We start from the raw sequence: 57,671 nt of genomic DNA, 5'->3' as shown, positions 1-57,671 counted from the left end.
GCCCGCGCCATCATGGCGGCCAACGCATCGTGATAGGGGCGATGCACCTGCGCGATGCGGCATTGCGCCTCCGACCAGTCCATCGGGCCGCGCCACAGTTCATTCGCGCCCTGCAGGCGGCGCGGGAACAGCCCCAGCCCACCGCGCAGCTTGGCCGTGGAGAGCAGCGCTGTTCCGTGCGGCGCATCACGCAGCATCACGGGGTCGATTTCGCGTTCATCGCGATTGAGGTCGATCACTGCGCGGGCGGTGCGCGCAATCAGCACTTCATGTCCCAGGTCGATCAGCCCATGCGCAAGCAGATCGGAATAGCGATCCTCCAGCCGCCGCAGCGTTATTGCGGGGACACGCGCCTGTGCCAGAAGCGGTGCGGGGTATTCCCGCCCGGCGTGCGGCACCGATATGACGATGGGACTGGATACCGATCCACTGCGCCCACCGAAGCGGTCGAAAGCGGCATGGCGCTCGACAGGCGCGCAGGAGGAAGGAAAGGATGGCGAGTCGATATCGGGGTGCGACGCGCCGACCATGAATTTCCTTTCATAGAGCGCGAAACAGATCGCGCGGCTGGAAAATATTAAGCCCTTGTCGCATAAGGTGACGCTTCATGCCAAGCCCCGCGCGCCTGCGGGTGCAGCACTGTGTCCGGGCATGTCCGTGCCGGACCGGAACCGAAAGACTGATGACGACCATGGTGCGGATATTGCTGGCGGAAGATGACGATGCAATGCGGCAGTATCTGGCGCGGGCGCTGGAGAAATCGGGCTATGAAGTCGTGGCAGTCGACAGGGGTACGGCGGCGTTGCCGCTGATCCAGACCGAACGATTCGACCTGCTGCTGACCGACATCGTCATGCCGGAAATGGACGGCATCGAACTGGCGCAGCAAGCGGCGACGATCGCGCCGGACATGCGCGTCATGTTCATTACAGGCTTTGCGGCCGTGACGCTGAAAGCGGGAAAAACGATGCCGCAGGCCAAGGTATTGTCCAAGCCGTTCCACTTGCGCGACCTTGTGCTGGAGGTCGAACGGATGTTCGGGCCGCAAAGTGCAACCGGGTTAAGCTGAGGCCGAACCGGAGCGCAACAGGAACACCGCAAAGAAAGCGCGATTCCCGCTTGCACGGCCATCCAACCCTCGCTAATGGCAGCCTTCCTTCGTGGGCGTGTAGCTCAGTGGTAGAGCACTGTGTTGACATCGCAGGGGTCGCAAGTTCAATCCTTGCCACGCCCACCATCGAAAACCCCGCCAACTCGTTGAGTTTGCGGGGTTTTTGTTGCGTGGAAGGCGCGGTTGACGATGACCTGCACCGTTTGCCGACTGTATCAACTTGCGTGAGATTTGCGTGTAGAGGATATTTGCACAGCTGCTCAAGGTCCAGCCACAGCTCAGCAACACCCTGTCCGATGGTGACGAGATACCCGCGATCAAAAACCGCGTACTTGCATGTAGTCTTCTTAAGCACGCGGTGCCCCAGGGCGATTTCGAGCTTAATCAGGTCGATACGCCTGGCGGTCAAAATAGTGGCGACCGAGTGGCGAATGAGCTTTGGCCCCCATCCTGATGGAATGCCCAATTCTTTAGCCATCGTCTCCCAACCACTTTTAACGGATGCCACTGGCAGTTGCTCGATCCAGTGCGAACCATCTGGCTCAAACCGCATCAACTCGCGGCATACGAACTTGCCATCCGTTGCCTCGAGCCAGTTTGTCAGCATCGGGGGGACCGGTAGGAAGGGACGCCGCTTGCGGGTTTGGAGTCGACCGGCGGGGTTGAGGTTGAAAACACCCTCTTCCGGGCACCACTGCGCGCGAGCAGTAGCGACCGACATGTCAAGGATCGCATCCGGTCGCGCCATCGTCGAGATGGCAGCGATGAGATAACGACGAAGAGGGCTGAGCCGATCCGAACGTTCGACGGTGACCGCGTCACGCGTAAGGTGCTTAAGGGCCGGGACAGAAGCAAGTCGTTTGGAAGACGCGCGATTGAACGCTGCCTTGAGCGCGATGACACTCTCTTCGACAGTAGAAGCCATCCTCGGGCGCTCTGAGTAGGTGACCTCGCCGTTTGCACTACCCTTCTTCGTCCGAATTGGATCGGCCACCCCCCACGCCCGAAAGCGCACGATGACCTGATTGTCGATGTGTGCCGGTAGGATGGGATCAAGCACTTCCGGCGCTTCGCCACTTGCTACGAACGCCGCACCATCCACTTCGCCGGCTTTGCATTCCTCGCCGCCACCATGCTCTGGCTACGCTGTATGTCGATCCGCCCTAATGTAATTTGATTGCTTGTCAGGTTAGTTCAAAAAGGCCTGATGCCCCCATGCCACCACCTACGCACATGGAGACGACACCATAGCGCGCTTTGCGTCGTCGTCCCTCAATCATCAAATGGCCGGCCATTCGAGCGCCAGACATGCCATAGGGGTGCCCGATCGATATTGCTCCGCCGTTGACGTTCAAGAGTGCCGGATCGATGCCCAGTGTGTCGCGGCAATAGAGCGTCTGTACCGCGAAGGCCTCGTTGAGTTCCCACAGGTCAATGTCTTTCACCGTAAGGCCATGCCGCGCCAACAGCTTGGGAACAGCGAGCACCGGACCGATGCCCATCTCGTCGGGTTCGCAACCGGCGACAGCGAAACCGCGAAAGAGTCCAAGCGGCTTGAGGCCGCGCCGTTCCGCCTCTCGCACCTCCATCAACACGCAGGCGCTGGCCCCGTCCGAAAGCTGGCTAGCATTGCCAGCGGTGATCGATCCTGCGGGGCCGCTCACCGGCTTAAGCGACATAAGCGTTTCCAGTTTGGTATCCGGTCGGTTGCCTTCGTCCTTCAAGAGGGTCACGGCTTCATGTGTGCTTTCGGGTGCACCTGTCGCCGGAATTTCTCTGGCACTTTGCAGTGGCACTATTTCTTCGTCGAAACGGCCCGCCGCTTGCGCTGCAGCCGTGCGCTGCTGGCTGGAGAAGGCATATTGGTCCTGTGCTTCGCGCGAAATGCCATAGCGATTGGCAACGATCTGCGCCGTTTCTAGCATGGGCATATAGATTGTCGGAACCATGGCGGTCAGATCATGTGATTGCTTGCGCCATTCATTGGTATGAACGTTCTGCGCAAGCGAGATCGATTCCAGTCCCCCTGCAATGAAAATATCTGCTTCGCCGCTTTGAACGCGCTGCGCAGCAATCGCGATTGCTTGCAGGCCCGACGAGCACATTCGGCTGACCGTCAGGCCTGAAACCGACGGGGGGAGCCCGGCCATCAATGCGGCCTGACGCGCGATATTAGCGCCCGTGGCACCTTCGGGCCTGCCGCAGCCAAGGATCACATCCTCAACTTCCGGGCCATCTAGCCCCGCGCGCATCAAAGCATGCCGCACCACGTGGCCGCCAAGGACTGCACCGTGGGTATCGTTGAAAGCGCCCTTATAGGCCCGGCCGATGGGCGTTCGTGCCGTTGAGACGATGGCTACCTCACGCATAGTTATAGTCCCAGAACCCGTTCGGCGGTGCCATGGAAGAAACTCTCCAGAAACTCGTCCTTGAAGCCCAGCTCGTTCCATTCCCTGATCAGGCGCTGATAGGTGATGCTCGGATAATCGCTGCCGAACATCATCTTGTCGCGCAACCGCCCACGCATGTCGCGGATGATCTGTTCGGGCAGATATTTGGGCCCCCAGCCCGACATTTCCCAAAACACGTTCGCTTTGTGCAGCGCCACGACCGTCGTTTCGTCAATCCAAGGATAGCCGGGATGCGCCATGATGATCGTGAGGTCCGGGAAATCAGCCGCCAGGGTGTCGATGGCACTGGGATGCGCGTGGCGTGTCTTGGCACCCATGCCGCCGGGCATCCCCGCGCCCATACCGGTCATGCCGACATCGATCATCACCGGAGCCTTGAGCGCGCTCAGTTCCTCGAACAACGGGTAGTAGCGCATATCGTCGACGCTAAAGTGCTGCATGATGGGATGGAAGTGGAAGCCGATCATGCCGAGGTCATTGACCGCATGTTTGGCTTCGTCGATCGCGACTTGTCCCATCGCCGGTTCAACCGCGCCCCAGGCGCCGATCATGCAATCCTTGTGGCGGTCCCGCATGCCAGCAACATAATCATTCGAGCAGGGCGGGGTGTTGATCGTGGTTGAAAGATCAAGCGCGACGAGGCAGGCTTCGATGCCATTCTCGCGAAATTCCTGCGCGACCTCGTCCTCTTCCTTCCATGTCCAGTCGCGCTTCCAATATTTGGCAAGCGCGTCGACATAAGGACCCTGGCAATCGATCCAAGTCCTGGTGTTGGGATAACAGTGCAAATCGATAATGCGCATTCTTGGTCTCCTATCGCCCGGTCCATTGGGGCGCGCGTTTTTCGGCGAAGGCACGCGGGCCTTCGATGCTGTCCTGACTGGTCTTGCGGATTTCTTCGGCCGGGTAGGTTGCCGCCATTGCCTCACCGAGCGGTCGTCCAATGCCGGTCGCGACGCATTGTCTGATCGCGCGGATCGCAAGCGGCGCGCAGGCGATGATGTCTGCTGCCCAGCCTGCGACCACGCTATCGAGTTCCGTTGCTGGCACGACCTCGCTCACTAGACCTAGCGCGAAGGCACGCTGGGCGCTCATGCTGCGGCCGGTCAGCAGATATCCCATGGCAGCCTTGAGCGGTATCTGACGCGGCAGTCGGTGCACGCCTCCGGCAAACGGGATGAGACCCCGCTTCGGTTCTGGTAGAGCAAAGCTCGCATCGTCGCTTGCTATGATGATGTCGCAGGCCAGCGCCAGTTCGAACCCGCCACCCAAGGCCGTGCCCTGCACTTTGGCGATGATGGGTTTGGGATAGTCGAAGCGGTCCGTAAGCCGCTCCACACGCGCCCAGCGCGCATCTATTTCCCGCCGCTGATCGTCGCTCAGATCGGCCGACAATTCCTTGAGATCGCGCCCTGCGGAAAATGCCCTACCGCCTGCCCCGGTCAGCACGATGACGCGCACGGAGTCATCATCGGCCAGCGCATCGAGCGCCTGACTAAGAGCCAAATGGGCAGCCGAGTCCATCGCGTTCATCCGCTCGGGACGATTGATGGTAAGCGTGGCTACCGCGCCCGATATGTCGACGAGGACAGGTTCCGTCACGGCTTGGCCGCCAGTTCGCCCTTCAGTCTCGCAACAAGTTCCTGAAAGGGGGGCTGTTGGAGCGAGTGCATCTGCTCTTCAGACTCATGCTCGAATGCCGCTCGATGACTGGAAGCCGACGCAAGGGTCATAGTCCGTTTGGCGCGCTCGATAAGGTCGCGCGGCAAGCCTTCGGTGCGACGTGCGAGCGTCAGCGCCTCGGCAACCAGCGCATCTGCATCAAACACATCCTGGACCAGGCCGACGGATTTGGCTTCTTCTGCCCCCATCGATTGAAGAGGAGCATACGCGCCGCGTGCGCCCACCCGACCGCGCGTTGCAGCATCCAGCTATGCCCGCCGCCGGGGTGCAGGCCGATCTTTAGGAAGCGGCAATCGAAGAGTGCATCCGCAGACGCAAGTCGCATATCGCACGCCAGCGCGAGATTGAGGCCCGCACCGACCGCCGGCCCGTTTACCGCAGCGATGGTAGGAAGCGCGCTTTGCGCCACGTCCATGAACGAGTTGTAGACCGCGTGAAGCGTGTCCGTTTCACCCCCTGCCGCCTGTTCCAGATCGTCCAGGTTCGCGCCCGCGCAAAAGGCGGGAGGTGCGCCTGTGATGACGATGACCTTGGCGTCCGGGTCGGCATTGGCTTCGGCCACCGCCGCACTGATTGCCCGGCACAAATCGCCGGAGAGCAGGTTTCGACGCTTGGGATCGTTCAGTGTCAGCAGGCGCGCGGCTCCGTGTTTATCAACGCGCAGCATGGGTATTCCCGCTTATTTTCTCTGAAACGATGGACACCAGATCCTTCTTGGAAACCTTGCCGAAATTACTGAGCGGGAAACGTTCGAATATCTCGACCCGTTCGGGATATTTGAATTTGGCCAGTTCGAAGGGCGCGAGAAACTCGACCAGTTCGGGCAGCGTGAGGCTTGCGTTCTTCCTTAGCACCACACAAGCGCAGTTCTTCTCGCCAAGAACAGGGTCCGGCATCGGAACGCAGGCGACATTTTCAACCGCCGGGTGGCGCAGGATCAGCTCTTCGATCTCCTCTGCGCTGATTTTTTCCGCCCCGCGGTTGATGAGGTCCTTTTTCCGCCCTTCCACCATATAGTTGCCTGAAGGATGCTGCCGCATCAGATCGCCCGAACGATAGAAACCGTCCGGCGTGAAGGCGCGGGCATTATGTTCCTGCGCCTTGTAATAGCCGCGCAGCGTATAGGGACCGCGGCAACATAGCTCTCCCACTTCGCCCATCGCGACTGGCTGATCATCCTCACCCAGCAACTGGATTTCGTCATCCTCGCATATCTTGCGTCCCACGGTTTCCATGCGGACATCTTCCGGATCGTCGAGACGCACGAACATCAGCAGCCCCTCGGCCATACCGAAATTTTCCTGCACAGTGACGTTGGAAAAGACCTTCGCGGTGCGGCGACGTACCTCGGGCTGAAGGCGTTGCCCGCCGCTCTGGATCACTTTCACCGAACTCAGGTCGTATTCCGCAGCGAGCGGACTTTCCGTCCAGCGGATCAGCAGGGCGGGCACTGCATGAATATGCGTCACGCGATACTTCTCGATCAGCGGGAATACCTCCTCGGGGGAAGCGGCGGTGTGCAGAACCGTCGTCGCCCCATTGAGGAGGAACCCCTGCAAACCCGGACAGGCGAGCGGCAGATTGTGGCCGATGGGCAGGACGTCAAGCAGCACGCTGCCCTGGTCGATCATACAGACGGATGCGGCCATGCGGCTGTTATAGGCATAATCGTTGTGCGTGCGCGGAATGAGTTTGGGTATCCCGGTGGTGCCACCTGACAGCAGGAAGAGCGCCGGGTCGGTTGGGTCGATCACAATACGATCCAGCTCCGCCGCGTCCCGGCGCGCGGGCGTTTCGATCAACGTCTCAAGCGATACATAGCCTTCGGGCGCATGGCCCAGCACGATCCCCAGCTTGAGCGAGGGTAACTGCGCTTTTATGCGCTCGACCATATCGGTAAAGCTGAAATGGCGGTGGCGATCCGGCGTCACCGTAGCGACTGCTTCAGAAATTTCGGCGAAGAAGCTGATTTCCCGGAAGCGATGCGGCGGCAGTGCGAGAACAGGAATGGCGCCCACCTTCTGCAGGGCGAAGTGAAGGATAGCGAACTCGATCACATTGGGCAGCTGCACCACCAGCCGATCTCCCTTGCCGATCCCCAGATCGAGCAGGTTCAGGGCGAGGTTGGTGGACACGCTATCAAGTTGTGCAAAGGTCATGGCCCGATCGGCATCACGTAGCGCGACCCGATCGGCGAATTCGGCGCACCATGCAGCGAAAACATCCCGCAGCGGTTCGTCACGCCAATATCCTAGCGTGCGATAGCGCGCGGCGAACTCAGGTGGAAAAGGAACAACACCGTCCATATCATTCTTCCTCGTTAGCTGACGAAGCTGTAGCCGCCATCCACCACCACCGTCTGGCCGGTAGTGAACGGCAGGCAGGTGGCGAGCGTCAACACTGCCTCACCCACATCTTCAGGCGTCGCGCAGCGCTTGAGGGGAGTCTGCTTTGCCCGACGTTCCATCAGGCGGTGGTAATTGTCACCCAGCGTGCGTTCCATCCATTCACCTTCGAGCCAGCCAGGGGCAACCGCATTGACGCGGATGGCGGGACCAAGCGCCCCGGCGAACGTGCGCGTCATCGAAATGATGGCCGCCTTGCTCGACGAATAGGGAAGGGGTTGAGGCCCGGGGCGCAGGCCGACAATGCTCGCTGTGTTCACGATATTGGCTTTGCACAATGCCCGCAAAAGCGGCGTCGCGTGCTTGGTGACCAGGAAGGTGCCCCGAACATTGACGGCAAACACCCGGTCGAAGTCCTCAACCGTCATCGTGTCAAACTTGTGGGGCGGCACTTCGCTCGTGGTGCCTGCGTTATTGACCAGCAGGTCGAGGCCCGGACCAAATAATGCCTCGACGTCCTTCATCATGGCAATGACATCGGCTTCGTTGCTGACGTCGGCTTCGATGACAGCGCTGCGTTGCGCGCCTGCCTTTCGCACAAGTGCCTCTGTTTCGCGTGCTGGTCCCTCGCTGCGGCTGTAATTGATGGCAACATCGAAACCGCCCTGTGCCAGCGCCACCGCGATCGCGCGGCCAATGCCCGTAGCCGCGCCCGTGACAAGAGCCGCCGGCCTCAATCCTGCAGTCATCCTCTACTCCCATTTTTACAAAACCGATCATGATCGAAAAAACATGAGAGGCGAGGCTTGTCAAGTCCATAATACACCGATCAGTATACTATTGTCTATGGATTGCCCTCGACCTGGATAGATGCAAGATGGTGAGCGAGAAAAAGTTTGAGCGCGTTATGACCAGAGGACACGGCACCATTCGCAAGATCGCGGAAAAATCGGTTGAAACGCGAAGCGGAAAACGGACCTCCAAGAGGGTCTACCCACGCAAATCAGCCATTGTACTCGCAGCGGCCGAGGAAATTTTTCTCAGTTCCGGCTATGCGGCCACAAGCATGGATGAAGTGGCTGATAAAGCAGGCGTTTCCAAACGGACGATCTATAGCAATTTCGGAAGTAAGGATCGCCTGTTCGCCGAGGTCATTACCAAGCGCTGTTCCGACATCCTGACGGATGCACATATCGTAAAAACTGCTACGGAAAGCCCGCTCGAAGTGGGCCTGATTTTACTGGCCAAGGCTTTCCTGAACGGAATAATGGATCCGCGGCAAATCGAACTTTACCAGACAGTGGTAGCTGCCGTGCGGCGGCATCCGCAAGTTGGGCAGCTCATGTATGATAGCTCCATCGCACGAACCCACACGCTTTTCCGAGATTTTCTCGATCATCATGTGCAACTGGGTAACTTGGCCATAGCCGATGTCGACCTTGCGGCACATCAGCTAACCGCGTTACTCAAAACAGGTGTGCATCAGGAGCTTCTTTTGGGGCGACCGGTTGAAGTGACCCCGCAAATGATCGAGGCCAGCGCCACATCAAGCGTACGCCTGTTTCTAATGGGTGTGAATTCGTCCCCCCAAGGTCAGGGCTCATCAGCACCGCAGGCCTCGCACGGCGATCTTGAGAAGCCGATGAAGGCTGGATAATCCGCCGACGACATCTTCCGGGGTGGTTGCTGACCATTTTCTGACTGCAGAAGTATAAATCGCAAAAAGGGTGGCGGAAACGTCAGCCGCATCCAGTTTGTTGGAAATCGACCCTCTGCCTTGCATCGCGATCACCCAATCGCGCAATTCTGCTTGAGCGCTCGCGCGTCGTTCCACGATCCTGTCGACATAGGGATTGGCCTGGAAAAACTCCATCTGCTCCAAGACGTGGTAACTCAAGCTTGGGACTGACGCCCAGAAGGAGTAAAGATGACCGAACGCTCTGATAAGCATTTCTTCCAGCGTCTCTTCGCTTCTCATGTCATGAAACAGCGGGGGCAACGTTTCCAGCCGGTCGACGAAGATCATCGCCAGCAATCCCGCTTTATCCTGAGAATAGGCGAAAAGTGTTCCAAATCCTACGCCAGCGGTCTTGGCGATTTCACGCAAGGTCGTTGCGTCATAACCCTTTTCGAGGAAAAGTCGTTCGGCAGCGGCATGTATTGCTTTTTCTTTGGCAAGCTTGTTGGAATCGCGCTTGCCCAAAGGCTTGGACACGTCGTTGATCGCTTGCGCCTCACTCATGTTCACCGCTTCTCACCGGCTATTTTTCCGCCCTTTGCACGCTTTGGTAAAGGCTATGGCACGATCCATTGTAATATATCCCGTTCAAATGACAGCGCGAAGAAATAGCCAGCCGGCCGCAGGAATGGCGAGATTGACCCAAGGTCCAAGCGTGTTATGCATCAAAAATGTCAGCGCTATCAGAAGGACACAAACGCCGAAGCACAGCCAGCGGGCGGACGTTTCTGTGAACCTGACCATGCCTGCTCAAACCGGTTTGAGAATGGCCGTGTCGCCGGGCAGATCATTCGCGTAGCGCCCTTTCCAAGGAAAACGCGACGGTATGTAATAGGTTGCAAAGGCAGTGACCGCAATAACGACCGCTATGCCCGCGTAGAAGAAGGTCCAACTGGCCGGTCTCAACACGCCCAGCGCGACGATCAGCATAAAATTTGGGACATCGAGAAAGTGCGTTACATTCGTAACACCGGCAGCCAGTTCATCATCCAGCGCTTTGGTGGCCTCATTCGTCTTACGCGCTTCGGCAACGGCGTCGCGGATGCGGACATAATGGAGTTTCATGATGATATGACCTTCAAGAAATTCGAAGAGAAACAGGACCATCATGCCCGCCAGCCAGGGCATTTCCAGAAATCCCCACCCGTAAAAACCGAAGATCAGCGAAAATCCGCTGACGAGTGTAAGCATCGAGCTGGGTACCGTCAGTCGATAATAAAACGCAAGCAGACCGGCTATAGTGTCGGCCATAGCCTGAAAGCTTGTCGCCTTGCGCGCTTGCAATTCCATCAGGAAAATGCCGATCAGGCCCGAACCAAGACCAATGAATGCCAACACATGGAGAAATTTGAGGATTTCATATGTCACGATTAGCCTACTCAGCAGATAGGCCAGCAACAACAGACAGCCTGTAACAAGAGGCATCTTCCAGAATACCGCCATAATTGGCTCCCATGATCGTGCTCGAACCCCGCTCCTAAGGGCGGCATACCGCTTTATACAATACTATTCGGTGTAGTGTATAAGCAGAATAAGTCAATGCCTTTGGAGAGGGAGGCGTGCTTTCTACGGAGATTTCCGTTTTTTTTGGGGGTGGCTACTTTCCGGCAGGCAATGCGTCAGCCCGAACGCGAGGGAGCGCTCCACGCAGAAAAAGCTGGCTTGATGCTCTCGCCATCTGTGCAATCTGCTTTGCATCCAACTGCACCGGTTGGTTCATCAATAACTTCATGTGCACGTTGGTTTTGATCAGGCCAACGAATTCCGCAGCCGCCCATTCGATGTCAGGTACCTCGAACCGGCCCAAATCAACCTGCTGCCGAATGTAATGATCAAAGCTCTTTTGCGAAGACATGATCGGCCCGTTGAACATGATGCTGCCAATTTCGGGCCAGTTGAGCGATTCGGTAACCACGATACGATAGAGCGCAATCTGATCGGGCGAGTAGATAGCCGACAGAAACCGGACAGCCATGTCGGTGAGCACATCTTCTGGATCATGATCGGCGAGTGAAGCCAGTTCCGGCATGTCGGGGGCAACATTGGCACATCGGCGCTTGATGACTTCGCCAAACAAGACCTGCTTGCTATCATAATTATTATAGACTGTGCGTTTGGATACATTGGCTTCCGCAGCGACAATATCCATGCTGGTTCCGGCGAAACCATATTGGAGAAAGACACGCTCTGCTGCGTCAAGGACGATGTCTGCTTTGGTGGTATATACCCGCTTACGTTTGCGAGCAGGAGAGTCTCTTTTCAACGTCTGACTGGTCATCTGAACGGGGCTTCCTGTGCTGCGCCGGTGCATTCGTCCCCGAATGCACCGGCTTGCTGGAAACGGCAAGTATGTCGCAATGCCCCCGAACGTAACCGCCAATAATACGATCAGTGCTTGAACGTCAGCTGTAGAGCTATGGTTCGTGACTCCTCGGGAATGCCTATGGCGTTGCCCGGAGGAGCGAACGTGGCCGGAAAGGCGAATGCCAGCGAATAAGCATTTGTCAGATTGCGGCCTATCACCGAAAGCTGAAGTCCCGATTGGTCATTTGCCAGCGAGATGCGACCATTGACAGTGGTGAATGCGTCGCCGCGTGGAACGGCATTGGGATTGGTCTGGTGCGTGATGCTTGAACGATGGGTAATATCGCCGGCAAACGTAAGACTGGTGGTATCGTCCAACGGCATCTCATATGTTGCTGCGACTTGGCCGGAAAAACGCGGTGCGCGCGGTACTTCGTCACCAATACCGGGCAATTGGCTTAGGTTCCGGGCCTTGGCGTATGTGCCATTTGCCGACAGCGAGAATCGATTGAGCGGGGCAGCATATGCTTGAACCTCCACTCCCTGCGACTTGAGATCCAGATTCTGAATCACGAAGCGCTGGCCGTTGAATTGGTTGTTCTGAAAATCCTTAACCTTGGTACTGAAACCTGCAATATTGAGGTGCCAGGAGCGGTCTGGGCCTTCCATCTTTACCCCGGCTTCATAGGTTCTCGCGACTTCCTTCCTGTACTCAGCTTCAGAAGCCAGGGTCGTGTCGGAAAAGCCGCCACCTTTTGTGCCCTGACCCCAAGATGCATAGAGCAGGACGCGATCGATCGGACGGAACTCCATGCCCACCGAACCGTCGAACACATTCTCCCTGCGGCTTAGCGGCGTCAGCGGAAAGGCCGGATCGACGCGAGGACCTGACTCCGAGAGCGGGCGACCATAAGCGCCGGGGGTTATCTGTGTGCGAACGCTTGACCCCTTCTTTTTTTCACTGGTGTAACGAAGCCCGCCGGACAACAGCAGATTTTCGACAACTCTCAGATTCACTTGTCCGAACCCTGAATAGGTCGTTGTATCCTGCGAAAAATTCTGGCGGTACGAGCCGAAAAGCGGGAACGGAAGGTTGCTCGCTCCTACAGGATAAGCAGCGCTGTTCACCAGCGCCTGATCAAGCGCATTATCCACAAAAAGCGCGCCGACAATGAAGTTAAGCCGCTTTTTAGCCGGAGAGGTCAACCGAAGCTCTTGGCTGAACTGCCGCCCTTTGACTTCCACTTGCTCGGAAAAATAATCTCCGACAACGTAATCCCGGTCGATATTACGGGATTGGCTGAACTTCGACCAGCCGGTAACAGCGGTAAACGCATAGTCACCCAGCTGCCAGTTCAACGTGCCGTTGACGCGATGGCTGGGCTGCGTCGTTGTGGAGGGTCCGCTAAGCTTGCTCGACGCAAAGGAGCGGTTTGGTGTCACGTCATACAAGTCCGTGCGGCCCGCCAGTGTGAAAAGGTTGCGAAAGAAATTCCCGACTTCTGCTACGGGTTCGGCATTCACGCCCACCGACTTCATGTCTTCATATTGATAGCTCAACGTCGCTTCGACATCAGGGGTAGGTTCCCAACGCGCAGTAAGGCGCCCGGAAAACGCCTGATTGGCCCGTGACTGTCGACCGTCAAACCGATTGGGCATATAGCCACCCACATCTTGGATCTGCGCCGCTGCGCGAATAGCAAAACTATCGCTTAAAGGGATGTCCGCACCCCCAGATACTATGGTTGACTTATTCTCGAACTCATATTGCGCCAGCGCATTCACCGCGAACTCGAAGCCCGGCTTGCGGGTCGTCAGCAAAACGCCGCCAAGGCTAGTGTTTTTGCCGAGGACGGCCGCCTGTGTGCCCTTTACCACTTCGACCTTCTCGATGTCGAACATCGCTGCAAGAAATTCCGCCCCGCGCGGCGCATATACGCCATCAACGAACAGGCTGATCGACTGATCGAAGGACACTGGACCGGCAGCAGAGCCAAGTCCCCGCACACTGACGCTTACCGTGTTATTGGGCGGGCGCTGGATGATCAGGCTGGGAACAACGGTCTTCAGATCCTCGACCGATGCGATGCCTGAGTTGGTCAGCGCCTCTCCACCGATAACATCGATAGATGCGGCCACATCCTGAACCGAGTTCGCGCGCAAAAGCGCGGTAACGACGATTTCCTCGGCAATGGGATGGTTTTCAGAATTTGCGGTGGGCGGCGCCTCCTGAGCGCGCGTAATGGCCGTAGAGCACAGTAATGCTGCAATAATTGTGATCGATTTCATTTTCATTATCGCTCCTCCCCTCGAAGATCAAATCTTGCTTAGATGTAATAATTACCTCGCCAAAATCGGTGCCTTGATCCTCTTTGGCGGCGCGGAGCCCGAAGAATGATAGGGCGCCAAAGTAAAAAATATCAGAGCTGCGGCGACACTGAGGGCGGCCAGTAACATGAGGGCAGCATGATAATTTCCCGCAGATGTCCGCATGACACCGAGAGCTGCCGCCCCTGAAGCGCCTCCCATCTGGAACGCCGCAAAAATCAGCCCATAGAGCGATCCATAGCGGCTCAGGCCAAAGTAGCGCTTAACGACAAACCCGAGCACATCTATTTCAGCACCGAGCAGAAGACCTACGCACACAGCGGCAAGCCCGGCGATCACGCCTCCTGCACCTTGCGCGAGACAGATCAGCGCAACAGCCGACAACAATGCGTAAACTGGCATCATGAAGCGGACGTGGAACCTGTCCAGCATCCAGCCACTCAACAACCGGCCGGCAATCGTCGAGAAGCCCAGCAATGCCTGAAGTCGCAGCGTGTTTGCGGGTGACACACCATTTTCAGTCAGCACGGTCACCTGGTGGACGAGCATGGAGGTGCTAACAAAGCCGAGAAAAACGAAGCCCAGCAACAGCTTATATAAATCCGGCTGGCGAAACTCATTCCAATTCCACAGCGCAGTTTTTGGCGGCTTTGCGGCAGCAGCAACCGCGGGGTTTTCGTGTACCCAAAAATAGACAGCGGGCATCGAGATCAGAATTGCAACGAAACCAAGGGCAGCATAAGCCGTGCGCCAGTTTGCAGCATCCAGAATTGCGCCGATCAGGAGCGGCAAGGCAGCGCCGCCCAATCCAATCCCCAAGGTTGCAACGGCAACCGCCAATCCAAGCCGTCGATCAAACCAGGTCGATGTTGCCTTCGCGTAGCTCCCTGGCCACAGGCCGACAGCAAATAGCGGGATCGCCACCCAGGCGAGATAGAATTGCCAGATTGCACCGGTGAGTAGGGAAAGGCTTGCAAAACTCAGTCCGAATAGCGGAATGCTCGCCAATATCACCTTGCGGGTGCCCAGCCTGTCGACAAGCCAGCCTTGGATGGGTGCGGCAACAACGATCATTAGCGACATGATCGTAGCGCCAAAGGCCGTGGCGGTGATTCCCCAGTTAAAACTGTTGTTCAAATGGGGCACGAACACGCCGAATGTCATCATGGCGACGGTGCTCGGGCCCGCGGCCAGCGCGAGCATGGAACCTAGCGCACAGGCCCACCCTCTGTCGAGTTTTCCACAATGGGTATAAAGCGCCTCATCACTACGCTCATGGTCAACTGAAGACACCACGCCTCTCCTCTGACGCTCTCGCAGTACCGTAGTTGTACTACACCGAGCAGTGTATGTTGTGCAAGGTGTAATTTGGGCTTTGGCTAGCTTTCGATGTGATTGACTAGCCTGCCCACCGAGGTGATCCCGACTTCCACCCGATCACCAGGCTTCAGGAATAAAGGTGGTTTTCGGCCTACACCGACGCCCGCCGGGGTGCCCGTGAGCAAAATATCTCCGGGGCAAAAACTATACCAGCGCGAGAAATGTGCGATGGTGTCTGCCAGCGAGAAGATAGTATCCGAAATCGGCGATTCCTGAACCATCTGGCCATTGATGTGCGTCGTCAATTTCTGATTGCCAATGTCGCTCAATTCGTCTCGCGTAACCAGCCAGGGGCCCACTGCGGTAAAGCCAGGGAACTGCTTGCCCATGATGTTGACCTCCCACGTCAACCGGGCCTCCCAAGCTCCTTCGGCGCGCCAGGCGTCGTAAACCCAATCCCGCGCAGAGAAATCATTCGCGACGCTGTAGCCGGCGACATGATCGAGGGAGTTTTCGGCTTCCACGCAATGGCAATGCTTGCCGAATATGACGGCTAGTTCACCTTCGTAATCCATGTGTTCGGCGGCATGTGGTGGCAAACGTACGTTAGCGCCACTGCCTGTGATCGATGCCGGAATTTTGAGAAAGCCGGTTGGATGCCTTGGCGGAGGCGTTCCTGACATCTCCTTAAGATGCGAGTTATATGCCAGCCCTGCGGCAACGACCATGGTGGGGGCCGGGACAGGCGATAGCAGGCGCGTCGATTCTGGCAAGATCGCGCCCTTTTCGGCGAGCATCGATCGCTGCCGCAGGTCACTTGCTTCCGTATGTTCCACAAGGTCGCCTACCAACGCAAGGCCCGCGTCCCCGCCAGCAAGAATGCCAATCACCGAAGAGGGAATCCACTGATCAAGGCTTCCCAATCGTGCGGCCAAGCGCAGATCGATAATCTCTCCGCTTTGCAGCACTGCGCCCGGACTTCCGCCTGCCGGACCGGCTATGGTGACCAGTTTCATCAGCTTATCACACAGCTTTGATCGGACAGATCGAACTGCAACGTGATGCGGCCTTCATTGAGCTGCCAGCGTTGCATAGTATAAGTGACGGCGCCGAAAGACACGAACGGGTCGGCGTCTGCCATCGCTTCCGCTTCCTCGAAGCTTTCTGCACGAAATATGGTTACACCCGCTCCGGGCTTGCCCGCCTTGTCGGAGACAGGACCGGAAAGTAAAATCTTGTTGGCCTTTTCCAGTCCTATTACCCACCGATAATGCTGGAGCATGACCTCGGGCATGCGGGCCGGATCGAGCATCGTTCGCGTCATCATGAAATATGGCTTTTTGAGCATTAGGGCCTTGAGCCGTTCGACCTCGGCCATGTCTGCTGGGTCCGCTCTTTGATTGGTCGACTGATCATGCATGAGCATTGCCTTCCACACGCATATTTTCGATAATTTCGATTATGGCGGCGATGTCCTGATCGTGTCGCCCCTCCGATTCTGCGACCGCATAGATCGCGCTTGTCGTATTGAGCACTGGCGTGGCTGTGAGCGTGTCGTCAGCCATGGCGCGCGCCCGCGAAAGGTACCCAAACATATGACGAAATGGTCCGCGACCCTGTGCGAAATCGCGAGAGAGCATTAACGGGGCTTTGTTTACGAAGGTGGCGCTGCTTGCTGCGCTGCCGGACAGAGCATCAACGATCAATAGGGGATCAAGGCCAAGCGAGCGGCCCAACGATAGCGCCTCTGCCGCGATTAAATTGTGAGCGCACACCATGACATTGGCAATCAGTTTCATCCGTGTCGCCATGCCGAAATCGCCGAGATAGATATGGCGCTTCGCCACAGCATCGAAGTAAGGAGCCATACGCTCGATCACCGCATGCTCGCCCGACTTAAAGAGCGTTGCCTCGCGGCTCGCCACATGGGGTGGAAGGCCGCTCACTTCGCAATCGAGCATGGAAATTCCTGCCGAAGCCAGCCGGACGGCGGACGCCTTTTTAACCTCCAGCGCATAGCTACTTACGTCCACAAGGCACTGCTCACGAGGAAAGGTCAGCAAGACATCCACCGTTGCTCGCAGTGCAGTTTCGTTCGGCAAACTCTGAAAGATGACCGCTTTTTCGGGAAGCATTTCAATCAGGGCAGAGAGGCTATCAGTAAATTTCCCGCCAGCCGCAATGAAGTCCTCGTTCTGCTTGATGTCGAAACCGATTATCTCATAGCCTGCGGCCAACAAGTTGGCTGCCATGGGCTGACCTACATTGCCCAAGCCAATGAAACCCATTTTCCCCATTGCCAAAACATCCCCAGCCCAGAATTATAAGAAGCGCGCTTGCAGAAACTTGCCGAGCCCTCCGCTAGTGGCCGCCGTCGTTTTTTTGGAACTGGCCCGCACCGCTCATCGACGCTGCTGCCGCTGGAGGAGCACCTCCGGTCTGCCAGACATTCGAGACGTTCGGTCCGGGTGTCCAAGCTTTCGCCACCCATTTATCATCGGGGCCGATCTGAATAAGTTCAGCGGTATATTCGCAAACAAAGCCCGCAGGGTCTTTGAAGTAAGAGAAAACATTCCCGCCAGGCCCGTGACGGCCGGGCCCCCAGATTGGGTTTTGCCCAGCATCATGCTTAATCCGCTCGCTGTTGCGAACAACCGATTCCAGATCCTGCATTTGATAAGCGACGTGATTCAGTGTGTCCCGATCTGATTTTGCCAGCGCAATGCTGTGGTGTGCCGAGTTGCACCGCATAAAAATGAGGCCGTCTCCTTCATACCAGTCGGACACTTCGAAACCGAAATGGCGCTCGTAGAAATCGACACAGGCCCGAACATCGGCGCAATTGAGAACTATGTGGCTTGTTCCGCTGGGATCCGTTCTCGCGCCAGACCGTGGCGTTTCCAGCGCGCTGATTTCAACAAGCCGACCCGCATTATCCTTCATTGTAAAACCATAATAATCGCCGGGGCCCAAGAGGGGGGCGGGCAGGCTATCGATTTCGAGACCGTCGCCGACCAGTCGCTCCGCTAGACAATCGATATCGCCTGACGTGTCGACGCCCAAACGCAACCGAGACATCTGGGGCACTTCGCTTTGCTCCAGACCGAGCACCCAATGATCGGCACCACCACAGGTAAAATAAGCCAACCGCGACCCGGTGTAGGCAACCTCGGTCAATCCCCATACATCGCTGTAAAAACGACGTGACATCTCTACCGCCGGAGTTCCAAGAACCAGGCCCCGCACGCTTGAAACCTTCATCGCCATCGCTCCATTATATCTAATGCAAACTATAGTATACTATACGATGTAGTATTGCAATATGAGAGGGCGTGAGAAAATCGGAGTCTGCCGCACTTCATTCTGTTGTACGTAGGGCAGGTTTCTAAGCTGGAGTTGGGAGGGGCACTTATCCTCCATTATTCTTGCTTGAGTTTCCCTACGGCGACTCGTTGATCTGCCCCCCCCCCGCGCTGAGTGGCCCAGAGACTATGACAGTCTGGAACACGAAGGGGATGACGAATGCCGAGCGAGAAGCACAAGCCGGAAGGGTTTATCGGAAAGCCGCGTGAAGTTGAGATTGTGCTGGCGCGGGGCGCGAGTACTGCTGAGGCGTGCCGCGGGATTGCTGCCAGCGAGCAGACATATTGCCGTTGGCCCAAGAAATATGGGAGTCTTCAGTGATCGTTTCGCGGCGTGCTACTCAGCGGACCACTTCGGCAGGAAAAAATCCTGCAAACTTCTCGCGTGTGTTTTGCGTGCAACCAGTGGAAAAAGGCCCCATGTTCTTGTCACGTTCTACAACTTGAGCTACTATAAGTGACAGAAATCAGGTCTTTTTTAAATCATGCGCTGTGTTGCCATCGCAGGGGTCGCAAGTTCAATCCTTGCCACGCCCACCATTAAAAACCCCGCCGTGCAGCGCACTGGCGGGGTTTTTATATTCCGGCGTGAAAAACGGGATCAGCCCGGATCGACAGCGAAGACAGTGACGCCTTCATATTTCGGGTCCTTGGGATCGTAGAGCGGCATCCGGTCGAACGGGGTATTGGTAATAAGGACATCCTTAAGCCCGGCCAGCTTGAACGTGCCGAGCTTTAACTCACGGGGCGGCTGCCCTTCGCGTTCCACGGTCACGGCGTCGAGATACAGCTCGTCATGGCGTGTGTAGAGAATGTGCGGAGCCAGCATCGCGACGGTGCGATTATAGGTTGCCTGCACGCATTTGCGCAGCGCGATGGCCTCGAAAAAGATGCGGTTCGTATCCATGCGTTCAAATTGTTCGCTGAGACGCGGATGTCCAGCGCTTTTTGTGCGTCGCAGCACTGATTAGCGCATAATTCCGATCATTTTGGCGCAATGGGGGGATAGGCGACGCCGAGCTGTTCCAGATAGCTGCCATATTTCGACGGATCGTAATAAAATTGCTCCATCTTTGGGCGCATCCGCGACATGATTTCCGTATTGAGGAAGATGGCGGGCTTGTCCTCCGGCGTCAGCGCGGGATCGTATTTCTCGTCCTTGAACTGGACGGTCTGCTGATAGTCCTTTGCCTTGGCAATCAGCGCAGGCGTCGTCATCAGGTCGAGGACGGTCAGCGCGACAGCCTTTGCGCCTGCCACGGCGCCCTTGTGCGCGATGGGCGTCGCCATCGCCATTGCCGAGGTCACATGATGGCCGATGGTGTTGGGAATGTTGGACGGGAAACCGATAGTGATCGTGGGCACCGTCCACATGACATCGCCGATGTCATCCGACCCGCCAAAATTGGCGCCGCCGCGCGTTTCGGGTGTCGACAGTGGCGTGATCTGGCTATCGAGCGGCTTGAGTTTGAAATCATTTTCGGTCTGGACCATCTTGGCAAATGTCTGATCCGCGGCGCTCCATTTGGGCATGCCGACCATCTGAATATTGGCATAGGCAGCTTCGGCCAGCGGCTTGTTGCCGTAATTGGGTGCGGCATAGCCCAGCACCTTGCGGGAGACGGTGGTGCCGGTCGCCTGCGCCGCCGCTTCCGACACGGTATTGCCGGTAGCGAACAGATCTTTGATCGATTTGAAGTCTTTCTCGCGGAAATAATACCAGACCGAGGCGACGCCCGGCACGATGTTGGGCTGTCCACCGCCATTGGTGATGACATAATGCGACCGCTGGCTGAGCGGCAGATGTTCGCGCCGGAAATTCCAGGCAGCATCCATCCATTCGACAGCGTCAAGCGCGCTGCGACCATTCCAGGGCGCGGCCCCATGCGCAGTCTTGCCTTGGAAGGTATATTCGACCGAGACCATGCCGTTGAGGCCCAGATTGCCATAGCCGGTGCCGAAACCAGAACTGACATGAGTGAAGATCGAGGCATCGACCCCCTTGAACATCCCATCGCGGACATAGAACGCCTTGGTCGCCAGCAGTTCCTCTGCCACGCCGGGCCACAGCATCAGGCGGCCCTTGATGTTGTTCCTGACCATCACGTCCTTGGCCGCAAGCGCGGCAGCAATCATCAGCGGCATACCCGAATTATGCCCCTCGCCATGACCCGGCGCCCCTTCCACCTGCGGCACGATCTTTGCGGAGCCGGGGGCCTGCGATAAGCCCAGCAGCCCGTCGATGTCGCTGCCGAGCGCGATCAGCGGACCGCCCTCCCCCCATGTCGCCGTCCATGCCGTCGGGATTCCGGCAGCGCCGCGGGTGATTGTGAAGCCGTTCTTTTCAAGAATGCCGGTCAGATATTCCGACGTCTTGACCTCCTGAAACCCCGGCTCGGCGAAGCTGAACACCGAATCGACCATTTCCTGCACCAGCTTTGCGCGGGCATCGACCTCCACGATGGCTGCCTTTTTCAGCGCGGGACCGGCCTGCGCACAGGCCGTTTGCGGCGCGGTGAAGGCGCTGGCGGCGAGAAGCAGGGCGGCGCAGGAGGAAAGGGTTCTGGTCATGAGAGGCGCTTTCGGTAGATGTGGGCGGTAGCTTTGGGAAAGACAGCAAAGCCCCCGGCGAAGCGATCCGCCGGGGGTTGGTCAGTGCTTATTTGCCGGTCTTGAGGTCGGGATAGGTGATGCCGAGTTGTTCCAGATAGCTGCTGTACTTCGACGGATCGTAGTAGAACTTTTCCATCTTCGGCCGCATCTGCACCATGATATCGTGGTTGAGGTGGATGGCGGGCTGATCCTCTGCGGTCAGCACGGGATCGTATTTCTCGTCCTTGAACTGGACGGTCTGCTGATACTCCTTCGCCTTTACGATGAGCGCGGGGGTGGTCAGCAGGTCGAGCACGGTCAGCGCCACGGCCTTGGCACCGGCAACCGCGCCCTTATGCGCAATCGGCGTCGCCATCGCGAAAGCGGATTGGACATTGTGGCCGATCATGCTGGGAATGTTGGAGGGGAAGCGGATGGTGATGGTCGGCACCGTCCACATGATGTCGCCAATATCGTCCGACCCGCCGCCCATAGACGGCCCGCGCGTTTCGGGGGTGGAAAGCGGCGGGATTGTGGTGGGCAGCGGCGCAATCGGCTGATCGTTGGCGGTCTGCGCGGCCTTGGCAAAGGCCTGATCGTCCGCCGTCCATTTGGGCAGGCCGACCATCTGGATGTTCTTGTACGCGGCCTCGGCCATCGGCTTATTGCCGAAATTGGGTGCGGCGTAGCCCAGCACGCGCTTCGTTACTGTGGTGCCGGTCGCCTTGGCGGCGGCTTCGGCGATGGTGGTACCGGTTTCGTAAAGCGCACGGATCGACTTGAAATTCTGCTCGCGGAAATAATACCAGACCGAAGCGACGCCCGGCACGATATTGGGCTGTCCGCCTCCGTTGGTGATGACGTAATGCGACCGCTGCGTCAGCGGCAAATGCTCCCGCCGCATGTTCCAGGCCAGATCCATCAATTCGACGCCATCGAGCGCGCTGCGCCCGGACCAGGGTTGTCCGGCGGCGTGAGCCGTCTTGCCCTTGAACGTATATTCTACCGAGACCATGCCGTTATTGCCGCTGTCGCCATAGCCCGTGCCGAAGTTCGACCCGACATGCGTGAAGATCGACGCATCGACATCCTTGAACATGCCAGCGCGCACGAAATAAGCCTTGGTCGCCAGCAATTCTTCCGCGACGCCGGGCCACAGCATCAACCGACCCTTGATGTTGTTCTTGACCATCACATCCTTGGTCGCCAGCGCGGCGGCGACGATGAGCGGCATACCGGAGTTATGGCCTTCGCCATGACCCGGCGCACCTTCCACCATTGGCTTGACGACCGGCGATCCGGGATATTGCGACAATCCGAGCAGTCCATCGATATCGCTGCCCAGCGCAATCATTGGGCCTTCGGTGCCCCAGGTTGCCGTCCACGCTGTTGGGATGCCTGCGACGCCATGCGTGATGGTGAAGCCGTTCTTTTCGAGAATGGCAGTCAGATATTCCGAAGTCTTGAATTCCTGAAAGCCCGGTTCGGCAAAGCTGAACACGGAATCCACCATTTCCTGCACCAGCTTTGCGCGGGCATCGACGCCAGCCATCGCTTCTTTTTTCAGCTTCGGGCTGGCCTCGGCATGGGCGGACTGTAACGGCGCGGCCAATGCGGCAGTCGCCAGCAAACTGGCCATTAATGTCGTGCGTGTCAGGGTCATTGTTCATCCTCCGGGGCAGAAATCGGCCCGTTTGCCAGGCCGTTGTGAGCGACAGTTACTTTCAGGGAAATGCGGCAGAGCCGGACCGGGCGAGAAGGGGAGAGCGCCCGGTCCGCGTGCTGCCCCACATCAGATCGCCAGGCGAACGCCCATGCGGAATACGCGACCAAGCACATCATAGAGACTGCGATTGGTCTGCGGATAGGCAGGTGTGTTGTTGCCGGTCGGGCCGTTGCCGACATTGACCGGATCGGTATTGAGTATGTTGCGGATCGATATGAATGCCTGCATCTTGGCGTTGCTGACTTCAAACGAGTAGCTCGTGTTGAAATCGAGGTAGAACGCACCGGGGATCTTGTTCCGGTTGATGGTGCGATTATCCGCTGTAGAGACGGGGCAATCGGTCGAGCAGACGACATAATTGTTGTTGTAGACACCGCCGCTGACGCCGCGACCGACGAACTGGAACGCAATGCTGTCATTGTCGTAGCCAGCGGTCAGACGGTAGGTCCAGTCCGGCAGACTTCCGGTGTTCTCGCCTGCACTATCGGTATCTAGCGTCACGCCGTTCTTGGTGGTCAATTCCAACGCACGGCTGGCAAGGGCGCGGAGCGTGATGTTGCCACCGAAAGCAGGACGGCGATAGCTGGCTTCGAAATCGATACCGCGTGTCTTGACGCTGACGAAGTTGGTCGGCTTGATTTCGATGCTGGTGACGGCAAGGCCCGGTGTCGTGACGCCGCGACCGCCCGTGGTGGAAATGAACGTACAGGCCGCTGCGATGTTCTGGAGATAGCACTGATCCGTCAGAGTCTGTGCCGTCAACGATGAGATCGCATCCTTCAGCGTGATGTCGTAATAATCGACAGACAGAGCAAGACCCGGCAGGAAAGTGGGCGTTACGATGACACCCGCGCCATAAGTCTTGGCGACTTCGGGGCGCAGATTGGCATTGCCTACAGTCGACTCGTTGAACTGGTTCGCGGCGACCGTGCCGTTCGCCTGCGGCACGTTGACGGTGTTGGTGCGGCCCGTGCCCGGTGCGAACAACTCCGACAGGTTGGGCGCGCGGATATCGCGGGATACGGTGCCGCGGAACTTGATGTCGTCAATCGCCTGCCATGTCAGGCCAGCCTTCCAGGTCTTGACCGTACCCGACGTAGAATAATCGGTGATGCGGAAGGCGCCGTTGAAATCCATGCCTTTGAAGATCGGCACGATGGTTTCGACATAGGCTTCCTTCACATTGTATCGGCCCTTGGTGGGCAAATAGTTGCCGTAGATCCAGGTGCCAGTGGTTACACCGTTGGAGACGCTCGGCTGAAAGAGCGGATCGACAAAGCCCGTCACCGATTCCTTGCGATATTCGCCACCAAAGGCGATCGAGACTGGCCCAGCCCACATATCGAACAGATTGTTGGTGGAGAAGTTGAACGCCGCCACTTCCTGCTTGAGATTCTGCGTACGGAGCGGCTGTGCGCCGATGTCGTTGTACAGCACATAGTTGACCGCCGCCTGAGACGCGCCGCCCGCGCCGATACGGTTCAGCGGTATACAGCCATTGGTCGGGCTGGTCAGGGTCGAGCGGCAGACGATGGTGCCTGCTGCGATGCCCGCTGCGTTACCGGCCGGCGCGACGACGGCATCGGTGGCCAGATTCATGCGCTGGATATTCCAGGCGTTGGTCAGCAGCTCACGTGTCTTGGTCTGCCCGTATTGATAGTAAGCGTCCCAGCTCCATTCCTTTCCGAACACACCGAAATCGCCGTTGGCACCCACGACATAGCGGCCGACTTCACGCTCGTTATCGCTGCCCTGAGGCGGAATTTCGACGTTGCTGGTGCCGATCTGAATCGAGTTGAGGTTGTTCGCGACCATCGCTGCACGCACGGAGTCGGGCAGATAGGCGTTGTCGCGCTGGATCGTCACGCCGGTTGTCGGCGTCTGCTGATAGAAGCTTTTGCCGGTGTAGTAGCTGTACGACAGTTGGCCGTACAACTCGAAAGCAGGTGAAAATTCGTAGCTTACGCGGCCAAAGGCGCTGGCGCGTCTTTCCGAAGGCAGCAGCGTTGCGCTGCCGCGATGGCCTGCGGTCGTGATGTCGGTGTCGCCGCCGAGCATCCACTGCCCGCTGGTGGCGCCGAAGTTAAGTTGATTGACCGTCGCCTTGCCGGTTGCCGGATTGACGCTGCCAAAATAGGTGCCGCGCAGCGGACCGGTGCTGATGAGGCCGCCGGGCGTGAACTGGCCGGTGCCGATACCGTCTGACACGATATATTCCGGCACGCAGGGGGTGTTGAGCGATGCAGCATCGCGACAGGTTGCTGCGCTGTAGGCCGGATTATTCGCCAAGAAATAGCCGCTTTCGTTCCAGTCGCGATCAATCGCCTGGATGCCCTTTTGGGTAAAATATTCGCCGCTCAGCAGGATGTGGCCCTTGCCGTCAGCGAATTCCTTGCCGCCCGTGGCGCTGAATTTGTGGTTGGGCCCGTCGCCAAAGGTGGTGACGCCATGCTCATACTCAGCCTTGAAACCTTTGAATTCCTTGTCGAGAATGAAGTTAACGACGCCCGATACGGCGTCCGACCCATAAGCGGAGGACGCGCCGCCGGTCACCACCTCGACACGCGCAATCAGCGCCTGCGGGAAGGTGTTGACGTCGACCTGTCCCGTGGTCGTGGAGGCGACGGAACGTTGGCCATCGAACAATACCAAGGTGCGGTTGGCACCCAGGTTGCGCAAGTTGACGCTGTTGATACCGGCGGCACCGTTCGAGAGCGATCCGTTGCTGCTGGCCGCGGTGCCGCTGCCGCGTACCGCGGGAAGTGTGTTCACGAAGTCGGAAATATTGGCGGGCGCTTCGGACTTCAGTTCCTTGGTGCTGATGACGCTGACCGGTGTCGGCGCGTCATAGCCGTCGCGGACGATGCGCGATCCGGTGACGGTGATGTCCATCGATTCCGACGCAGGTTCGTCAATGTCAGGTGCTGGAGCTACATCCTGCGCATCAGCGGTTTGCGCCGCAAGGCAGAAGGCCGCCGTGCCGATAGTTGCGAGCAGGCTCAGTCTACCGCGCTGTTTGGTCTGTGCACGGCTTGTTACCGTTGAATATTGCAGAACGCCCATATTATTTTATCCCCCTGGAATAATAATGCTGGCCTTCCGACATCCTTTTCCCGTGTCGCCTGACGGCGTTATTGCGTTTCTTGTTTGCGGGCCGGGGAATATTCGCCCCCCGACATGGCGTGTTCGTCATCAGATTGAAGCTGGAAATATTGTTTCCTGATTAGCCTAACGAACTTGCCGGCTATTTCCTCCACCTGCCCGGAGACAGCGTGGAACACAGCGGCACGCGCCTTGCGCCCATTATGGTTTTGATGCAGATATTCGTAGATCGAGACCGAAATTACGCGGCTTTGGAGGAAATATTGGCGAATTCCATCGCAATAACGCTGGATACCATCGATTTTCGAATCTTGAAGGAATTGTCCCAGGACGGTCGCGCATCCGACGTGTCGGTGGGCGAACGGATCAACTTGTCGAGCAGCGCGGTGGCGCGTCGTCGCAAGCTGATGGAGGAAGCCGGTATCATCGGCGGCTATAATGTGTCGGTGAATTTGGCTGCGCTGGGGTTCAGCGGCGTCGTGTTCGTGGCCGTCGAACTCAATTCACAGGCAGAGAATGTCTTGAACGAATTCGAACAGGCCGTCGTGCAATGCCCGTCCATGTCCTATTGCGGGTTCGTTTCTGGGGACACGGATTTCATCATCATGATCCACGTCACGTCGTTCAACGATTATGACAAGATCTATCGCCAGGAGCTATCGATACTCCCGCATGTATCGAAGATACGCAGCAGCTTCGTCATGCGGGAAGTCGCGCGGCGGACAAATCCCCCGACCATATTTCAGAAGCGATAAGCCTCAGTTCGCTGCAGCGGATTTGACCTTCTTGTACGGGACAAATTCACCAAGGCCGACCGATCCACGCTCGAACCGTGCGGCAGTATCGAACAACCGAACGATGTCGACGTTACACAACTGAGAAATCGATGTGCGAGTCACAAGCGCATCGCCATCCCGCAGGCTGCTGGCGCCCGATACCGGACGGTTGACATAAACAGTGCCGTTATTCGTTTCGTACAATATCGCCGTGCCGGTGATGATGCGCGTCGAGCGAATGTCGCGGGAATTGATGCAATTGACCGGCTTGCCGGGTGTACGCCCTTCGATGGCCTTCGCCAGTTTTTGTTCGGGGGTATCGCGCGACGCCGCCTGCGCCTGCGCGCCCGCTGCCATCAGTGCCGTGGCCAAAATCATCGAAGGCAAGATACGCATGTCGTCACCTTTCCGGAACGCGAAATGATTGTCGTTCCTACCCGATAGCGCATGAACGCATGCTGACCAATTCCCGTTCAGGCTTCGCCGAGATGTAGTGACAAATGAAACTTTATTCCCCATACCGACCGCCATGAGCACAGACCTGACCCGCCCGCCCGAAGCTGCGCCCGACTGGACGATATCGCAGGACTGGGCCCGCTATACGGCGGATGAACATGCAATGTGGGACAGGCTGTTCGCGCGGCAATCCGCAATGCTGCCGGGGCGGGTAACGTCGGCGTTCATGGACGGGCTGGACGTGCTGCGCATGACAAAACCGGGGATACCGGATTTTGACGAACTGTCCGAACGATTGATGCGCAAGACCGGATGGCAGGTGGTAGCCGTGCCGGGGCTGGTGCCGGACGAGGTCTTCTTCGATCACCTGGCCAATCGGCGGTTCGTCGCGGGGCGTTTTATCCGGACGCCCGACCAGATCGATTATCTGCAAGAGCCGGATATATTCCACGACGTATTCGGGCATGTGCCGTTGCTCGCCCACCCTGCCTTTGCCGACTATATGCAAGCCTATGGACAGGGCGGATTGCGCAGTCTGGGCTTTGGCGCGCTGCACAAGCTGGCGCGGCTCTATTGGTACACGGTCGAGTTCGGCCTGATCCGCGAAGGCGGCGACCTGAAGCTTTATGGCGCGGGGATCGTGTCGTCCTACGGCGAATCGCGCTTCGCGCTGGAGGACGCATCGCCCAACCGCATCGGCTTCGACGTGATGCGGTTGATGCGAACGGACTATCGGATCGACGATTATCAGCAGAGCTATTTCGTGATCGACAGTTTCGAAGATCTGTTGCGGCAAACGATGGAGACCGACTTCGCGCCTCTATATGCTGCGCTGGAAGATGAGCCGGACCTGGCGCCCGATGCCGTGATCGACGGCGACGTGGTGCTGACGCGCGGTACGCAAGCCTACGCCAAAAACGCAGCGTCGCTGTAGCGGCGGCTCCATTTGCGCTTGCGGCTTTGGGCACGGGCGCGCTATTGACCTGCCACTAATAAAACAGGGCGTCGCGTCAGGGTCTTCGGCAGGACAAAGTCCGCCGGAGAAGTGGGAGACTTGCGGTGCAGCGCGTACGATTTTCAATGGCAGCGGGGGTCGCTGCATTTTCACTCATGCTGCCTGCATCTGTAGGCGCGCAGTCGGCCAGACCCAGCCTGATGGACAGTTTTCGCATTGGCAGCGGCGGTGGCGCACTGTGTCAGGCGCAGAACAAGATCAACGATCCCGCCGGTGGCGGCATGTTCGACCGGGCGTGGACAATTGCCTGCCGCGATTCGGCGCAGCCAGTGGGGCGGCTCTATGCCCTGCGCCTGCCAGCGAACATCAGCGATGCCGATCTGCTCGACAGGCTGGCGAAATCCCGTGGAGCGACATTAGGATGCAGCGCCGAGGGTAGCGTAACGCTCCCCGATCTGGGGCCGGTTATGCTCCGCAACTGCCGGATTGCAGGGAACGGGACCGCTTATCGCATCGCTCGCCTGACGCGCGGCAAGACGACTTATGTCGCGCAGGGTTTTGCCAGCTATGCCAGCGCACTCGATTTGGGTCTGCGCACGATCGTTGCCGACCGCGTCGTCGACGGACCGGTCGAGATCGCGACACTGGGTGGCGAGGATATGACGGCGTTTGCGCGACTGCAGGCCGCAAGCCTTGACCCGCAAACAGTGCTCGCGGAGGGATATCGCCGGAACAATTCGGGCAATTATGCCGAAGCCGCGGAGTTTTTCGACAGCCTTGAGGATCGGTTGGCCAATGCCCCCGATGCGGCAAATCTGGGTGCACCCGAACGCGCGGCGCTGGCCCACGAATATGTCATCAACCGCGCACTGCAACTCTCCAACATGGGGGAATTTGCGCAGGCCGATGCATTGTTCGGGCAAGCGCATGGAATAGCGACACGCGACCGAGTGCAGATTCGGCTGCGGCGCAACTTCGAAGCGATGCATCGGCTTAACCAGCGCGATTATGCAGGTGCGCTGGCACTGCTCGACCAGCCGCTGACCGATCCGCCGCGCGATTTGCTGGACGAGGCCGGTGGCGTTTCGGTGACGCCGATGATTGCCGCGGAGATCAACAGCGGCGTACCGACGACACAGGCGCTGGGCACCGCGCAATCGACCAAGTTGTCGCCGGAAGAACGCGCAGCCATTATCGACGCACAGACGCAGCAGTTGCGCGGCACCTTGCTGCGTGTGACCGGCAAACCGGCGGAAGCGCGGACGACGCTGAACAAGGCGCTGACCGATGCGATGGCGATCCGGCAGGGACGCGTCACATCGATCACGCGACTGCGCGCACAATTGCTGGCGGAAATCGCGCTTACCTATGAAGCGGAAAGCAATTTCGGACAGGCGGAAACGCTGCTCAATCAGGGCATTACCTTGCTCGCGGTGCAATATCCCGAGACGGTAGCGCTGAACGGCGCGCGCGCACGGCTGGGCGCGTTTCTCGTGCGGCGCGGGCGGAAGGACGATGCGATTGTCCTCTATCGCCAGATCATTGCCTCCACGACCGAGAACCACAACGCGCTGACGGGCCTGTCCAATCAGTTGCAGCCGTGGTTCGCGCTGCTGGCGCAGGAAATTCCTAACCGGCCCGAACTGACCGCCGACCTTTTCCTGGCGACGCAGACTTTGGTGCGCCCCGGCGCGGCCGATACGCTGGAAGTGCTGAGCCGTGAGCTGTCGGCAGGCACGGGGGATTCGGCGCGGTTGTTCCGGCAATCGGTCTCGCTGGCGCGCGATATCGAACGGGCGCGGATCAAGCTGGCGCAGCTGACGCTGTTGCAGGCGAGCGATCCATCGATTGCTCCGCAGATCGTTGCGCAGCAGCGGGATATCGAATCGCTGGGTGAGCAGCAGGCGACGACGCTGGCATCATTGAGCGCCTATCCGCAATATCGCGCGGTGGCGAAGGATGTGCTGACGCTGCCCGATATGCAGGCGGTGCTCAAGCCCGGCGAAGCCTATCTGAAGATGGCGCAGCTTGGCGATTCGCTTTATGCAGTGTGGGTCGATCGGCAGGGTGCAACGGGCTATCGCGTGGGTGTCGGCGCAGCGGCGCTGCAGCAGAAAGTGGCCGCGATCCGCGAGACCATTTCGACCACGGTCAATGGCGTGCAAGCCACCTATCCGCTCGATGTCGCTTTGGCACGGAGCCTGTATATCGACCTGTTCGCGCCCGTCGAGAGTCGGCTGGCCGGGGTCGAGCATCTGATTTTCGAGCCCGATGGCGCGATGCTGCAATTGCCCGTCAACCTGCTGATCGCCAGTCAGGCAGGCGTCGATGCCTATGACAAGCGCGTTGCCGCCAAGCCCGATACCGAGTTCGATTTCCGGGGTATCGACTGGCTGGGCCGCAAGCATAGCGTGAGCACGGCGCTGTCGGCACGGGCCTTCCGCGATGCGCGCAACGCACCGGCATCGGCAGCGGCGCGCGATTATATCGGCTTTGGCGAAAATGCGCCGGTATCGGCGATGCGGACCGTTGCCCTGACGCGGTCTGCGTCTCAAACCGTCGGACCCAATTGCAACTGGTCGCCCGCGGAATGGAACAAGCCCATCGCCGCGACCGAATTGCGCGAAGCGGCCAAGCAAGTCGGCCTCGACGGGTCGGAAGTGCTGACCGGCAAGGCATTTACCGACGATGCGATCATGGCGCGTACCAATCTCAACGATTTCCGCATTTTGCACTTCGCCACCCACGGTCTGGTAACGGCCCCGCGCGCGCAATGCCCGGCGCGCCCTGCCTTGCTCACCAGTTTCGGGAACAGTGCAACGTCGGACGGCTTGCTGCAGTTCAGCGAGATCTTCGACCTGAAACTGGATGCCGATCTGGTGATCCTGTCCGCCTGCGACACAGCTGGCAAGGCCAGCCGGGAAGCGACGCAGTCGGCGGGGCTGACTGGCGGCGGCGGTGCGCTCGACGGGCTGGTGCGCGCGTTCATCGGCGCAGGCGGCCGGTCGGTGATCGCCAGCCATTGGCCCGCACCGGAAGAGTTCAAGGCGACCGAGCGGCTGATCAGCGGTCTGTTTTCCGCGCCGCGCGGCATGGGCGTCGCCGATGCGTTGCGCGCTGCCGAAACCACGCTGATGGACGAAGCCGATACCTCGCATCCCTTTTACTGGTCGGGCTTTGCGATCATCGGCGATGGCGCACGTCCGCTGGTGGCCCCGGCGACCGTGGCGCAGCGCTAGGCATTCGTGGGCGAGAACCGAAAACCGGCCAAATCCTGGCTATATCGCGCAACGCGCATCCTGCAGGATGCCGGTCGGTGGCGGCTGATCGCAACGGCGGCGGTGTTGCTGGTCGCCTTGCTCTGTGCGCGATTTAGCTGGGATTACGTGCCGGTCATTCGGGATGCCGAACGGTCCCTCTATGATTTTCGCATGACGGCTTTCGCCCCGCGCGTCGATCAGGATCCGCGCGTCGTGCTGGTCGTGTATAACGACCAGACGCTGATCGCGACGCGGAAACGCTCTCCGCTGGACCGGGCGTTGTTGGCCAAGGCTTTGCGTAACCTCGACACGCTGAGGCCGAAATCCATCGGCATCGATATATTGATCGACCAGCCGCAGGATGAAGACGCCGAACTGATCGCGGCGCTGCGCGCGATGAAGACGCCGACTTATCTGGGCTATGCCGGAATAACGGACAACGTCGACCAGATTATCTACGAACAGCAGCAATATCTTGAAAGCTTCTTCAAGGCCGTAAGTACCGAAAAGGTGAAGCCATCCAGCATCCGGCTGGAGGCGGACGCAGATAATGTGATGCGAAGCTGGCCGGCGCAACTGGCGACCTTGCCCACGATATTGGTGCAGGCAATGGCCCCCTCCCCCGCCTTCACCAAATATCGCGGCAGTATCCGATACCGCTTGCCCGCCGATCCCGACCGCCCGGTCTTTGCGTCCTTCCCCATCGATCTGTTCGCCGATCCCGCCGTCGGCAGCGCCTTTGCCGATCAGATCCGCGGACGGCATGTGATGATCGGGGGCGACATCGTCGATAACGACCAGTTCGAAACGCCGATGTCGGCGCAGACCGGCAAATCCATGATCGGGCTGGAAGTGCACGCCAACATGCTGGCGCAGTCGCTGGACGGCGCGGCACTGACGCGGGTGCCCGGCTGGTTGCTGTGGGGCATCGCCTTTCTGGCGGTGCTGGCGGCAGGGTTCACCAGCCTGACCGAATTGCGCTGGTATGCGCTTGCGCCTTATCTGATCGTGCAGGCTATCCTGTTCGGCGGGCTGCCCTTCTGGTTCCAGAGCAGCGGCTGGGATACGCAAGGGGTGCCGGCCATCGGATGGGCATTGGGCTGGATACTGGCATTCGCGGCCGTGGGATCGGCGGCGCGCGCAGTGGGGTCTCAGCAGCGGCGGTTCGCGCAATCGGCGCTGGGCAAATATCTGCCCCGCGACATTGCCGCACAGATCCTGCAGGAGCCAGAGAAGCTGGCGCTGCATGGCGAGAAGCGCGCAATCTTCGTGGTGTTCACCGATTTGGAAGGCTTCACCAAGCTGTCGCACGCCATCGCGCCGGAAATGGTGGCGCAGTTGCTCAACCGCTATCTCGACAGCCTGTCCGACGTCGTGCTGGCGCATGGCGGCACCATCGACAAGTTCGTGGGCGATGCCGTCGTGGCGTTCTGGGGGGCGCCGATCTCTCGGCCCGACGATGGCATGAACGCAGCCAAGGCCGCCTATGCGATGTGGGAAGCGGGCGAAGCGTTCCGCAAGGACATTCCCGATGGCGTGCCGCCCATCGGCAAGACGCGCGTGGGCCTGCATTACGGTGAGGCGATCGTCGGCAATTTCGGCGGTGAAGGCCGCATTCAATATACCGCGCTGGGCGACAGCATGAACACCGCCGCGCGGCTGGAGGCGGCCAACAAATCGCTGCATTCCAACATGATGGCCAGCCGCGAAGCGATGGAGCGATCCGGGCTGGAATGGTGGCGACCGATGGGGCGGGTGATCTTGCGCGGGCGCGCCAAGCCGGTCGAAATATTCGAACCTGTGCCCGATTTTCCGGCCAGTGATCGCGATCACTTAACCACGATATTGAAACGGGTAGAAGAAGACAGGGCCGGTGCTCTGCAGGATTTGATCGCACTTGTGATGCGACATCCACAGGACACCGCTTTGGCACATTTGCTATATCGGATCGAGCAGACCGAGGATGGAGACGCATATGTTTTGGGGTAGAAAAACGTCACTGGGTATCGCCATGATGCTGGCGCTGGGCGCCGCAACGGCGATGCCTGCAGCAGCCGAGACAATCGTGGTCCGCGCGTCTGGGCCATCGGCCAAGGGCTATCCCCCAGGCAAGAAGCTGGCCGATAGCGGCACGCTGTCGCTCAAAGCGGGCGATGTCGTGACGCTACTCGATGGACGCGGTACGCGGACCTTGCGCGGGCCCGGCACCTTCGGATTGACGGCGCAGGCGAGCACGGGCACCGACAGCCGCAACACGCTGGCGTCGCTGCTGGAAACCAAGCGCGTTCGCCGCGCACGCACCGGGGCCGTACGCGGCGGCGTAGAGGAAGACGCGCCGGCGCCGCGCAGCCCGAACCTGTGGTATGTGGACATCAGCCAGCCGTCCACGGCCTGCGTCCCCGATCCCGCCAATGTCCAATTGTGGCGCCCGGATATCGGCAGCGCCGTGACGTTGACGATCACTTCGATCAACGGCGGTGTCAGCGCGCCAGTGACCTTTGGCGCAGGCGAAGCGGTGGCCGGTTGGCCGGCTGCATTGCCGGTCACTGAGGGCGCCAGCTATCGGCTGAACTGGGCAGGCCTGGCCAAGCCGGTGGATATCGGCTTCTCCTTACTGGGTGCCAGTGCAGGCGGGCTGGAAAACATGGCATCGACGCTGATCGCAAAGAAATGCGATGCGCAACTTGCCCTGCTGGTGGAGACAGTGGCACTGCCCGATCCGGCGCCCGACGCGCCGTGATTGGCCGAGACATATAAAGACCCAAGCGGCTCATAAAGGGACATGGTCGGATCATGCCTGCGCTTGTCAGCGACGAGGCAGGCTGATAGGCCATCGCCCTGATGAGCGCCGCCACAAGAGCGGTGCCGAGTCCCTTTACGGTCGCAGACATATCAAGACAGTCGGTGGTGCGGCCACTGTCGTCTTTCGCGCATATAAGACACTGTTTTCGCAAGCGTAACACATAGTTGCGCGCGAACGGTCGGGGGATCGTAATGGGGCTGAATTTTCGTGCAGGCTGTTTCGGATCGCGCATTCTCGCGCTCTTGACGACGTCTGCCCTGCTGCCCGGCGTGGCACTGGCGCAGGCCGTTCCACCCACAGGCGGTGCACCCACACGCGAGGAAATCGAACGCGGCACTATGCCGACAACCCAAGCCCCCGCTCCTTCCCGTCTGACCGTCGACGGTGGCGTGGAGCGCGCACCCTGCCCGCTTGCCGATCCGCAATATGCCAAGGTCATGGTGACCTTCGCCAGCGTGCAGTTCAACAACATGGCGGCAGTCGATCCGGAAAGCCTGCGCGATAGCTGGGCAGAGTTCGCCGGGCGCGAAGTGCCGATTGCGACCCTGTGCGAAGTGCGCGACCGCGCCGCGACGGCGCTCCGTGCGCGCGGCTATCTCGCCGCCGTACAGGTGCCTGCCCAACGCATCGAGAAGGGCGGCACCGTCGTCATGGACGTGCTGATGGCCAAGCTGGTCGGCGTCGAAGTGCGCGGCGACGCAGGCAATAGCGAGAAAATGATCGCCGCGCATCTTAATGCGCTGAGCAATCAGCCGGTGTTCAACGTGCACGATGCCGAACGGCACCTGCTGCTCGCGCGCGATATGCCCGGCTATGATGTGCGGCTCGCGCTGCGTCCGGCAGGGTCGGGCAAGCCGGGTGAAGTCATCGGCGAAGTGCAGGTGACGCGACGCCAGGTACAACTCGACGTCAATGTGCAAAACCTCGGGTCGCAAAGCGTGGGACGCTTCGGTGCGCTGGCCCGTTTGCAAGTGAACGACATTACCGGCATGGCTGACAGCACTGTCTTCAGCATCTTTTCCACGGCGCAGACCAGCGAGCAAACCGTCCTGCAGGTCGGGCATAGCATGGGTATCGGCAGCGATGGCGTCCGGCTGTCGGGCGATCTCACTCATGCGTGGACCAAGCCGGATATCGTCAACCGCACGCTCAAATCCAAAACGCTGATCGGCAGCCTGACGCTGAGCTATCCGCTGGTGCGGCGGCAATCGCGCAACCTAATCAGCGCGGTCGGTATCGACATCGTTGACCAGAAAGTCGAATTCAGCAATGTGCCGCTGAACCGCGACAAGCTGCGCGTGGTTTTCGCGCGGCTCGATGCCGAAGCCATCGACGCAGCCAGCCTGACGAGCACGGCGGGCTATTCCGCCGGGGAACCCAAATGGCGCGTGGGCGGATCGGTGGAGTTGCGGCAGGGGCTGGACGCGCTGGGCGCTAGCAAGCCTTGCGGTCCCGGCGGTGTAAATTGCGCAGCGCCGCGGGTTCCGCTGGGCCGTATCGAAGCCGATCCGAGCGGGTTTGCCGTGCGGCTGAACGGCTATGGCGAATATCGTCCGGTGCCCAACATCGCCTTCACATTGTCGCCGCGCGCACAATATTCGCCCGATGCGCTGCTGGCCTATGAGCAGATGAGCGCCGGCAATTATACGGTCGGGCGCGGCTATGATCCCGGCATTTTGATTGGCGACAGCGGTGTCGGCTTTGCCGCCGAAATACGCATTGGCAGCGCGATGCCACGGGGGCCGAAGGATCTGACCGTCCAGCCTTTCGCCTTTTTCGACGCGGCATGGATATGGAACAGGTCCAGCGCCTTTGACGGAATCGACCCGCAAAGGCTGTTTTCGGCGGGCGGCGGCATACGCGGCGCATTCGGCAGCCGTGCGCGATACGACCTGACCGTCGCCGCGCCGCTCAAGACCACGACTTTCGAAACACAGCGCAGCGACGTGCGCGTGCTCCTGTCGGTGACCGCCCAATTGCTGCCCTGGAGGCGATAATGCATAAGCTGAAGCAACGATTGTTCTGCACCTGCGCCACGGCGCTTGCCATGGGCGCAGTCGCTTCGATCCTGCCTGCGCAAGCGCAGCAGGGCTTTCTGGGCAATGTCACCGGCACGTTCGGCAGCGAAGGGATCGGCCCTTCGATCAGCGGATCGAACAACATCATTTCGCTGAGCGATCGCGAATCCATCATCGACTGGCAGCCTTCGGACCAGAATGGTACGGGGCCAATTGATTTTCTGCCGCAGGCAAACAGCGTCCTGTTTCAGGAGCAGGTCAGTGCGACGATTACGGACTTCACCGTCCTTAACCGCATCCAGCCCACTACGGGCGCGGGTGTGCCAGTATCGCGCGTCATCGAGTTGAATGGCACGATCCAGAGCCGCTTCAATGGCGTCGCGGGCGGATCGGTATGGTTCTATACGCCCGGCGGATTTGCGGTTGGCGCTAATAGCGTGTTCGATGTCGGCAATCTGGTTCTTACAAGCAATCAGATCGACACGACGGGCGGACTGTACGGCGCGAACAACACGATCCGCTTTCGCGGTGCCGTGGGCAGCACGGCGGGAGTCACCATCGCCTCAGGCGCGCAGATAACCGCTTCGTCAAGCAACAGCTATATCGCGCTTGTCGCGCCGCGCGTGGTGCAGGGCGGCACTGTCAGCGTCAACGGATCGACGGCCTATGTGGGGGCCGAGCAGGCGGACATTCGGATCAATGGCGGGCTGTTCGACATAGCGGTGACGGTCGGCACGACCGACGCGCATGGCGTGGAGCATACGGGGACGACGACCGGACCGGCCTCGGTCGATGCGAGCCCGACCACTCCCGATCCGCAGCGTGTTTTCATGGTGGCCGTACCGAAGAACAATGCGCTCACCATGTTGCTGTCCGGCGACATCGGCTATGCCGCTGCAGCAACCGCCCTGGAAGAGAACAGCGCGGTGGTGTTGTCATCGGGTTACGACGTTGAAAACGGTATAGTCGCGGCGGCACCCAATAGCACCGCGACAGGTGCTGCGGGTATAAGCATCGGGGCGGGGACGTTCTCATCGCAACTCAACGGATCGGCAACCGACGGTATTACCGTCAGTTCCGGGGCCGCCACGCAGTTCTCCGCCGATGCGACATTGAATGCACTGAGTTCGGTGACGCTGTTCGCTGGCGAGGATGCCTCCATTACAGCGCTGGGCAACCTCACGCTTAATGCCGGCACCGGGACCGATGGCGGCTCGATCGGTGTCAGCGCCTTTGGCGACGCCATCACTTCGGCCGCATCGGGCTTCATTAATGTCGCGGGACAGATGACGATCAACGCACGGGGCAGTGGCACGTTCGTCGCGCCCGATGCAGTGGGCGGCACTGTCACCATCAGTTCGGACGGTGGCGACATCCGCTTCGGTAGTCTGGCCGTCGACGCCACCGCCAATGCCAGTGCCGACGCAACCCGCTCCGGCAATGCCATAGGCGGCGCGATCACGTTGGAAGCGCTCAATGCCGGGACGTATACGATCGGCAGTATGACGCTGGACGCATCAGGTAACGGGTACTTCCTGTCGACGCCTCCCTCAATCGGCGGCGATGGGCAAGGCGGCACCATCCGGGTAACCGGCGCGGGCGGCACGATGGACTTTGCCGATGTCACTCTGCGCGCGCAGGCGACTGCAGGAACGTCATCGACGGGCGCAGCGGGTCTGGCCACTGCAGGCGACATCTATGTCGATATTTCCAGCGGTACGCATGACTGGACCGCCCTGTTCGCCGATGTATCCAGCGTTGCGGGCTATTCCACCAATGGCGGCACAATGGCCGGGGCCACGCCGGGCGCGAACGGCATCACCATCGACGTGCGCAATGGCGCGACGCTCAATCTGTCGCAGTCCATATCGCTCTATGGCGACGCCTATGCCTATGGTCCGGGGAGCGGTCCGTCCGAAGTGCGCGGCAGCAATATTACGACACGCGCTCGCGACGGTGGCACATTGAGCATGGTGCTGGATTATTTCGCTTCAGCACAGGCGCGTGGGGCCAATCAGGTGTTTACGCAAACCCCAACGACCGGACCGACTGCCTTCGGCGGCAACATATCGTTGAGCGCGGAAAGCGGGACCTTTTCCGCAGGCAGCATTGAACTTTATACGCGGGCCAATGCAATCAATGCCGACACGCCGGGGAACGCGACCGCCGGCAACGTCACCCTCTTTGCAAGCAGCCCCGGCGCGCAGCGGGGAAGCTTTGCCCTGACCGATTGTGTCAACGCGTTTTGCGAGATAACCGCTACCGGCTCAGGGGCCAGAGGCGTCAATGGGTCGAGCGGTCAGGGTGGCAACATACTGATATATGCCAGCGACGCCGATCTGACCTTGCCCGGCGATTTCACCGCTTATGCTTCGGCACAGGCTGGCGAATCGCGCAACGGGGATGGCATTGTGGGCATCTCCGGCACCGCAACGGCGGGTACGGTCACGGTAGAAAGCCGTGCTGGCGCGCAAAATTCCGCTGTGCTTTCCTTAGGCGCGTTCAACGTGGACGCCAAAGCAGTCGCTACGGCCCCATCCGAAGGCCCCAGCTTCGTCGCTGGCAATGGCGGCGACGCCGTTGGCGGCGGTGTCGTGTTCAATATTCTGGGTGGGCAGTTCTCCGCAGATACCCTTGAGATCACCGCCGACAGCTTTGGTGGGGCGTCTGCTGTGACCTGTCCGGGGTGTGACGGGGGCGGCGTGACGGCGTTTCAAGCGGGCACCGGTACAGGCGGTACGGCCAGTTTCCTGATGGCAGGCGGCACGGCAACGATCGGGACGTTGACCATTTCGGCACTGGGCGTGGGGGGAGACGCGGAGAGCCCCTTCAGCACCGACTCCATCGGTGCAATCGCGGGGGTCGGACGGGGCGGCGCGGCCAGTTTCGAAGCGCGGTCTGGAACGATTACCGTAGGCACCCTCACCGTCTCGGCCGGGGGCCGAGGGGGCGCCGGTGGCGCCACCCTAGATGCAAATGCCGTCGATGGCGGCGCGTCCGTTGGCGGCACAGCCAGTTTCCTGATGGATTTCGGCAGCAATGCCGTGGTCAACGTAACCAGTCTGAATGTGTCCGCCGTTGGTACTGGCGGCATGGGCGGCACGTCCGAACTGAGCGACACTGATGACGCTTACGGAGCGGGGAGCGGCGGCAGCGGGTCGGGTGGCACCGTCGATTTCGTGCTGGCGGGCGGCACGCTTACCAGTCCGTTCATCACGATCTCTGCGTTCGGCACCGGCGGCGATGGCGGACGTAACGGCAGTGACGGCGCAGGCGGCAACGCAGGCAGCGGCACTGGCGGCACCGCCCAGTTCACGCTGGCCAGCGAAGGGCATAGCCTGGGCGTAATCGGCGTCGAAGCGAACGGCAGAGGCGGTGTCGCGGGCGACGCCAAGGCGATCGTGGGCTATGATGCGTTCGGCCAGCCCATCTATGCCGTTGGCATCGGCGCGGGCGGCAGAGGCGGGTCGGGCACGGGCGGTCGCGCAAATATGGTGGTCGATGTCGATCCGATCCTCACGAACCTGACGATCAGCGCAAATGGAGCGGGCACGAGAGGCGGCATTGGCGCAACAGGTGGCAATGGCGGAGCGGGCAATGGCGGTACCAACGGCCTGGGTGCCCAGTTGACCGTCAGCTTCGGCGCATTCACCGTGACAAATCAACTGGATATCACCGCCGAAGGATTTGGCGGAGAGGGCGGCAATGGCGCGACCGGGCGCGGCGGCGATGGCGGCATCGGGACCGCCGGCGAATCGGGGTTTATCGCAACCGGCAGCAGCACGCAGGTCCAAACCAACATCCTCCAGATCCTCAGCAATGGATTAGGCGGCGATGGCGGGGAAAGCGCCGGCATCGGCGTCACAGGTGGAAGCGGCGGAGCGGCCTTTGGCGGGACGGCTGGTCTTCGCGTAGCCGACAACGCACAATTCACCGTCGGACAAAGCACGGTAATCAGCGCCGGGGCGGTTGGTGGCACCGGCAGAGGCGGCACGGCAAGCAGCGTCCCGGGCACCGGCGGTGCAGGCGGCGCGGGCGGGAGTGTAACGGGCGGCATTGCAAGGCTTGCCGTCGAAAACGCGACCTTGATCGACGGGCCCAATGGCAACGTTCAGATTTTTGCAGGCGGACTTGCCGGTGTCAGCGGCCCCGGCGCGCCGGATGGTGGGCTTAACGGACGCGGTGGCGATGCCCTGGGCGGACTGGCGCAGCTCGAAAGCGCGAGCGGCTCCATCACGTTGAATAGCGTTACCGTCGATGCCTCGGCGCTGGGCGCGCGCGATGCGCGGGGCGGCACGGCCAGCGCTGACTTCTTCAATTTCGTCGGGACCGCACTCCCCGCCCCCGGCACCGCAAATATCGCTTCACTACGACTCGATGCGAACGCCTCGGCTAGTTCTCTCGGCGGCTCCATAGGTCTGGGCGGCGCGGGCGCCAATGCCATAGGCGGCACTGCGGCAGCCACGATGGACGGCGCGGGCATAGTGACGCAACTGGGCAGCTTCAGCGCGACTGCCAGAGCCTTTGGCGGCAGCGCACGACAAGGCCTTGATGCAGGAACGGCGGGCGCAGACGGTGGAACGGCGACCGGCGGGCGCGCGCGGTTCGTCGCGACGGGCAACAGTCAGACGACGCTCGGCTCCTCGTTCAGCCTTATTGCCGACGCCACAGGCGGGGTCGGCGCAGACGGCGTGTCCGGCACGGTAGGCGGCGCTGGCGGCAATGGCGGCACGGCGCAGGCGGGCGACGCACGCTTCACCATCGACGCGGCTCAGGTGTTGGCAACCAGCGGCGACTATCTCATTTCCGCACAGGCAACGGGCGGTGCTGGCGGGGCGGGCGGCAATGGCACCAACTCCGGCGCCAGCGGCGGGATCGGCGGCAATGGCGGCGACAGCACGGGCGGCCTCGCGCTGTTCCGCGCAACCCAAAGCGACTTCGATCTACCCAATCTATCCATCTTCGCAAATGCAACGGGCGGGCTTGGCGGGATCGGCGGCTCTGGACCGGCGTTCCCCGGCAACCCTTCGGCGACCCCACCCGTACCGCCGTCCGGCCCGATCCAGTCAAGCGTGGGCCTGAGTGGTGGCGGCTCGGGCGGCATCGCGCAACTCCTGCATGCCGACACTGGTACGCTGGCATTGGGCGCGCAGCGGAGCATCGACGGGGTCACTATGCAGGCAAGCGGGATATTCCCTGCCGCCTCAACCTTTGGCGTTGGACCTACCGCGGGCCGGATCGACATTACGGACACATCGACAGCCGCAGGCGGCGGTCTGGTGATTAACGGGACGTTGTCTGGGACAAGCTTGGGCGATGGCGCCTGCGCCTGTTCGGGCATCAACGTCAGCAGCAGTGCCAACCCGATCCAGACGTTCAACACGTTGCTGTCCACCGACGGTGCAACGTCCTTTGCCTTTACCGGCGGCGGCTCTCTGCGCGCTTTGGGCGTGCTGAACGCCGATAGTGGCCCCACGATTACGATCGCGCACAGCAATCAACCCGCCACCCCGGTCGATAGTCTGTTCGGGGGAGTAGTATCGCTATCGGCACAGGGTAGCATAAATGCCGATGCTGGCAGCGCGCTGCGTGCCGCAGGCAACCTCCGCATCGTAAGCCAGCTTGGCTCGGTCCAGTTGGCGAACGCTCGTGCCGGTGCTGCAGCCGATATCCAGGCCATCGCTGGGTCGGTGCAGGGCAACATGCTATCGGGCGCAAGCATTACCGTTAGCGGCAATCAGGGCATTAACTTCTCAACGGTCAGTTCCGGTGGGACGACAAGTTTGACTGCGCCGAATGGCGCTATTCTTCTGGCGGATCTGTCGTCTGTTGGCGCAGTGACGGCAACCGGACGGTCCGTGACCATAGCTGGCACCGGTGCACTTACTTTCACCAATGGCACCGCGACCGCCGGAGACCTTTCGCTGAGCGCCGGGACGCTCAGCATTGGGGATGCGTTCGCAAGCAACTCCCTCTCGCTCATCTCGACGGGTGAACTGACGGCCGGAACGGTTACCGCCACCGATGATATGACATTGACCAGCGGTCTTTCGACAACCGTGACCGGGAACATCGATCCGCGCAGTTTGACGATCACGTCGGGGCGCGACGTCAATCTGGGCGCGGGGGTTCTGGTGACGGGGCCGCTGCGCATCACGGCACAAGGGACTGCGCGGTTCCAGGGGCAAGTCAATGCGCAGACCATCGACGTGCGATCCAGCGATATCGTGATTGGCACCGCAGGACGCCTGGGCGTGCAGGGTACGACGCAATCGCTCATCCTGAACGCCGCATTCCGGCAAGGCCGCGACTATATCGGCGGCGCGGATCAGGCCAATGCGTACAGCCTGTCGGGCGACGAAATGGCGCGGCTTTTCGCGCAGAACATAACGATCAATCCGCAGGGGCAGACCACCGTCGGCGGATTTACGCTGACGTCGGGCACGTCCGCATCGGGCGTTCCGGGAAATCTGGGTCTGAACGGAACGCTGACCATCAACTCGCCGGGACGCATGGAAATCATCGGCGCGGTGCAGTTGACCGGGTTGGGCCAACAAGGTGGACTGGCATTGCAGGCTGGCAACGGCATCGACCTGTTCACCGATACCGGATCGATCGATCTGCGCGGTAGCGGGGCGGCATTGGGCGGCGTGCTGACGATCGACAGTGTCGGCTTCTATCAGGCAACGCGCACTACGCTGGATGCGATAACAGGCATCAACATTCCGCTCGACACCCGCAGCAACCGGCTGGCGATCAACGACGGAGCCGTCAACGATCAGGGGTTCACCCGCGCCGGTACGATACGCTTTGCCACGCCGCTCAACCTGTTCATTCAAAACAGCGGCGCGGGCACGGCCTTTGCCGACCGTCGGGGTTTCACGGCCAACAGCGTGTCGATCCAGAATGCCACGGCCAATACGGAAATCGCCATCAACGGACGGCTGGTAGATGCATCCGGCGCGTTCGTCACGGGGCTGCAGGCAATCCCGCTTGTCTCGATCAATGGCGTCGGCGGGGGGCAAATTGGGTCTTTCGCGGCACGCTCGACTGCCAATGGTTGCCTGATCGGCAATGTCGCGAACTGTGGCGTGATCGCGCCGACCGTGCCGGAGGTCGAGACGCAGGACAATCGTGACAGCATCGACCGGATCGTCGATCCAGCCGTTGCCGGCGGACAGATTTTCCCGGTCATCGTCGTTGAGCTGCGCGATTTCGTGGTGGAAGGATATCCGCCACTGATCGACGAGCCAGTGACCGGCGCAGGCAATGAAGACCTGTGGGACAGCGATTGCAGCGTAAGCGGTGATAACGGATGCGGCGGTTCAGTAGCGCCTTAACGGATCAAAGGGGACATTTATGACGAAGGCTTCAGACCTGTTCATTCAATGCCTGGAAGAAGAAGGCTGCGAATATATCTTCGGGGTTCCAGGCGAAGAGAATCTCGACATGCTCGACAGTTTGAGCCGGTCGAAGTCGATCAAGCTGATCCTGACGCGCCACGAACAAGGCGCTGGCTTCATGGCCGCGACCTATGGACGGCACACCGGCAAAACCGGCGTGTGCATGGCGACATTGGGCCCGGGCGCGACCAATTTCGTAACCGCTGCCGCTTATGCTCAGCTTGGCGGCATGCCGATCCTGATGGTGACGGGGCAAAAGCCGATCAAGAAGAGCAAGCAGGGCCGGTTCCAGATCCTGGACGTGGTGTCGATGATGGGGCCGATCACCAAATATACCCATCAGCTTGCGAGCGCCGACAATATCCCGAGCCGCGTGCGCGAAGCCTATCGCCTGGCCGAAGAGGAAAAGCCCGGTGCGACGCATCTGGAATTTCCAGAGGATGTGGCGGACGAGGATACCGACAGCACGCCGATCAAGCCCAGCCTTGCGCGTCGCCCCTCCGCTGACCCCAAGGCCGTGCGCGCAGCGGTGAAGATGCTGGAGAAGGCGAAAGCGCCAATCTTGGTGATCGGTGCGGGTGCGAACCGGAAAATGACGGGCCGGATGCTCCTGCAATTCGTGGAAAAGACCGGCATTCCGTTCCTCACCACGCAGCTTGGCAAGGGCGTGATCGACGAGACCCATCCCAAGTTCCTGGGTTGCGCGGCGCTGTCCGCAGGCGATTTCGTGCATCGCGCGATTGGTGCCGCCGACCTGATCGTCAACATTGGTCATGACGTGATCGAAAAGCCGCCTTTCTTCATGAAGAACGATGGCGGCACGCCGGTCATCCACATTTCGACACGCTCGGCGGAAGTCGATCCGGTCTATTTCCCGCAAGTCGAAGTGATCGGCGATATCGCCAACGCGATCTGGCAGATGAAGGAAGACATTGTTCCGCAAGACTGGGCCAGCGAGAAAATGCTGGATTATCGCAAGGCGGAAGTCGCGCATACGGCCAGCCTGGACGGCGACGACCGCTTCCCGATTTTCCCGCCCTATCTGGTGCGGAAAGTGCGCGAGGCGATGCCCAATGACGGCATCATCTGCCTCGACAATGGCGTCTACAAAATCTGGTTCGCGCGTAATTATCCGGCGCGGCAGCAGAACACCGTGCTGCTGGACAATGCGCTGGCGACGATGGGCGCGGGGCTGCCTTCCGCAATGGCAAGCGCGATGGTCTATCCCGACCGCAAGGTGATGGCGATCTGCGGCGACGGCGGTTTCATGATGAACAGTCAGGAGATGGAAACCGCCGTCCGCCTGAAACTCAACATCACGGTGCTCATCCTGAACGATGGCAGCTATGGCATGATCCGTTGGAAGCAAGCCAATATGGGTTTTGCCGATTTCGGACTGACTTATGGCAACCCGGATTTCGTAAAATATGCCGAAGCCTATGGCGCGTTCGGGCATCGCGTGGAAAGCTCGGCGCATCTGAGCGAATTGCTCAAGCACACACTCGACACGCCCGGCGTGCATCTGATCGACTGTCCTGTGGATTACAGTGAGAACGACCAGATATTGAACAAGGACATCAAGGAACTGAGCGCAGCGCTCTGACTTCTGCTATTGCCTCCTGCCAGCGCGCAGGAGGCAGGGAGACACCATGACCAAGCTGAAATCCGTCTATCCGCTCTACCTCAACAACAAGGCGCAGCAGCCGAACACCGATCTGGAGGTGACCGACAAGTTCACCGGCGAAGTCGCGTTCCGCGTGGCACAGGCCGACAAGGCAACAATCGAGGAAGGCATTGCCGGTGCCGTTCGCGCCGCCGAGCCCATGGCGCGCATGGCCGCCTATGAACGGCAGGCGGTGCTGCAACATTGCGTCGATCGCTTCAAAGAACGGTCCGAAGAACTGGCCTATGCCCTGTGCGTGGAAGCCGGCAAGCCGATCAAGGACAGCGAAGGCGAAGTCGGTCGACTGATCGACACCTTCCGCATTGCTGCCGAAGAATCGGTGCGGATGACGGGTGAGGTCCAGCCGCTCGACATATCGCCGCGCGCGAAAGGCTATCAGGGTATATGGAAGCGGGTGCCGATCGGCCCCTGCTCGTTCATTTCGCCGTTCAATTTCCCGCTCAATTTGGCCGCGCACAAGATCGCGCCCGCCATTGCCGTCGGCTGCCCCTTCGTCATGAAGCCCGCCAGTCGCACACCGCTGGGCGCGATCATCATGGGTGAGGTGCTGGCGGAAACGAACCTGCCCGAAGGCGCGTTCTCGATCCTGCCTGCGCATCGCGAAGGTGCGGACCTGTTTACCGAGGACGACCGGCTGAAACTGTTGTCCTTCACCGGATCGCCGGGTGTCGGCTGGGATCTGAAGGCCAAGGCAGGCAAGAAGAAAGTCGTGCTGGAGCTGGGCGGTAACGCAGCGGTCATCATCGATCACGATGCGGACTTGGACGATGCACTGGAGCGCGTGATCTTCGGGGCGTTCTATCAGTCCGGGCAAAGCTGCATCGGGGTTCAGCGGATCATCATCCACGAATCGGTGTACGACCGATTCCGCGACATGCTGGTCGCCAAGACCAGGACGCTGGTTGCGGGCGACCCGAAGGACCGCAACACCTTCATCGGCCCCATGATTTCCGAAAGCGAAGCGCGACGGCTCGATGGCTGGATACAGCAAGCGGTCGAGGGGGGCGCGACATTGCTGTGTGGGGGCAAGCGCGAGGGTGCGATGCTGGAAGCGACGCTGCTCGAAAATGTCGACCGTTCGGCCGCAGCCTATCGCGAAGAAGCCTTCGGACCGCTGGCATTGCTGAGCAAATTCAGCGATTTCAATGCCGCTCTGGATGAGGTCAACGACAGCAAGTTCGGGCTGCAGGCAGGCATCTTCACCCGCGACCTGTTCAAGATGTTCGATGCATGGGATCACCTCGACGTCGGTGGCGTCGTAATCAATGACGTACCGAGCTATCGTGTGGATAATATGCCTTATGGCGGGGTGAAGGATTCGGGGCTGGGGCGCGAAGGCATCAAATTCGCGATGGAAGACATGACGGAGATAAGAAACCTCGTCATCCGTCGTAAATGAGCCGAATTCCCGATTGAAAGATGGCCCCGGTCAAGGCTAGGGTGATCTAACAAGATACAAGCGGTCGCTCGCGAATATTGGGGGCGCGTCACGGCTGAGGCCGGACGCGAATTGGGGGCGTGCAGATGACGTTTGGGGGCAGAAGCGTCCGCATTCAGGCCGTGGTGGCTAGCATGCTGCTGGGCATTTTTGCCATATTCGCGCTGGTGCTGGGTGGATTGCCCGGTGCCGGGACACCGTCCGCTGACGCCACCTCCACCGTGGCACCCGCCCCCGCATCGATTTCCACGTCCTCCGCACCCGGCGGATTTGTCGGCGTTGCATCCTGCGCAGGCACGACATGCCACGGTCGTATGGAAGCCGACGGCAAGGTCGTGCGGCAAGATGAACTGCAACGCTGGCAGGAGCCTTCGACGCAAGGTGGCGCGCATAGTCGTGCCTTTGCCGTGCTGTCCGGCACACGCAGCAAGCAAATTGCCGCCACGCTGGGGATTGGCGATCCGACCGCGGCAGGCGAGTGTCTCGGCTGCCATGCGACGCCTGCCTCCGGCGCGCGCGGTGCGCGGTTCCTGAAACAGGATGGCGTCGGATGCGAAGCGTGCCATGGTGCAGCATCGGGCTGGATCGCGTCGCATTATGCCGTGGGTGCCAGCCATGCAAGCAACGTCGCCAAGGGTCTGATCCCACTCGATCGTCCGGCGGCGCGCGCGTCGGTCTGCCTCGACTGCCATTTCGGCAGCGCGAAGCCCGGTCAGTTCGTGACGCATCGGATCATGGCGGCGGGCCATCCGCGCATCGCCTTCGAACTCGATCTTTTCTCTTCGCTGCAGGCGCATCATGACGAGGATGCGGACTATGTTCAGCGCAAGGGGCGCACCGACAGCGTGCGGATGTGGGCGGTGGGACAGGCGCTGGCACTGGAACGGTCGCTGACCCTATATGCCGGGGCGCGCGGGACCGAAGGTGTGTTCCCAGAATTCTATTTCCTCGATTGCCATAGCTGCCACCGCCGAATCTACGATCAGGACACGCGCGTAAAGACGTGGGAAGCCAATCCGGGTCGCCCGATCCCGGCAGGGATGCCGCCCTATAATGACGAAAATCTCATCATGCTGTCTGCAGCAGCGCAAGTTGCCGCGCCAGCGTTAGCCGCGCGGTTCGATGGCGACAGCCGCGCTTTCCACGCATCGATGGGTCGCGACCGGCCAAGCAGCGTAGCGGCAGCGCGCAAGCTGGCGGCGAGCGCAGCGGCGCTGGCGGCGGAATTTGCCAGCGATCGGCTGGGCGGCGATATGGGCTTTGCCATCATCGACAGGATTTCCAGCACAGCGATGGCGCCGCGCTTTACCGACTATGAGGGATCGGTGCAGGCGGTAATGGGCGTGGATACCTTGCTCAACGCACTGGTCAAATCGGGCCGTGTAACCGTGGGTGCGGCGGCGGGCATTCGGGCGGATATCAACCGGGCTTATGGGGCCGTGAAAGAGCCCAACAGCTATCGCCCAGCCGATTTCCGCAGCGCATTGGGCAGTGCCTCCCGCGCGATAGGGGCACTGCGCTGATATGAAACGTGTGTCCGCATTGCTGGCCGGTGCCGCACTGATCCTGTCGTCCTGCGGCGGTGGAGGGAGCAGCAGTGCGCCGACCCCTGCACCTTCGCCGACTCCGACGCCTACTCCCGCAGGGCTTTATGCCGTGCCCGCGCAGGAAGCGCTGACCGTCGCCGATGTCGAGACCGTCATCGCTCGCGCCGCTGCCGAAGCGACTGCGCGCAATCTGCCCGCAGTGATTGCGGTGACCGACCGGGTCGGCAATGTGCTGGCGATTTTCAACATGAACGGCGCGCGCGCGACTGCGACCACCAGCGCCGCCCCCAACGGACAGAATATTGACGCGCAGAACCTGACCGTCCCCGCCGCCGCCGGGGCAATTGCGAAAGCGATCACGGGCGCGTATCTTTCCAGCGGCGGCAATGCCTTTTCCACCCGCACCGCCAGCCAAATCGTGCAACCGCATTTCCCACCTGCACCGACCACTGTAGGATTGGAAAGCGGGCCGCTCTACGGGGTGCAGTTCAGCCAGTTGCCCTGTTCCGACCTGGCTGCGCGCTTTGCCCCCTCCGGCGCAGGCGCGCTGATCGGGCCGAAGCGTTCGCCGCTGGGACTTTCCGCTGATCCCGGTGGCTTTCCGCTCTACAAGAACGGCGTGATCGTTGGCGGGATCGGGGTGATGGCCGATGGCGTCTATGGTTTCGATCCCAACATTCTCGATGACGACAACGACCCGGAAGAGTTCATTGCGCTGGCCGGGACGGTCGGATTCGAAGCGCCCGAAGCGATCCGCGCCAATCGCATTTCCGTCGATGGCACATCGCTGCGCTATTCCGACGCCAGCTATGATCGGTTGATGGCCACCGGCACGCCAAGCTATGCCGCAACCAATCCCGCGCGCGGGACGCTGGTTGCGGTGCGCGGCTATTATGGCGATCCCGCGCCCGCAATTCTGGCGGGCACGCCCTATGGTAGCGAAATATCGGGCATCCGCGCTTCACGCACGGCAGAGTTTTCCAATCGGGATGCGTTTATCCTGACCGACGGATCGGGCAACAACCGCTTCCCGATCCGCGCAGCGACAGATGCCGGGGATGTGGCGCAACCGCTGACCGCTGCTGAAGTCACGGCGATTCTGGAAGAAGCCTTCACGGTCATGAGCCGCGCGCGCGCCCAGATCCGGCAGCCGCTCGACAGCCGCGCGCAGGTCAGCATTTCGGTGGTCGATACGCGCGGGCAGGCTTTGGGCGTCGTCCGTTCGCCCGACGCGCCGATTTTCGGGACCGACGTATCGCTGCAAAAGGCGCGGACGGCGGCGTTCTTCTCCGGCGCGCGGGCAGGCGAAGAATTGCTTCTCAATCCCAGCGCCGATGTGCGGGATTTCGTGGCAAAGGCGCGCACCTTCTTCAACGATCAGACTGCGCTCACCGGCAAATATGCCTTTACCGATCGCGCCAATGGACTGATTTCGCGCCCCTATTTTCCAGATGGTGAAGTCGGTCGCCCGAACGGCCCCTTCTCGCGTCCCATTGCGCAGTTCAATCCTTTCTCGACTGGGCTGCAGTCAGCGCTGATCCTCGGCGATCTCGCCGCGCATCTGGGCTTCGTAACCGGCGCATCGGCCACCGACACGCCGCAGCGGTGCACGTCCCTCCCCGCGCCCGCCGCCAACCAGAACCGCCTACAGAACGGCATTCAGATTTTCCCCGGTTCGGTGCCGGTCTATCGCGGCAATGTGCTGATCGGCGGCGTCGGCGTGTCGGGCGACGGCATCGATCAGGATGACATGATTAGCTTCCTCGGCCTCAACAATGGGGGCAAACGGACCAGCGGCGTCGGCAATGCGCCGGTCGCGATCCGCGCGGATCAGATCGTCGTGCAACTGAGCGGTGCCAGCGTGCGGCTGCGTTTTGTCGGTTGCCCGTTCGCGCCGTTCCTCGATACCAATGCGCAAGACGCCTGTGGCGGGCTGTAGGCGATGACGCTGGCTTCCCTCCTGCCGCTTGTCGCGGCGCTGGCCGGATCGGGCGCGCAACCCCCGGCCGAGCCTGTGCCACCGCCGCCGCCCGACAACTGGCAGCAGATCATCGACGCGCCCGAACATCAGTCGCAGGCCGATGCGGACGAACAGATTATCGACGGTCGACGCCGTCCGGGGTTCGAGCAGGAACTGCCGGACAAGGTGACACAGGACAATGTCGGCGCGCTGCGTGCGCCGCCGCCCGAAGCCTTTCCCACCGATCAGATCCCGATCCCCGACCGCTGGCGCCTGATCGAATCGCTGGGTGTGGTGAAGGAACGCTGGTTCGACCCGTATAACCAGAACACGTTGAAGGGTGACCGGCCCATAAACCGTGAAAAGGCGAAGTGGCTGCCGATCAAGGGCGACGACTGGTTCTTCATCGCCAGCGCCGTCAGCGACACCGTGCTGGAACCGCGCACCTTTCCCATTCCGGTTGGCGTGCAGACCACTGAACGCCCCGGCAGCCTCGACGTGTTCGGCAAGGATGCGAGCTTCGTCTTCTCGCAGACCTTCATCGCCAGCGCCTCGCTGGTGAAGGGATCGACGGCCTTCAAGCCGCCCGAAATCGAATATCGCGTGGCACTGGCGTTCAACGTCAATCATGTAAACGTGCCCGAACGGCGCGTATTGTTCGTCGAGCCATCGAAGCCCAGCCGCCGCACCGATCATTTCCTCGGCGTGCAGGAATTGTTCGTCGATTACCATCTGGCGAACACATCGGACCGATATGACTTCCGCTCACTGCGTGTCGGGATTCAGCCGATGCAGTCCGATTTCCGCGGCTTCCTGTTCAACGATCAGCAACTCGGCATCCGCCTGTTCGGCAATCGCGACAATAACCGTTTCCAGTTCAACCTCGCGGCTTTCTGGCGACTGGAAAAGGACACGAACAGCGGCCTCAACAGCGTCGTGCAACGCCCGCGCGACGACTTTGTCTTTCTCGCCAACGTCTATCGGCAGGACTTCCTGCTCCCCGGCCTGACCAGCCAGATCACTGCCGTGTACAACATGAACCGCGAGAAGAACGACGTCGAGATCGACGACAACGGCTTTCCGGTGCGCCCTGCCCTGCTCGGCGATCTGCGCGGGCGCGAATATGATGTCGTCTATCTGGGCTATAATGCCGACGGACGGATCGGGCGGATCAACCTGACGGCATCGCTTTACGGCGCGATGGGCGAAGACCGGAATAACTTCTTCACCAGCAAGAAAGCCGAAATTCGCGCTTTCTTCGCCGCTGCCGAAGCCAGCTACGATATCGACTGGGTACGTTTCCGACTGTCCGGGCTGTATGCAAGCGGCGATGGCGATCCCTACGACAATACCGAAAACGGCTTCGACGCGATTTTCGAGAACCCGGTGTTTGCCGGTGCCGACACCAGCTACTGGATCCGCCAGACGATCCCGTTCGCGGGCGGCGGGCGCGTCATCAGCATCAACGGCCGCAACGGAATCCTCAATTCGCTGCGCTCTTCGAAAGAACAGGGGCAGTCGAATTTCAACAATCCCGGCACGATCCTGGCCGGGGCGGGCGCAGATTTCGACATCACGCCGCAGGTTCGCCTGTCGGCCAACGCCAATCACCTGTGGTTTGAAAATACCGCCACGCTGCAGGCGCTGCGTGTCGAGGGGAGCATCCCCAAGTCGATCGGCTGGGACTTGTCCGGGGCAGCGATCTGGCGGCCCAAAGCGACCCAGAACATCGTGTTCCGCTTGTCGGGCGCGGCGCTCCTGCCTGGTGCGGGTTTCAGAGACCTTTTCGATAACCGCGACAGCCACCGCAATTATTATTCGGTGCTCGCCAACCTGATTGTCAGCTATTGATGCGCGGCTTGCTTCCCATTCTCTCACGGCTGAAAGGCTGGGCGCTTCTCCTCCTCGCCGCCTTGCTCATTCCCGTTGCCATCGTTCAGGCGAGCGACGACGAAAAGCCCGTGAAGCGCGTCTATGCCGTCGCCCCCGCCGCGCCGATGAGTCAGACCGCAGAGCAGGTCGCCGGTAAATCCGATGGTTGCTATAGCTGTCACACGAAGACCGACGAACCATCGATGCACACAACGCCTGCGGTCATGCTGGGCTGCACCGATTGTCATGGCGGCAATGCGAGCGTGCGCGGCAATCCCGAACTGGGCTTCGACGATCCCGCCTATGCCGCCGCGCGGGACAAGGCGCATGTGCTGCCGACCTATCCCGAAAGCTGGCATTATCCCTCTTCGGCCAATCCGAAACGCACCTATGCGCTGCTGAACAAGGAAGCGCCGGAATTCGTACGCTTCGTTAATCCGTCCGACTATCGCGTGGCGCGCGAAGCCTGCGGGTCGTGCCATCTGGCCACCATCGAAGCGGCAGAACGCTCAATCATGGCGTCGGGCGCGATGCTGTGGGGCGGTGCGGCGTATAATAACGGGATCGTCCCGTTCAAGAACTACATCTTCGGCGAAGCCTATACGCGCGAAGGCGAACCCGCCAAGATCGTCACACCCGGTAATCCGCCGGGCAAACTGACCGACGCGGAGAAGGCGCGCGGTGCGCTGGCCGAACTCTATCCGCTGCCGACATGGCACGTCATTCCGCCCGGCGACGTGTTCCGCGTGTTCGAGCGTGGCGGGCGCAATATCCAGACGCAGTTTGCCGAAATCGGCCTGCCCAACCCGACCGGATCGATCCAGCGGCTCGAAGAACCGGGCCGCCCGGACCTGAAGCAATCGAGCCGCGGTCCCGGCACCGGCCTGCGCGTTGCGATCCCCGCGCTCAACATTCACAAGACCCGCCTCAACGATCCGTTCATGTGGTTCATGGGGACCAACGACCAGCCGGGCGACTATCGCCATTCGGGCTGTTCGGGTTGCCATGTCGTCTATGCCAACGACCGCGAACCGCGCCACAGCCTGATCTACGCGCAATATGGCCGCGACGGGCAAAGTGCGACCGTCGATCCGACGATTGCCGCCAAAGTCGAACATGCCGAAGTGGGTCACGGCGGCCTGAAAGGTCCGCATGGCGAAACCGTCGCGTCCAATCATGACGACGCCACGCCTGAGCATCCCATCGCCGCCGCGAAGGAAAGCGGCCACCCGATCAAGCATGCTTTCACCCGCGCGATCCCTACGGCGCAGTGCATGAATTGCCACATGCATCAGCCCAACATCTTCCTGAACAGCTACCTTGGCTACACCATGTGGGACTATGAGTCCGACGCGCCGCTGATGTGGCCCAAGAAGCAGAAATATCCGACCGCCGCCGAAGTCCACGAGACACTGGAGCGCAACCCCGAAGGCGCGGCGCCCAAGGGCAACTGGTCCGATGTCGATTTCCTGCGCAATGTCTATGACCTCAATGAAAAGGCCAAGGACACGCAGTTTGCCGACTATCACGGCCATGGCTGGAATTTCCGCGGCATCTTCAAGCGCGATCGCGAAGGCAATCTGCTCGACAAGGACGGGAAGATCGTCGCGAATGACGATCCGGAAAAGTGGCGCAAAAAGGGTGAGGAGAAATTCGTCCAGCCCGGCACCAACCCCGGCAAGACCGTGCATATGATGGACATCCACGCCGAAAAGGGTCTGCAGTGCGCGGATTGCCATTTTGGGCAGGACAGTCACGGCAATGGTTACATCTATGGCGAAGTCGCCAACGCCATCGAAATCGGATGTAAGGATTGCCACGGCACTGCAGACGCATGGCCGACGCTGCTCACCTCCGGTCCCGCCGCCCCGCCGAATGGCACCAACCTCGCGTTGCTGCGCAATCCCGATGGCAAGCGTCGGTTCGAATGGTTCTACGATGCCAGCGGTCGGCGCAAGCTGATCCAACGGTCCATCGTCGATCCGACACTCGAATGGGAAGTCAGTCTCGTCAAGGACAGCGTCGACGCGACCAGCCCGCATTTCAATGCGCGGGCGGCGCGGTCTAAGCTGATGAGCAAGACCAGCGCAGAAGACGGCAGTTACGGTTTCGGGCCGGGAGTCGCCAAGGCGGACCGGGCGCATGGCGACGATCAGATGGCCTGCTTCACCTGCCATTTGAGCTGGACGACGAGCTGCGGTGGCTGCCATTTGCCCATCGAGGCGAACTGGAAGACGAAGCTCCACCATTTCGAGGGCGAGGAAACGCGGAACTTCGCGACGTACAACCCGCAGGTCGCGCGTGACGAGATGTTCCAGCTTGGCCGCCACATGACGACCAAGGGGAACGAAATCACCCCGGTTCGCTCGACCAGTGCGCTGGTGCTGTCCTCAACCAACCTCAATCGAGAGCGCATCTATATTCAGCAGCCACCGATTTCAGGCATCGGCTTTTCCTCGCAAGCGTTCGCGCCGCACTTCCCGCATACCGTGCGAACGACCGAGACAAAGACCTGCTCGGACTGCCATCTGTCGGCGAAGGACGACAACAACGCGATCATGTCGCAACTGTTGTTGCTGGGCACGAATTTCGTGAACTTCGTGGGTTTGAATGCCTGGACCGGCCTTGAAGGCGGGTTCGAAGCGGTGCGCGTCACCGAATGGGACGAACCCCAGGCGGTCATCGGCAGCTATCTTCAGAAATATGCCTATCCCGATTACTGGCGCATGCATGTCGAGGACAATAAGCGCGAGTTGAAGGATTGGGTGCGCGGCAAGGTGTTCGACGCCAAGGCGTCCGGCGAAACGCAGCCGATGGAGGAATTCAAGAACATCGTGCAAGGCACCACCGACCGGGTCGGCTGCCTGCAACTGCGCGGCGAATATATGTTCGTGGCAGAAGGCAAGGGCGGCTTCCACGTCTATGACGTTGCCTCCATCGCCAACAAGGGCTTCTCCGAACGGATCGTGAGCGCGCCCTTCTCCAAGCTGGGACAGAACACCCGCGTCAAGACAACCAATGCGACCTGCATGGCGATTGCGACCAATCAGCCGGTCAACCCGCTGCGCAACACGCCTGAACTGCGCACCATCAATCAGGAGCAGCCTTTCCTGCCGATCTATTCCTACGCCGCCGTCACCGACAGCGTCGAAGGGCTGGTGATGGTCAACATCGAGACGATGGCCGATGGCGAATTCCGCAACAATTTCCTGAAGCGCGCGGTGACATGGAACCCAGACAATGTGCTGAAGGGTGCGCGGCATATCCAGTTGGCCGGTCAAATCGCCTATATCACCGCCGATGTCGGGCTGGTGGTGGTCGATCTGTCCGATCCGCTGAAGCCGCGTCTGGCAGCGGTACGTCCGCTGAAGGATGCGCGGGCCAGTGCGATCCAGTTCCGGTATCTCTGGGTTACGGACGCCGAAGGGCTCAAGCTGTTCGACGTGACCAAGCTGACCGATCCCGTTGCCGTGCCATCGGGCACCGTGCCGCTGGCGGACGCGCGGCGCATCTACCTGGCGCGCACCTATGCCTATGTCGCGGGCAAGGCAGACGGTCTGGTAATCGTCAACATCACCAACCCGCTGCAGCCTTTGCTCTATGCCAAGGAGACGTTCGGCGGGGCGATGAACGATGTCGAGGACGTGATCGTCGCCACCACCAACGCATCCTTGTTCGCTTATGTCGCGGATGGTCGTAATGGCCTGAAGGTCATTCAGCTTACCAGCCCCGACAGCCAGCCCAATTTCTATGGCTTCTCGCCCGCACCGAAACCTGAATTGATCGCCTGGGCGAAGACCCCGTCCCCTGCGCTGGCGCTATCCAAGGGGCTGGATCGCGACCGGGCCGTCGATGAGACCGGTGGGCAGATCGCCGTGTTCGGACGTCTGGGCTCACGACCCTTTACCCGCAGCGAGATGGAGCGGCTGTTCCTCGACCGGCGCGGTATCCCATACAAGGTCAGCGACGAACCCGACATGCGCGACTGGCGACCGCCGATGAAGGTGCCCAACCGCTGAACAGGGGATTTCGCGCACCCCATTAATCGGGGAATACGGAAAGATATCAAGACGTTCACTCCGTCGGCAAATGCACGGCTGGAGAGTTGACCGACCGACAAAAGCAGCTAAGCACTAGCGATGCTCACTTTTCGGTTCGACAAGTCCATTCGCGCGCTGGTCGCCGGTTTTCTGTTTCTCGCGCTTGCCATCGGCGGGAGCATCTGGCTGTCGGTAAGGCAGGACCAGTCGATCGCAGCGATTACGCATACACAGGCCATGCAGAATCGCCTGTCAGGCATATTGTCCCGCCTTCAGGATGCCGAGACAGGTCAACGCGGGTATCTGTTGACCGGGCTTAGGACTTTTCTGGAACCCTATGAGGCAGCTTTGCGCAGCCTGCCAGCCGATTTCGCCGCACTGGAAACAGCGCTGGCCGACAATCCCGCGCAGATCCAGCGTCTCAAGAAGCTGCAGGAAATTACTGCAGGACGGCAGGAATATCTTCGTCTAGCCATCGCCAAATTCGAGCTGGGTGCACCGATAGATACGGACGAACTGTTGCGTGGCAAAATGTCCATGGATAATGCCCGTCGTGCAATTGCTGCCATGCAGCGTGAAGAGCAGAACCTGTTGTTCAAACGCGAAGCAACAGCCAGTATGCAACGCACAGCCATTGCCATTGCACTGGCGGTGAGTGGCGTGACCGTGATGCTGCTGGGCCTGTACACCATCCGCAGTGCACGCAGCCGACTGATCGACGCGGTGGCTGCCCGCGATGCAGTGGCCGACGCCAACGCGCAACTGCATGAGGAGGCCCAAAGCCGGACTGCCGTGGAGACACAGCTTCGCCAATTGCAGAAGATGGAGGCGGTCGGACAACTGACCGGCGGTATCGCTCACGACTTTAACAATATGCTTGCCGTCGTGGTCGGTTCGCTGGACATCGCACGGCGGCGGCTGAGCGAGGATGCCGACCCGAAGGCACTGCAAAATCTGGACAATGCGATGGAGGGCGCGCAGCGCGCGACTCAGCTCACGTCGCGCTTGCTTGCCTTTTCCCGTCAGCAGCCACTTGAACCGCAATCCCTCGACGCCAATAAGCTCGTGGGTGGCATGTCCGAACTGCTGCGGCGGACCATCGGCGACAACCTGCGCGTCGAAACGGTGCTTGCCGGTGGGTTGTGGACGACGTTTGTCGATCCCAATCAGCTTGAGAACGCCATTCTCAACCTGTGCGTCAACGCGCGCGATGCGATGCCGGATGGCGGCAAGCTGACGATCGAAACAAACAACGCGCATCTCGACGACGATTATGCCGCGGCGCACAACGAAGTGACTGCTGGCCAATATATCGTAGTGTCGGTGACGGACACAGGCTTTGGCATGCCGCCGGAAGTTGTCGAGCGCGCGTTCGAGCCGTTCTTCACGACAAAGGGCGTTGGACGAGGAACGGGCCTTGGCCTCAGCCAGGTGTTC

Annotated in this window: 38 protein-coding genes, 1 tRNA gene and 1 pseudogene (2 of these 40 cut by a window edge); 18 read left to right on the top strand and 22 right to left on the bottom strand. The window is 60.3% G+C overall.

Features of this window, described 5'->3' with window-relative positions:
* A protein-coding gene (locus LQ220_RS02535) for an N-formylglutamate amidohydrolase (protein ID WP_230186696.1) crosses the window boundary here: on the bottom strand, positions 1-530 show its 5' portion. Its footprint begins 400 nt before the window's first position; the window shows 530 of its 930 coding nt (coding positions 1-530); the start codon lies at positions 528-530; the stop codon falls past the left edge of the window.
* A gap of 161 nt (positions 531-691) precedes the next feature.
* On the opposite strand from LQ220_RS02535, the gene cpdR reads away from it, so the two are divergent.
* Positions 692-1,069: a cell cycle two-component system response regulator CpdR gene (gene cpdR, locus LQ220_RS02530; RefSeq protein ID WP_230187239.1), complete on the top strand. Its 378-nt coding sequence runs from the start codon at positions 692-694 to the stop codon at positions 1,067-1,069.
* Positions 1,070-1,162: 93 nt separating this feature from the next.
* Positions 1,163-1,237: transfer RNA gene (locus LQ220_RS02525), tRNA-Val, on the top strand.
* 1,058 nt (positions 1,238-2,295) lie between these two features.
* Here LQ220_RS02525 and LQ220_RS02520 read toward each other — a convergent pair.
* The 7 genes from LQ220_RS02520 to LQ220_RS02490 are packed head-to-tail and all read right to left on the bottom strand — an operon-like array spanning position 2,296 to position 8,299.
* Entirely contained in the window at positions 2,296-3,480 is a 1,185-nt protein-coding gene (locus LQ220_RS02520) for an acetyl-CoA C-acyltransferase (protein ID WP_230186695.1), read from the bottom strand.
* A gap of 2 nt (positions 3,481-3,482) precedes the next feature.
* Positions 3,483-4,325: an amidohydrolase family protein gene (locus LQ220_RS02515; protein WP_230186694.1), complete on the bottom strand. Its 843-nt coding sequence runs from the start codon at positions 4,323-4,325 to the stop codon at positions 3,483-3,485.
* Between the two features lie 10 nt (positions 4,326-4,335).
* On the bottom strand, positions 4,336-5,124 hold the full coding sequence (locus LQ220_RS02510; protein WP_230186693.1) for an enoyl-CoA hydratase-related protein: 789 nt from the start codon (positions 5,122-5,124) through the stop codon (positions 4,336-4,338).
* Positions 5,121-5,351: a hypothetical protein gene (locus tag LQ220_RS02505; protein WP_230186692.1), complete on the bottom strand. Its 231-nt coding sequence runs from the start codon at positions 5,349-5,351 to the stop codon at positions 5,121-5,123. The genes LQ220_RS02510 and LQ220_RS02505 overlap by 4 nt, the downstream gene beginning before the upstream one ends.
* The gene (locus LQ220_RS02500; RefSeq protein ID WP_230186691.1) at positions 5,315-5,872 is read right to left on the bottom strand and encodes an enoyl-CoA hydratase-related protein; all 558 of its coding nucleotides are present in this window, start codon (positions 5,870-5,872) and stop codon (positions 5,315-5,317) included. The genes LQ220_RS02505 and LQ220_RS02500 overlap by 37 nt, the downstream gene beginning before the upstream one ends.
* Positions 5,859-7,511, bottom strand: coding sequence for an AMP-binding protein (locus tag LQ220_RS02495; RefSeq protein WP_230186690.1), 1,653 nt, complete (start codon positions 7,509-7,511; stop codon positions 5,859-5,861). The genes LQ220_RS02500 and LQ220_RS02495 overlap by 14 nt, the downstream gene beginning before the upstream one ends.
* Positions 7,512-7,525: 14 nt before the next feature.
* The gene (locus LQ220_RS02490; protein WP_230186689.1) at positions 7,526-8,299 is read right to left on the bottom strand and encodes an SDR family NAD(P)-dependent oxidoreductase; all 774 of its coding nucleotides are present in this window, start codon (positions 8,297-8,299) and stop codon (positions 7,526-7,528) included.
* 128 nt (positions 8,300-8,427) lie between these two features.
* On the opposite strand from LQ220_RS02490, the gene LQ220_RS02485 reads away from it, so the two are divergent.
* The gene (locus LQ220_RS02485) at positions 8,428-9,207 is read left to right on the top strand and encodes a TetR/AcrR family transcriptional regulator (RefSeq protein WP_230186688.1); all 780 of its coding nucleotides are present in this window, start codon (positions 8,428-8,430) and stop codon (positions 9,205-9,207) included.
* Here LQ220_RS02485 and LQ220_RS02480 read toward each other — a convergent pair.
* The 9 genes from LQ220_RS02480 to LQ220_RS02440 form a co-directional block, all read right to left on the bottom strand.
* Entirely contained in the window at positions 9,154-9,792 is a 639-nt protein-coding gene (locus tag LQ220_RS02480; protein WP_230186687.1) for a TetR/AcrR family transcriptional regulator, read from the bottom strand. The two genes, LQ220_RS02485 and LQ220_RS02480, sit on opposite strands and share 54 nt — an antisense overlap.
* A gap of 246 nt (positions 9,793-10,038) precedes the next feature.
* A complete protein-coding gene (locus LQ220_RS02475; RefSeq protein WP_230186686.1) occupies positions 10,039-10,731 on the bottom strand; it encodes a DUF2269 family protein in 693 nt (230 codons plus the stop codon).
* Between the two features lie 154 nt (positions 10,732-10,885).
* Positions 10,886-11,566, bottom strand: a complete 681-nt coding sequence (locus tag LQ220_RS02470; RefSeq protein WP_230186685.1) for a TetR/AcrR family transcriptional regulator — start codon at positions 11,564-11,566, stop codon at positions 10,886-10,888.
* Between the two features lie 110 nt (positions 11,567-11,676).
* Positions 11,677-13,887 carry a TonB-dependent receptor gene (locus tag LQ220_RS02465; protein ID WP_230186684.1) on the bottom strand — a complete coding sequence of 737 codons (2,211 nt, stop codon included), beginning with the start codon at positions 13,885-13,887 and terminating at the stop codon, positions 11,677-11,679.
* 45 nt (positions 13,888-13,932) lie between these two features.
* Positions 13,933-15,123: an MFS transporter gene (locus LQ220_RS02460; protein ID WP_230186683.1), complete on the bottom strand. Its 1,191-nt coding sequence runs from the start codon at positions 15,121-15,123 to the stop codon at positions 13,933-13,935.
* A gap of 176 nt (positions 15,124-15,299) precedes the next feature.
* Positions 15,300-16,037 (bottom strand): fumarylacetoacetate hydrolase family protein, encoded by a 738-nt coding sequence (locus LQ220_RS02455; protein ID WP_230186682.1) that lies wholly within the window; start codon positions 16,035-16,037, stop codon positions 15,300-15,302.
* Between the two features lie 218 nt (positions 16,038-16,255).
* Positions 16,256-16,660, bottom strand: coding sequence for a YciI family protein (locus LQ220_RS02450; RefSeq protein ID WP_230186681.1), 405 nt, complete (start codon positions 16,658-16,660; stop codon positions 16,256-16,258).
* A complete protein-coding gene (locus LQ220_RS02445) occupies positions 16,653-17,528 on the bottom strand; it encodes an NAD(P)-dependent oxidoreductase (protein ID WP_290369005.1) in 876 nt (291 codons plus the stop codon). The genes LQ220_RS02450 and LQ220_RS02445 overlap by 8 nt, the downstream gene beginning before the upstream one ends.
* A gap of 73 nt (positions 17,529-17,601) precedes the next feature.
* Complete coding sequence (locus LQ220_RS02440; protein WP_230186679.1) at positions 17,602-18,507, bottom strand: VOC family protein; 906 nt, start codon at positions 18,505-18,507, stop codon at positions 17,602-17,604.
* 255 nt (positions 18,508-18,762) lie between these two features.
* Here LQ220_RS02440 and LQ220_RS02435 point away from each other — a divergent pair.
* Positions 18,763-18,921: pseudogene (locus tag LQ220_RS02435) on the top strand (IS3 family transposase); the annotation flags it as partial.
* A gap of 282 nt (positions 18,922-19,203) precedes the next feature.
* Here the strand turns inward: LQ220_RS02435 and LQ220_RS02430 are convergent.
* The 4 genes from LQ220_RS02430 to LQ220_RS02415 all read right to left on the bottom strand — a co-directional run bounded on the left by LQ220_RS02430 (position 19,204) and on the right by LQ220_RS02415 (position 25,983).
* Entirely contained in the window at positions 19,204-19,509 is a 306-nt protein-coding gene (locus tag LQ220_RS02430; protein ID WP_230186678.1) for a hypothetical protein, read from the bottom strand.
* Positions 19,510-19,586: 77 nt separating this feature from the next.
* A complete protein-coding gene (locus tag LQ220_RS02425) occupies positions 19,587-21,173 on the bottom strand; it encodes an amidohydrolase (RefSeq protein ID WP_230186677.1) in 1,587 nt (528 codons plus the stop codon).
* 88 nt (positions 21,174-21,261) lie between these two features.
* Positions 21,262-22,857 carry an amidohydrolase gene (locus tag LQ220_RS02420; RefSeq protein ID WP_230186676.1) on the bottom strand — a complete coding sequence of 532 codons (1,596 nt, stop codon included), beginning with the start codon at positions 22,855-22,857 and terminating at the stop codon, positions 21,262-21,264.
* A 129-nt stretch (positions 22,858-22,986) separates the two neighbouring features.
* On the bottom strand, positions 22,987-25,983 hold the full coding sequence (locus tag LQ220_RS02415; protein ID WP_230186675.1) for a TonB-dependent receptor: 2,997 nt from the start codon (positions 25,981-25,983) through the stop codon (positions 22,987-22,989).
* Positions 25,984-26,285: 302 nt separating this feature from the next.
* Here LQ220_RS02415 and LQ220_RS02410 point away from each other — a divergent pair, with 302 nt between their 5' ends.
* Positions 26,286-26,777, top strand: coding sequence for an Lrp/AsnC family transcriptional regulator (locus LQ220_RS02410; protein WP_230186674.1), 492 nt, complete (start codon positions 26,286-26,288; stop codon positions 26,775-26,777).
* A gap of 3 nt (positions 26,778-26,780) precedes the next feature.
* On the opposite strand, the gene LQ220_RS02405 is transcribed toward LQ220_RS02410, so the two are convergent.
* Positions 26,781-27,194 carry a hypothetical protein gene (locus LQ220_RS02405; RefSeq protein WP_230186673.1) on the bottom strand — a complete coding sequence of 138 codons (414 nt, stop codon included), beginning with the start codon at positions 27,192-27,194 and terminating at the stop codon, positions 26,781-26,783.
* Between the two features lie 133 nt (positions 27,195-27,327).
* Here LQ220_RS02405 and phhA point away from each other — a divergent pair, with 133 nt between their 5' ends.
* From phhA to LQ220_RS02340, 13 genes are all read left to right on the top strand, one after another.
* Positions 27,328-28,188 carry a phenylalanine 4-monooxygenase gene (gene phhA / locus LQ220_RS02400; protein ID WP_230186672.1) on the top strand — a complete coding sequence of 287 codons (861 nt, stop codon included), beginning with the start codon at positions 27,328-27,330 and terminating at the stop codon, positions 28,186-28,188.
* Positions 28,189-28,313: 125 nt separating this feature from the next.
* Positions 28,314-31,448 carry a CHAT domain-containing protein gene (locus LQ220_RS02395; RefSeq protein ID WP_230186671.1) on the top strand — a complete coding sequence of 1,045 codons (3,135 nt, stop codon included), beginning with the start codon at positions 28,314-28,316 and terminating at the stop codon, positions 31,446-31,448.
* Between the two features lie 6 nt (positions 31,449-31,454).
* Positions 31,455-33,458, top strand: a complete 2,004-nt coding sequence (locus LQ220_RS02390) for an adenylate/guanylate cyclase domain-containing protein (RefSeq protein ID WP_230186670.1) — start codon at positions 31,455-31,457, stop codon at positions 33,456-33,458.
* Complete coding sequence (locus tag LQ220_RS02385) at positions 33,445-34,209, top strand: hypothetical protein (RefSeq protein WP_230186669.1); 765 nt, start codon at positions 33,445-33,447, stop codon at positions 34,207-34,209. Before LQ220_RS02390 ends, LQ220_RS02385 begins: the two co-directional genes overlap by 14 nt.
* A 254-nt stretch (positions 34,210-34,463) precedes the next feature.
* Positions 34,464-36,269, top strand: coding sequence for a ShlB/FhaC/HecB family hemolysin secretion/activation protein (locus LQ220_RS02380; RefSeq protein ID WP_230186668.1), 1,806 nt, complete (start codon positions 34,464-34,466; stop codon positions 36,267-36,269).
* Positions 36,269-43,630 (top strand): hypothetical protein, encoded by a 7,362-nt coding sequence (locus tag LQ220_RS02375; protein WP_230186667.1) that lies wholly within the window; start codon positions 36,269-36,271, stop codon positions 43,628-43,630. The genes LQ220_RS02380 and LQ220_RS02375 overlap by 1 nt, the downstream gene beginning before the upstream one ends.
* Before the next feature lie 19 nt (positions 43,631-43,649).
* A complete protein-coding gene (locus LQ220_RS02370; RefSeq protein WP_230186666.1) occupies positions 43,650-45,296 on the top strand; it encodes an acetolactate synthase large subunit in 1,647 nt (548 codons plus the stop codon).
* Between the two features lie 46 nt (positions 45,297-45,342).
* On the top strand, positions 45,343-46,776 hold the full coding sequence (locus LQ220_RS02365) for an aldehyde dehydrogenase family protein (protein WP_230186665.1): 1,434 nt from the start codon (positions 45,343-45,345) through the stop codon (positions 46,774-46,776).
* A 125-nt stretch (positions 46,777-46,901) separates the two neighbouring features.
* Complete coding sequence (locus LQ220_RS02360; protein ID WP_230186664.1) at positions 46,902-48,338, top strand: cytochrome c family protein; 1,437 nt, start codon at positions 46,902-46,904, stop codon at positions 48,336-48,338.
* 1 nt (position 48,339) lies between these two features.
* Complete coding sequence (locus LQ220_RS02355; RefSeq protein WP_230186663.1) at positions 48,340-50,301, top strand: heme-binding protein; 1,962 nt, start codon at positions 48,340-48,342, stop codon at positions 50,299-50,301.
* Between the two features lie 3 nt (positions 50,302-50,304).
* The gene (locus tag LQ220_RS02350; protein ID WP_230186662.1) at positions 50,305-52,173 is read left to right on the top strand and encodes a hypothetical protein; all 1,869 of its coding nucleotides are present in this window, start codon (positions 50,305-50,307) and stop codon (positions 52,171-52,173) included.
* Between the two features lie 17 nt (positions 52,174-52,190).
* Positions 52,191-56,213 (top strand): hypothetical protein, encoded by a 4,023-nt coding sequence (locus LQ220_RS02345; RefSeq protein WP_230187238.1) that lies wholly within the window; start codon positions 52,191-52,193, stop codon positions 56,211-56,213.
* A 120-nt stretch (positions 56,214-56,333) separates the two neighbouring features.
* Positions 56,334-57,671 carry the 5' portion of a CHASE3 domain-containing protein gene (locus LQ220_RS02340; RefSeq protein WP_230186661.1) on the top strand. The gene runs 534 nt beyond the window's last position, so only the first 1,338 of its 1,872 coding nucleotides appear in the window; it begins with the start codon at positions 56,334-56,336; its stop codon lies beyond the right edge, outside the window.

It is taken from the genome of Sphingobium sp. CECT 9361 (genome assembly GCF_918741285.1).
In the GTDB taxonomy this organism is placed as follows: Bacteria; Pseudomonadota; Alphaproteobacteria; order Sphingomonadales; family Sphingomonadaceae; genus Sphingobium.
Note: the sequence above shows the minus strand (reverse complement) of the source record. Positions and strands in the feature narration are given on the sequence as shown.

What these genes read in the sequence shown, in the direction of transcription:
- cpdR (WP_230187239.1), top strand. Translation starts at nt 692, where the DNA reads ATGGTGCGGATATTGCTGGCGGAAGATGACGATGCAATGCGGCAGTAT.
- LQ220_RS02520 (WP_230186695.1), bottom strand. Translation starts at nt 3,480, where the DNA reads ATGCGTGAGGTAGCCATCGTCTCAACGGCACGAACGCCCATCGGCCGG.
- LQ220_RS02515 (WP_230186694.1), bottom strand. Translation starts at nt 4,325, where the DNA reads ATGCGCATTATCGATTTGCACTGTTATCCCAACACCAGGACTTGGATC.
- LQ220_RS02500 (WP_230186691.1), bottom strand. Translation starts at nt 5,872, where the DNA reads ATGCTGCGCGTTGATAAACACGGAGCCGCGCGCCTGCTGACACTGAAC.
- LQ220_RS02495 (WP_230186690.1), bottom strand. Translation starts at nt 7,511, where the DNA reads ATGGACGGTGTTGTTCCTTTTCCACCTGAGTTCGCCGCGCGCTATCGC.
- LQ220_RS02490 (WP_230186689.1), bottom strand. Translation starts at nt 8,299, where the DNA reads ATGACTGCAGGATTGAGGCCGGCGGCTCTTGTCACGGGCGCGGCTACG.
- LQ220_RS02485 (WP_230186688.1), top strand. Translation starts at nt 8,428, where the DNA reads ATGGTGAGCGAGAAAAAGTTTGAGCGCGTTATGACCAGAGGACACGGC.
- LQ220_RS02480 (WP_230186687.1), bottom strand. Translation starts at nt 9,792, where the DNA reads ATGAGTGAGGCGCAAGCGATCAACGACGTGTCCAAGCCTTTGGGCAAG.
- LQ220_RS02475 (WP_230186686.1), bottom strand. Translation starts at nt 10,731, where the DNA reads ATGGCGGTATTCTGGAAGATGCCTCTTGTTACAGGCTGTCTGTTGTTG.
- LQ220_RS02470 (WP_230186685.1), bottom strand. Translation starts at nt 11,566, where the DNA reads ATGACCAGTCAGACGTTGAAAAGAGACTCTCCTGCTCGCAAACGTAAG.
- LQ220_RS02465 (WP_230186684.1), bottom strand. Translation starts at nt 13,887, where the DNA reads ATGAAAATGAAATCGATCACAATTATTGCAGCATTACTGTGCTCTACG.
- LQ220_RS02460 (WP_230186683.1), bottom strand. Translation starts at nt 15,123, where the DNA reads ATGCTCGCGCTGGCCGCGGGCCCGAGCACCGTCGCCATGATGACATTC.
- LQ220_RS02455 (WP_230186682.1), bottom strand. Translation starts at nt 16,037, where the DNA reads ATGCTCGCCGAAAAGGGCGCGATCTTGCCAGAATCGACGCGCCTGCTA.
- LQ220_RS02450 (WP_230186681.1), bottom strand. Translation starts at nt 16,660, where the DNA reads ATGCATGATCAGTCGACCAATCAAAGAGCGGACCCAGCAGACATGGCC.
- LQ220_RS02445 (WP_290369005.1), bottom strand. Translation starts at nt 17,528, where the DNA reads ATGGGTTTCATTGGCTTGGGCAATGTAGGTCAGCCCATGGCAGCCAAC.
- LQ220_RS02440 (WP_230186679.1), bottom strand. Translation starts at nt 18,507, where the DNA reads ATGGCGATGAAGGTTTCAAGCGTGCGGGGCCTGGTTCTTGGAACTCCG.
- LQ220_RS02430 (WP_230186678.1), bottom strand. Translation starts at nt 19,509, where the DNA reads ATGGATACGAACCGCATCTTTTTCGAGGCCATCGCGCTGCGCAAATGC.
- LQ220_RS02425 (WP_230186677.1), bottom strand. Translation starts at nt 21,173, where the DNA reads ATGACCAGAACCCTTTCCTCCTGCGCCGCCCTGCTTCTCGCCGCCAGC.
- LQ220_RS02420 (WP_230186676.1), bottom strand. Translation starts at nt 22,857, where the DNA reads ATGACCCTGACACGCACGACATTAATGGCCAGTTTGCTGGCGACTGCC.
- LQ220_RS02415 (WP_230186675.1), bottom strand. Translation starts at nt 25,983, where the DNA reads ATGGGCGTTCTGCAATATTCAACGGTAACAAGCCGTGCACAGACCAAA.
- LQ220_RS02405 (WP_230186673.1), bottom strand. Translation starts at nt 27,194, where the DNA reads ATGCGTATCTTGCCTTCGATGATTTTGGCCACGGCACTGATGGCAGCG.
- phhA (WP_230186672.1), top strand. Translation starts at nt 27,328, where the DNA reads ATGAGCACAGACCTGACCCGCCCGCCCGAAGCTGCGCCCGACTGGACG.
- LQ220_RS02385 (WP_230186669.1), top strand. Translation starts at nt 33,445, where the DNA reads ATGTTTTGGGGTAGAAAAACGTCACTGGGTATCGCCATGATGCTGGCG.
- LQ220_RS02380 (WP_230186668.1), top strand. Translation starts at nt 34,464, where the DNA reads ATGGGGCTGAATTTTCGTGCAGGCTGTTTCGGATCGCGCATTCTCGCG.
- LQ220_RS02375 (WP_230186667.1), top strand. Translation starts at nt 36,269, where the DNA reads ATGCATAAGCTGAAGCAACGATTGTTCTGCACCTGCGCCACGGCGCTT.
- LQ220_RS02370 (WP_230186666.1), top strand. Translation starts at nt 43,650, where the DNA reads ATGACGAAGGCTTCAGACCTGTTCATTCAATGCCTGGAAGAAGAAGGC.
- LQ220_RS02365 (WP_230186665.1), top strand. Translation starts at nt 45,343, where the DNA reads ATGACCAAGCTGAAATCCGTCTATCCGCTCTACCTCAACAACAAGGCG.
- LQ220_RS02360 (WP_230186664.1), top strand. Translation starts at nt 46,902, where the DNA reads ATGACGTTTGGGGGCAGAAGCGTCCGCATTCAGGCCGTGGTGGCTAGC.
- LQ220_RS02355 (WP_230186663.1), top strand. Translation starts at nt 48,340, where the DNA reads ATGAAACGTGTGTCCGCATTGCTGGCCGGTGCCGCACTGATCCTGTCG.
- LQ220_RS02350 (WP_230186662.1), top strand. Translation starts at nt 50,305, where the DNA reads ATGACGCTGGCTTCCCTCCTGCCGCTTGTCGCGGCGCTGGCCGGATCG.